51 protein-coding genes (2 of these 51 only partly in view) are annotated in these 55,381 nt (G+C 66.6%); 27 read left to right on the plus strand and 24 right to left on the minus strand.

Annotation, left to right across the window (positions count from 1 at the left end; translation table 11 throughout):
- On the minus strand, positions 1–159 hold the beginning of the coding sequence (locus G486_RS0104110; protein WP_027014387.1) for an FAS1-like dehydratase domain-containing protein. Its footprint begins 744 nt before the window's first position; the window shows 159 of its 903 coding nt (coding positions 1–159); it begins with the start codon at positions 157–159; its stop codon lies beyond the left edge, outside the window.
- 189 nt (positions 160–348) lie between these two features.
- On the opposite strand from G486_RS0104110, the gene G486_RS0104115 reads away from it, so the two are divergent.
- The 10 genes from G486_RS0104115 to G486_RS0104160 all read left to right on the plus strand — a co-directional run bounded on the left by G486_RS0104115 (position 349) and on the right by G486_RS0104160 (position 12,047).
- The gene (locus G486_RS0104115; protein ID WP_027014388.1) at positions 349–1,266 is read left to right on the plus strand and encodes an SDR family NAD(P)-dependent oxidoreductase; all 918 of its coding nucleotides are present in this window, start codon (positions 349–351) and stop codon (positions 1,264–1,266) included.
- Positions 1,267–1,509: 243 nt separating this feature from the next.
- The gene (locus tag G486_RS0104120; protein ID WP_027014389.1) at positions 1,510–2,415 is read left to right on the plus strand and encodes a MaoC/PaaZ C-terminal domain-containing protein; all 906 of its coding nucleotides are present in this window, start codon (positions 1,510–1,512) and stop codon (positions 2,413–2,415) included.
- Between the two features lie 254 nt (positions 2,416–2,669).
- Positions 2,670–3,467, plus strand: coding sequence for an enoyl-CoA hydratase/isomerase family protein (locus tag G486_RS0104125; protein WP_027014390.1), 798 nt, complete (start codon positions 2,670–2,672; stop codon positions 3,465–3,467).
- Complete coding sequence (locus tag G486_RS0104130) at positions 3,464–4,744, plus strand: acetyl-CoA hydrolase/transferase family protein (RefSeq protein WP_027014391.1); 1,281 nt, start codon at positions 3,464–3,466, stop codon at positions 4,742–4,744. Before G486_RS0104125 ends, G486_RS0104130 begins: the two co-directional genes overlap by 4 nt.
- 50 nt (positions 4,745–4,794) lie before the next feature.
- The gene (locus G486_RS0104135; RefSeq protein WP_027014392.1) at positions 4,795–6,003 is read left to right on the plus strand and encodes an acetyl-CoA C-acetyltransferase; all 1,209 of its coding nucleotides are present in this window, start codon (positions 4,795–4,797) and stop codon (positions 6,001–6,003) included.
- Positions 6,004–6,228: 225 nt separating this feature from the next.
- A complete protein-coding gene (locus G486_RS0104140; RefSeq protein ID WP_034386589.1) occupies positions 6,229–7,209 on the plus strand; it encodes a Bug family tripartite tricarboxylate transporter substrate binding protein in 981 nt (326 codons plus the stop codon).
- A 168-nt stretch (positions 7,210–7,377) separates the two neighbouring features.
- On the plus strand, positions 7,378–8,889 hold the full coding sequence (locus G486_RS0104145) for a class I adenylate-forming enzyme family protein (protein WP_034386591.1): 1,512 nt from the start codon (positions 7,378–7,380) through the stop codon (positions 8,887–8,889).
- 129 nt (positions 8,890–9,018) lie between these two features.
- Complete coding sequence (locus tag G486_RS0104150) at positions 9,019–9,408, plus strand: Zn-ribbon domain-containing OB-fold protein (protein ID WP_027014395.1); 390 nt, start codon at positions 9,019–9,021, stop codon at positions 9,406–9,408.
- Positions 9,405–10,619, plus strand: coding sequence for a thiolase (locus G486_RS0104155; protein ID WP_034386593.1), 1,215 nt, complete (start codon positions 9,405–9,407; stop codon positions 10,617–10,619). The genes G486_RS0104150 and G486_RS0104155 overlap by 4 nt, the downstream gene beginning before the upstream one ends.
- Before the next feature lie 267 nt (positions 10,620–10,886).
- Positions 10,887–12,047, plus strand: a complete 1,161-nt coding sequence (locus tag G486_RS0104160) for an acyl-CoA dehydrogenase family protein (RefSeq protein ID WP_027014397.1) — start codon at positions 10,887–10,889, stop codon at positions 12,045–12,047.
- A 117-nt stretch (positions 12,048–12,164) separates the two neighbouring features.
- Here the strand turns inward: G486_RS0104160 and G486_RS0104165 are convergent, their stop codons facing one another.
- Entirely contained in the window at positions 12,165–13,091 is a 927-nt protein-coding gene (locus G486_RS0104165; RefSeq protein ID WP_027014398.1) for a LysR substrate-binding domain-containing protein, read from the minus strand.
- Positions 13,092–13,732: 641 nt separating this feature from the next.
- Here G486_RS0104165 and G486_RS0104170 point away from each other — a divergent pair.
- A complete protein-coding gene (locus G486_RS0104170) occupies positions 13,733–14,113 on the plus strand; it encodes a PaaI family thioesterase (RefSeq protein WP_034386663.1) in 381 nt (126 codons plus the stop codon).
- Positions 14,114–14,229: 116 nt separating this feature from the next.
- Here G486_RS0104170 and G486_RS0104175 read toward each other — a convergent pair whose 3' ends face one another.
- From G486_RS0104175 to G486_RS0104185, 3 genes are all read right to left on the minus strand, one after another.
- A complete protein-coding gene (locus G486_RS0104175) occupies positions 14,230–14,652 on the minus strand; it encodes a universal stress protein (RefSeq protein ID WP_027014400.1) in 423 nt (140 codons plus the stop codon).
- Positions 14,653–14,715: 63 nt separating this feature from the next.
- Entirely contained in the window at positions 14,716–15,579 is an 864-nt protein-coding gene (locus G486_RS0104180; protein WP_027014401.1) for a metallophosphoesterase, read from the minus strand.
- 60 nt (positions 15,580–15,639) lie between these two features.
- Entirely contained in the window at positions 15,640–16,599 is a 960-nt protein-coding gene (locus G486_RS0104185; RefSeq protein ID WP_027014402.1) for a LysR family transcriptional regulator, read from the minus strand.
- A 133-nt stretch (positions 16,600–16,732) separates the two neighbouring features.
- Between G486_RS0104185 and G486_RS0104190 the strand changes: the two genes are divergently transcribed.
- Positions 16,733–17,149: a hypothetical protein gene (locus G486_RS0104190; protein ID WP_027014403.1), complete on the plus strand. Its 417-nt coding sequence runs from the start codon at positions 16,733–16,735 to the stop codon at positions 17,147–17,149.
- A gap of 82 nt (positions 17,150–17,231) precedes the next feature.
- Here G486_RS0104190 and G486_RS21515 read toward each other — a convergent pair whose 3' ends face one another.
- The 8 genes from G486_RS21515 to G486_RS0104230 form a co-directional block, all read right to left on the minus strand.
- Positions 17,232–19,661 carry a TonB-dependent siderophore receptor gene (locus tag G486_RS21515; protein WP_051303115.1) on the minus strand — a complete coding sequence of 810 codons (2,430 nt, stop codon included), beginning with the start codon at positions 19,659–19,661 and terminating at the stop codon, positions 17,232–17,234.
- A gap of 197 nt (positions 19,662–19,858) precedes the next feature.
- The gene (locus G486_RS0104200; RefSeq protein ID WP_034386595.1) at positions 19,859–20,860 is read right to left on the minus strand and encodes a FecR domain-containing protein; all 1,002 of its coding nucleotides are present in this window, start codon (positions 20,858–20,860) and stop codon (positions 19,859–19,861) included.
- On the minus strand, positions 20,850–21,362 hold the full coding sequence (locus G486_RS0104205; protein ID WP_027014405.1) for a sigma-70 family RNA polymerase sigma factor: 513 nt from the start codon (positions 21,360–21,362) through the stop codon (positions 20,850–20,852). Before G486_RS0104205 ends, G486_RS0104200 begins: the two co-directional genes overlap by 11 nt.
- A 109-nt stretch (positions 21,363–21,471) precedes the next feature.
- Entirely contained in the window at positions 21,472–23,925 is a 2,454-nt protein-coding gene (locus tag G486_RS0104210; protein ID WP_034386598.1) for a TonB-dependent siderophore receptor, read from the minus strand.
- A gap of 129 nt (positions 23,926–24,054) precedes the next feature.
- The gene (locus tag G486_RS0104215) at positions 24,055–25,053 is read right to left on the minus strand and encodes a FecR domain-containing protein (RefSeq protein WP_034386669.1); all 999 of its coding nucleotides are present in this window, start codon (positions 25,051–25,053) and stop codon (positions 24,055–24,057) included.
- A 5-nt stretch (positions 25,054–25,058) separates the two neighbouring features.
- Complete coding sequence (locus G486_RS0104220; RefSeq protein WP_027014408.1) at positions 25,059–25,580, minus strand: sigma-70 family RNA polymerase sigma factor; 522 nt, start codon at positions 25,578–25,580, stop codon at positions 25,059–25,061.
- Between the two features lie 94 nt (positions 25,581–25,674).
- Positions 25,675–27,189, minus strand: coding sequence for a class I adenylate-forming enzyme family protein (locus G486_RS0104225; RefSeq protein WP_027014409.1), 1,515 nt, complete (start codon positions 27,187–27,189; stop codon positions 25,675–25,677).
- A gap of 175 nt (positions 27,190–27,364) precedes the next feature.
- On the minus strand, positions 27,365–29,023 hold the full coding sequence (locus G486_RS0104230; RefSeq protein ID WP_027014410.1) for an isovaleryl-CoA dehydrogenase: 1,659 nt from the start codon (positions 29,021–29,023) through the stop codon (positions 27,365–27,367).
- Positions 29,024–29,068: 45 nt separating this feature from the next.
- On the opposite strand from G486_RS0104230, the gene G486_RS0104235 reads away from it, so the two are divergent.
- Positions 29,069–29,752: a TetR/AcrR family transcriptional regulator gene (locus G486_RS0104235; RefSeq protein ID WP_027014411.1), complete on the plus strand. Its 684-nt coding sequence runs from the start codon at positions 29,069–29,071 to the stop codon at positions 29,750–29,752.
- Between the two features lie 23 nt (positions 29,753–29,775).
- Here G486_RS0104235 and G486_RS0104240 read toward each other — a convergent pair whose 3' ends face one another.
- Both G486_RS0104240 and G486_RS0104245 read right to left on the minus strand, forming a co-directional pair.
- Positions 29,776–30,957: a sensor histidine kinase gene (locus G486_RS0104240; protein WP_027014412.1), complete on the minus strand. Its 1,182-nt coding sequence runs from the start codon at positions 30,955–30,957 to the stop codon at positions 29,776–29,778.
- A complete protein-coding gene (locus G486_RS0104245; RefSeq protein ID WP_027014413.1) occupies positions 30,942–31,664 on the minus strand; it encodes a response regulator in 723 nt (240 codons plus the stop codon). The genes G486_RS0104240 and G486_RS0104245 overlap by 16 nt, the downstream gene beginning before the upstream one ends.
- Positions 31,665–31,857: 193 nt before the next feature.
- Here G486_RS0104245 and G486_RS0104250 point away from each other — a divergent pair, with 193 nt between their 5' ends.
- From G486_RS0104250 to G486_RS0104290, 9 genes are all read left to right on the plus strand, one after another.
- Positions 31,858–33,264 carry a TolC family protein gene (locus G486_RS0104250; RefSeq protein WP_027014414.1) on the plus strand — a complete coding sequence of 469 codons (1,407 nt, stop codon included), beginning with the start codon at positions 31,858–31,860 and terminating at the stop codon, positions 33,262–33,264.
- Positions 33,261–34,418, plus strand: coding sequence for an ABC transporter permease (locus G486_RS0104255; RefSeq protein WP_027014415.1), 1,158 nt, complete (start codon positions 33,261–33,263; stop codon positions 34,416–34,418). Before G486_RS0104250 ends, G486_RS0104255 begins: the two co-directional genes overlap by 4 nt.
- 9 nt (positions 34,419–34,427) lie before the next feature.
- Complete coding sequence (locus tag G486_RS0104260; protein WP_342667323.1) at positions 34,428–35,189, plus strand: ABC transporter ATP-binding protein; 762 nt, start codon at positions 34,428–34,430, stop codon at positions 35,187–35,189.
- A 173-nt stretch (positions 35,190–35,362) separates the two neighbouring features.
- Positions 35,363–36,241, plus strand: a complete 879-nt coding sequence (locus tag G486_RS0104265; RefSeq protein ID WP_051303146.1) for an efflux RND transporter periplasmic adaptor subunit — start codon at positions 35,363–35,365, stop codon at positions 36,239–36,241.
- Entirely contained in the window at positions 36,234–36,968 is a 735-nt protein-coding gene (locus tag G486_RS0104270; protein ID WP_027014418.1) for an MtnX-like HAD-IB family phosphatase, read from the plus strand. The genes G486_RS0104265 and G486_RS0104270 overlap by 8 nt, the downstream gene beginning before the upstream one ends.
- On the plus strand, positions 36,965–37,867 hold the full coding sequence (locus G486_RS0104275) for an alpha/beta hydrolase (protein WP_027014419.1): 903 nt from the start codon (positions 36,965–36,967) through the stop codon (positions 37,865–37,867). The genes G486_RS0104270 and G486_RS0104275 overlap by 4 nt, the downstream gene beginning before the upstream one ends.
- Positions 37,860–38,228: a DMT family transporter gene (locus G486_RS0104280; protein WP_027014420.1), complete on the plus strand. Its 369-nt coding sequence runs from the start codon at positions 37,860–37,862 to the stop codon at positions 38,226–38,228. The genes G486_RS0104275 and G486_RS0104280 overlap by 8 nt, the downstream gene beginning before the upstream one ends.
- Before the next feature lie 2 nt (positions 38,229–38,230).
- Positions 38,231–38,704, plus strand: coding sequence for a DMT family transporter (locus tag G486_RS0104285; RefSeq protein WP_027014421.1), 474 nt, complete (start codon positions 38,231–38,233; stop codon positions 38,702–38,704).
- Positions 38,697–39,935: a DegT/DnrJ/EryC1/StrS family aminotransferase gene (locus tag G486_RS0104290; protein ID WP_027014422.1), complete on the plus strand. Its 1,239-nt coding sequence runs from the start codon at positions 38,697–38,699 to the stop codon at positions 39,933–39,935. The genes G486_RS0104285 and G486_RS0104290 overlap by 8 nt, the downstream gene beginning before the upstream one ends.
- Positions 39,936–39,976: 41 nt before the next feature.
- Here G486_RS0104290 and G486_RS0104295 read toward each other — a convergent pair whose 3' ends face one another.
- Positions 39,977–41,245: an MFS transporter gene (locus G486_RS0104295; RefSeq protein WP_027014423.1), complete on the minus strand. Its 1,269-nt coding sequence runs from the start codon at positions 41,243–41,245 to the stop codon at positions 39,977–39,979.
- A 76-nt stretch (positions 41,246–41,321) separates the two neighbouring features.
- On the opposite strand from G486_RS0104295, the gene G486_RS21520 reads away from it, so the two are divergent.
- Complete coding sequence (locus G486_RS21520) at positions 41,322–42,284, plus strand: AraC family transcriptional regulator (protein WP_245587235.1); 963 nt, start codon at positions 41,322–41,324, stop codon at positions 42,282–42,284.
- On the opposite strand, the gene G486_RS0104305 is transcribed toward G486_RS21520, so the two are convergent.
- The gene (locus G486_RS0104305) at positions 42,251–42,997 is read right to left on the minus strand and encodes a class I SAM-dependent methyltransferase (RefSeq protein WP_027014424.1); all 747 of its coding nucleotides are present in this window, start codon (positions 42,995–42,997) and stop codon (positions 42,251–42,253) included. The genes G486_RS21520 and G486_RS0104305 overlap by 34 nt on opposite strands.
- A gap of 357 nt (positions 42,998–43,354) precedes the next feature.
- Between G486_RS0104305 and G486_RS0104310 the strand changes: the two genes are divergently transcribed.
- On the plus strand, positions 43,355–43,957 hold the full coding sequence (locus tag G486_RS0104310) for a tetratricopeptide repeat protein (RefSeq protein WP_027014425.1): 603 nt from the start codon (positions 43,355–43,357) through the stop codon (positions 43,955–43,957).
- 199 nt (positions 43,958–44,156) lie between these two features.
- Complete coding sequence (locus G486_RS0104320; protein ID WP_027014426.1) at positions 44,157–44,978, plus strand: hypothetical protein; 822 nt, start codon at positions 44,157–44,159, stop codon at positions 44,976–44,978.
- A gap of 81 nt (positions 44,979–45,059) precedes the next feature.
- On the opposite strand, the gene G486_RS0104325 is transcribed toward G486_RS0104320, so the two are convergent.
- The 7 genes from G486_RS0104325 to G486_RS0104355 all read right to left on the minus strand — a co-directional run bounded on the left by G486_RS0104325 (position 45,060) and on the right by G486_RS0104355 (position 52,995).
- Positions 45,060–46,094 carry a substrate-binding domain-containing protein gene (locus G486_RS0104325; RefSeq protein ID WP_027014427.1) on the minus strand — a complete coding sequence of 345 codons (1,035 nt, stop codon included), beginning with the start codon at positions 46,092–46,094 and terminating at the stop codon, positions 45,060–45,062.
- 187 nt (positions 46,095–46,281) lie between these two features.
- On the minus strand, positions 46,282–47,364 hold the full coding sequence (locus tag G486_RS0104330; RefSeq protein ID WP_027014428.1) for an ATP-binding cassette domain-containing protein: 1,083 nt from the start codon (positions 47,362–47,364) through the stop codon (positions 46,282–46,284).
- Between the two features lie 90 nt (positions 47,365–47,454).
- Positions 47,455–48,312, minus strand: coding sequence for a carbohydrate ABC transporter permease (locus G486_RS0104335; protein ID WP_407059786.1), 858 nt, complete (start codon positions 48,310–48,312; stop codon positions 47,455–47,457).
- 47 nt (positions 48,313–48,359) lie between these two features.
- On the minus strand, positions 48,360–49,280 hold the full coding sequence (locus G486_RS0104340) for a carbohydrate ABC transporter permease (protein ID WP_027014430.1): 921 nt from the start codon (positions 49,278–49,280) through the stop codon (positions 48,360–48,362).
- Positions 49,281–49,321: 41 nt separating this feature from the next.
- Positions 49,322–50,551 carry an ABC transporter substrate-binding protein gene (locus G486_RS0104345; protein ID WP_027014431.1) on the minus strand — a complete coding sequence of 410 codons (1,230 nt, stop codon included), beginning with the start codon at positions 50,549–50,551 and terminating at the stop codon, positions 49,322–49,324.
- A 30-nt stretch (positions 50,552–50,581) separates the two neighbouring features.
- A complete protein-coding gene (locus tag G486_RS0104350; protein WP_084455035.1) occupies positions 50,582–51,592 on the minus strand; it encodes a porin in 1,011 nt (336 codons plus the stop codon).
- A 23-nt stretch (positions 51,593–51,615) separates the two neighbouring features.
- Positions 51,616–52,995 (minus strand): GH1 family beta-glucosidase, encoded by a 1,380-nt coding sequence (locus G486_RS0104355; protein WP_051303119.1) that lies wholly within the window; start codon positions 52,993–52,995, stop codon positions 51,616–51,618.
- A 390-nt stretch (positions 52,996–53,385) separates the two neighbouring features.
- Here G486_RS0104355 and G486_RS0104360 point away from each other — a divergent pair, with 390 nt between their 5' ends.
- Positions 53,386–54,618, plus strand: a complete 1,233-nt coding sequence (locus tag G486_RS0104360; RefSeq protein WP_027014434.1) for a hypothetical protein — start codon at positions 53,386–53,388, stop codon at positions 54,616–54,618.
- 250 nt (positions 54,619–54,868) lie between these two features.
- Positions 54,869–55,381: the 5' portion of a porin gene (locus G486_RS0104365; protein ID WP_027014435.1), read on the plus strand. The gene runs 456 nt beyond the window's last position; only the first 513 of its 969 coding nucleotides appear in the window; it begins with the start codon at positions 54,869–54,871; its stop codon lies beyond the right edge, outside the window.

Here is a 55,381-nt window from a genome sequence, read left to right on the forward strand (position 1 = left end):
CGGCGCTGGGTCAGCACGGTCCAGCGTGGCCGCCATGGCCGCCACGGGCGCCGCAGCCACCAGGTCGACGCGCGACTCGCTCTTGCCCTGCCAGGTCTGAAGATGCGCCTGCATGGCGGCATCGATGGTTGCATGTTGCGGTTCTGTCATGGCTGCCATGGTCAGGCCAGCGCCAGCGGCAGGCAAGCTGCGTTTGTGAAAGCGTGTCTTCGGCTCTGCCTAAGGGCCTGCATCAGGTGCTGGTTTCACATTGCCGAAGCCCGCCCTTGGGATTGGCAAATGGCGCCCAGCGCGGTTTGCCGGCATGCTCAAGCCATATCTCCCAACCACAGAAAAGGACGACAAACCATGGCCCAGAAGATGATGCAAGACAAGGTCGTCGTAGTGACCGGCGCCGGCGGCGGCATAGGCCGAGACATTGCCTTGGCCATGGCCGCAGCGGGTGCCAAGGTGGTGGTCAACGACATCGGCACCTCCACCACCGGCGAAGGCACGGACGCCGGCCCGGCACAGAAAGTGGTGAACGAAATCAAGGCCGCTGGCGGCCAGGCCGTGGCCAATACCGACAGCGTGTCGGAAGCGGTGAGTGCCGGCCGCATCGTGCAATGCGCCGTGGACAGCTTTGGCCGCATCGACGGCATCGTCAACAACGCCGGCATTCTGCGCGACCGCTTCTTCCACAAGATGAGCCTGGACGAGTGGGATGCCGTCATCAAGGTCCACCTCTACGGCAGCTACTACATGAGCCGCGCCGCAGCCAACCACTTCAAGGAGCAGGAAAGCGGCGCCCTGGTGCACATGACCTCCACCTCCGGCCTGATCGGCAATCTGGGCCAGGCCAACTACAGCGCCGCCAAGCTGGGTTTGACCGCCCTGTCCAAGTCGATTGCGCTGGACATGGCCAAGTTCCATGTGCGCTCCAACTGCATCGCCCCCTTTGCCTGGAGCCGCATGATTGGCTCCATCCCCACCGACACCCCCGAGCAGCAGGCGCGCGTGGCCAAGATCCAGCAGATGACGCCCAACAAGATCGCACCGCTGGCGGTCTATCTGCTGTCCGACCAGGCCAAGGATGTGAACGCCCAGGTCTTTGCCGTGCGCAACAACGAGATCTTTCTGATGAGCCAGCCCCGCCCGCTGCGCTCGGTACACCGCAGCGAAGGCTGGACTCCGGAGTTCATTGCCGAGCATGGCATGCCGGCGCTCAAGGCCTCGTTTGTGCCCATGGATCGCTCTGCGGATGTGTTCAGTTGGGATCCGATCTGACGGCTCCCCCCTGAGTCGCCTTCGGCGCCTTCCCCCAAGGGGGACGACAGCCTCGCTGCGGGTCGGCCCTTGCTCGCTGTCTGCTGGCCTGGGCTACGCCAGTTTTGTGCGCCACGCCCTGACTTGACTCCCTCACCCCCTTGGGGGAGAGGGTAGGGGTGAGGGGGCCCCGCACAGCAAGGTGTTCGTTGGATGCGCCGCATCACAAGCACTCCCATCGCGAATCACTTCGAGGAGCCATCCATGGCCATTGACTACCACCACCTCAAGGCGCGCCAGTTTGCGCCTGTGCGCCAGAGTTACAGCGCACGCGACAGCATGTTGTATGCGCTCAGCCTGGGCCTGGGCAATGACCCGCTGGACCACAGCGCCCTGCCCTATGTGTACGAGGGCAAGGACGGCCAGGGCCTGCTCACCCTGCCTTCGCAGGCCGTGGTGCTGGGCTACCCCGGCTTTTGGGCGCGCGAGCCCGATACCGGCATTGACTGGGTCAAGCTGCTGCATGGCGAGCAGCGCATGCGGCTGCACCGGCCGCTGCCGCCGGCGGCAGAGGTGGTGGGCCACAACCGCATCACCCATTTGACGGACAAGGGCGAAGGCAAGGGCTGCATCATGGTGACCGAGCGCCGCCTGGAAACCGCAGCCGGCGAATTGCTGGCCACCGTGCAGCAGGTCTCGTTCTTGCGCGGTGATGGCGGCTACAGCCAAACCGGCCAAGCAGGCGGCGGCCAACCCAGCGATGCCCCACTGCCCGCGCTGCAGCCCACACCCGAAGACCGCGCCCCGGACTTCACCGACATCCAGCCCACCCGCCCCGAGGCCGCCCTGCTCTACCGCCTCAGCGGTGACTACAACCCCTTGCATGCCGACCCTGCCGTGGCCCAGGCCGCAGGCTTTGAGCGCCCCATTTTGCATGGCCTTGCCAGCTATGGCCTGGTCGCCCGCGCCCTGCTGCGCCAGTGCGCGGGCGGCAATGCCACAGGCTTCAGGGCACTGGACATTCGCTTTGCCTCGCCGGTGTTCCCAGGTGAGACCCTGGTCACCGAAATCTGGCGCGTGCCCGGCAGCCCCAGCCACTACCAGCTGCGCGCCAAGGTGCAGGAGCGGGACAAGGTGGTGCTGAGCCATGGCTTCGCGGAGGTGGTGTGAACACCCCCCTGAGGCGCGTTGCGCCTTCCCCCCGCTCTCGCATCGCTACGCGCTGCGGGCAGGGGGACGACAGCCTCGCGGCGGGACGGCCCTTGCTCGCTGTCTCTGGCGAAAGGGGCGTGGCACAGGGCGCGCCAGTTTCGAGCGCTGCACCCTTGGTTTTGCTCCCTCGCCCGCTTGCGGGAGAGGGTGGGGGTGAGGGGGATGCCCCGCCTGCACATTCCACTTTTTCTTCTTTTTGATTGGCACCATCCATGAACCACTCTGCCGTATTGACCACCGTGGAAAACGGTGTGGGAACCATCACCCTCAACCGCCCCGAGGCGCGCAATGCCCTGGGCCTGGAAGTGCGCGACGGGCTGGCGCGGGCTGTGGTCCAGATGCGCGATGACGCGGATGTGCACACCGTGGTGCTCACCGGCGCCGGCGGGGCCTTTTGCTCGGGCGGCGACATCAGCCTGATGCTGAACAGCCAGCAGGGCAGCGTGGCCCACCGCGAGCGCATGCGCGCCCTGCACCAGTGGTTTGCCGAGCTGGTGAACATGGAAAAGCCGGTGATTGCCGCCGTGGATGGCCCGGCCTTTGGCGCAGGCCTGAGCCTGGCCCTAGCCGCCGACTTTGTGCTTGCCACGCGCCGCGCCAAGTTCTGCGCCGTGTTTGGCCGCATAGGCCTGGTGCCCGATCTGGGTGCCATGCAGCTGCTGCCGCGCATTGTGGGTCTGCAAAAGGCCAAGGAGCTGGTCTTCACCGCGCGCACCGTGGGTGCGGACGAGGCCAAGGCCTTGGGCATGGTCTACGACATCGTGGAAGACGCCGCAGCGCTGCAGCAGGCCACCCAGCAGCTGGCCGCCCGCTTTGCCGGCGCGTCCACAGTGGCCATCGGCATGGCCAAAAACATCATGCACCAGGCCTTTGAGCTGAACGCCCATGCCATGGCCGAGCTGGAAGCCAGCGCACAAGCCATTTGCCGTGGCTCCGACTACCACCTGGATGCAATTGAGCGCTTCAAAAACAAGCAGCCGCTGCGCTTTGACTGGGACCGCAAGGAATGAGCCCGCTTACCGCACGGCTGCAAGCCTTGCTGCGCCCCGGTGACAGCTTGTGGTGGGGCCAGGCCACGGCCGAGCCGCTGACGCTGACCCGCGCCCTGGTGCAGCACCGCCATGCGCTGGCCCAAGGCGGCCGGCTGCAGGTGTTTGTGGGCCTGGGCCTTTCGGACACGCTGCAGCCCGCACATGCCGATGTACTGGATTTTCTGGGCTATGCCGCCAGCGGCCCCCACCGTGCGCTGGCCCAGGCCGGTGTGCTGGACATCATTCCCGCCCATTACTCGCAGTTCCCGCCGCTGCTGGAGCGTGGTGCGCTTTCGGCCGATGTGGTGTTCCTGCAAGTGTCACCGCCTGATTCCCTGGGCCGCCACAGCCTGGGCCAGGTGCGTGAATACCTGCCCGCCGCCATGGCGTGCGCCCGCGTCATCGTGGGCGAGGTCCACCCCGATGTGCCATGGACCACCGGCGGCCCCTATCTGCAGGCCGGGGATTTTGATTTGCTTGTGGACTCCGACACCGCCCTGCCCGACATGGCGCGCACCGCGCCCGGCGCCGCAGAGCAGACGATTGCGGCCTATATTGCCAGCCTGGTCGAAGACGGCAGCTGCCTGCAACTGGGCGTGGGCAATCTGCCGGAGGCCGTGCTGGCCGCACTGCGCCAGCACAAAGACCTGGGCCTGCACAGCGGCGCCATTGGCGACGGCGTGGTCGCCCTGGCCGAGGCCGGTGTACTCACCCATGCGCGCAAAAACATAGACCCCGGCGTGGGCACGGCAGGCGTGCTCATGGGCGGAGCGCGGCTGCGCCAATGGGCCCATCACAACCCCCAGCTGCAGCTGCGCGACACCGGCTACACCCACCACCCCGAGGTGCTGGCGGGCATGGACAAGCTGGTGGCCATCAACGCCGCCATCGAGGTGGACCTGACGGGGCAGATCAATGCCGAGGTCGCCGGCGGCGTCTATATGGGCGCCGTGGGCGGGGCGGTGGACTTTCTGCGTGGCGCTGCCCGCAGCAAGGGCGGCCTGCCGATTGTGGCCCTGCCCTCCACCGCCAAGGCCCACAGCCGCATCGTGGCCAGCCTCTCCGGCCCGGTGAGCACGCCGCGCGCCGATGCCGGCTTGATCGTCACCGAGCATGGCGTGGCCGACCTGCGCGGCCAGCCGCTGTCCCGGCGCGTGCGCCGTCTGATAGACATTGCCGCACCCGCGCACCAGGAGCATTTGGAGCGAGAGGCCCATGGCCTGCTGCGCCAATGCGGGGCGGCTTTTCCCCATTGAGCTGCCGCCCTCATTCCCCCATCACCACATCACCACCAGGAGTCCACCCCATGCGCCGTGCCGCCATTGTTTCCCCGCTTCGCACCCCCGTCGGTACTTTCGGCGGCAGTCTGCGCCCCGTTCCCGTGGAGGAGCTGGCCGCCACCACGGTACGTGCCGTGGTGGCCCAAAGCGGCATAGACCCCGCCCGCATCGATGATGTGGTGTTTGCCCAGTCCTACGCCAGCAGCGAGACGCCTTGCGTGGGCCGCTGGGCCGCGCTGCAGGCCGGCCTGCCGGTGGAGGTGCCAGGCATGCAGCTGGACCGCCGCTGCGGCGGTGGCCTGCAGGCCATTGCCACGGCCGCCATGATGGTGCAAAGCGGCGCAGCCGATGTGGTGATTGCCGGCGGCGTAGAGAGCATGAGCAACATCGAGTACTACAGCCCCGATATGCGCTGGGGTGCGCGCTCGGGCAATGTGCGCATGTTTGACCGCCTGGACCGTGGCCGCGAGCGCTCCCAGCCTGTGGAGCGCTTTGGCAAGATCTCGGGAATGATCGAGACGGCAGAGAACCTGGCCCGCGACTACGGCATCACGCGCGACGCGGCCGACGCCTTTGCCATGCGCAGCCACCAGCGTGCAGCCGATGCCTGGGCCGCCGGCCGCTTCAACGATGAGGTCGTTCCCGTGTCCGTGCCCCAGCGCAAGGGCGAGCCCCTGCTGTTCAGCCAGGACGAGGGCTTTCGCGCCGCCACCACCATGGACAGCCTGGCCAAGCTGCGTGTGCTGATGCCGGGCGGCACGGTGACGGCAGGCAATGCCAGCCAGCAAAACGATGCATCGGCCGCCTGCCTGATCGTGGCCGAGGACAAGCTGGCCGAGCTGGGCCTCACGCCCATGGCCGCCATGGTGGGCTGGGCGGCTGCAGGCTGCGAGCCCTCGCACATGGGCATAGGCCCTGTGCCGGCTGTGAAAAAGCTGCTGTCGCGCCTGCATCTGACGCTGGACGATATGGACCTGGTGGAGCTGAACGAGGCCTTTGCCTGCCAGGTGCTGGCCGTGCTCAAGGGCTGGGAGTGGCATGACCAGGCCGCCATCGAACACAAGCTGAATGTGAACGGCTCCGGCATCTCGCTGGGCCACCCCATTGGCGCCACCGGCGTGCGCATTCTGGCCACGCTGCTGCACGAGCTGGAGCGGCGCAAGGGCCGCTATGGCCTGGAGACCATGTGCATAGGCGGCGGCCAGGGCATTGCCGCTGTGTTCGAGCGCTACTGAGAGCGTGAACACGCTCTGAGACCGCAGCTCCCGGAGAGCTGCGGGCCTTGCCGTGCGCGCTGTGTATGTCTCATGGGTAAACCCTTGCTAAGAACACGCTAACCCGGGCTTAGTCAAAAGCAGATTCCCGTCTGTTGGGACACCACGCAAGATGGATGTGTGCGCTGTTCGCGGCTCGCCGTGCTCCGGCGTTTTCATCCAAGCAGATCGAAGGAGACAAGCCTCATGATTCATTCCTCTCGTCGCCGTCTGGTCGCGGCCCTGGCCCTGAGCGGCTTTGCGTTTTCCCCCGCGCCCGGCCTGGCCCAGGACGGCCAGCCTCTGCGCCTCGTCGTCGGCTATTCGGCAGGCGGCCCAGTGGACCAGGGTGCGCGTCTGTTGGCCCAGGCCCTGGGCAAGGAGCTGGGCACCATCGTGGTCGTGGACAACAAGCCTGGCGCCAACGCCACGCTTGCAGGCAGCGATGTGGTGCGCTCCAGGCCCGACGGGCTGACCCTGTGGTTTGCGGCCAGCCCCACGATCACCATCAGCCCCAACGTAATGCGCAAGATGAGCTTCGATCCCGCGCGTGATCTCACGCCCGTGGCTCCCGTGCTCAGCTATTACAACGTGCTCGTGGTCAACAACGGCGAGCCCTACAAGACCACGCAGGAGCTCGTGGCCTATGCGAAGGCGCATCCGCAAAGGCTCAACTACGGCTCGGCCGGCGTGGGCGGCTCGAACCATCTGGGCGCCTTGCTGTTCGCGCGCCGCAGCGGCATAGAGATGAACCACATCCCCTACAAAGGCAACGCTCCGGCCATGACCGATGTGATCGGCGGCCAGCTCAGCATGATGATGGACATCATCAGCACGGCCAGCAACTACATCCATGGCGGCAAGGTGCGTGCGATTGCCGTGACCTCGCCCGAGCGCAACAGCTCTCTGCCCGATGTGCCCACGATTGCCGAATCCGGCATCGAAGGGCTCCAGGGCTTTGATGTGGGCGGCTGGTACGGTGTCTATGGGCCCAAGGGCCTGCCGCCCGATGTCGTGGCCCGGCTCAACCAGAAGATCAACGCGGCCCTGGCCCAGCCCGAGCTCAGAAGGCGCTTCAAGGAGCTCGGCTATGAGGAGTGGCTGGGCGAGCCCGCACGGCTGGCCGAGCGCGCGGCCAGGGAGCGCGCGATGTGGGCCACCGTGACGCAGGGAATCACCGTGGATTGATTGCTCCCTTGAGAGCGTGTTTGCGATCTCTACGCAGGCGCGCCGCGAGGAGATCGCAAACACGCTCTGAGCCGCCCGCGCCGCCATCCCGCACAGGAGAAGGCCGGGGCGAGAGGTTTCGCGCAGAACACCGTGCTTGATTTTGGTTTTTGGAAAGCGCAAAAGAATATGAGTCATCAACGCATACACCATCTGCTGGACCGCTGGCTGGACGAAGCCCCGCAGCGCCCCTTCATCCATCTGGCCGACGGCCGCAGCCTGAGCTTTGCCGACCTGGGGGCGCTCACCGACAAGGCCGAGGCCGAGCTGCGCGCGCTGGATGTGCGCGCCGGCGACCGCGTGCTGGTCGTGGCCGAGAACTGCCCCGAGCATGCGGCCCTGATCCTGGCCTGCAGCCGCGTCGGCGCCTGGTCCTGCGGCGTCAATGCGCGCATGGCTGCAGGCGAGATCGACGGTTTTGCGGCCAAGGCCGATGCGCGCATCGTGTACTTCACGAGCGCCGAATCGCAGAGCGCAGCGGCCCATGCGCGCCGCTTCGGCGCCGTGGACTCGGTGCTCGACGGCATGCAGCACAGCCCCGTGCGCAGCCAAGCCAGGGCCGAGACCGGAGCGCTGCAGGGCGAGGTTGCGGCCCTGATCTTCACCTCGGGCACTACGGGAACGCCCAAGGGCGTGATGGTCGGCCATGATGCGCTTGCGCATTTCGCGCGCGTCTCGGCCGCCTCGCGCAGCCTCGGGCCCGGGGACCGCAGCTATGCGTTCGTGCCCATGACGCATATCTTCGGCCTGGGCACGGTACTGCTGGCCTCGCTGCATGCGGGCGCCGAGCTGGTCGTGCGCCCGCAGTTCGATCCCGCCGATCTGCTGCAGGCGCTGGCTGAGCACCGCATCTCCCAGCTGCAAGGCCCGCCGGCGCTGTTCGCGCGCCTGCTCGCCCACATGCAGCAGCAGGGACTGCAGCGGCCGCCGGCCCCGGCACTGCGCTATCTGTACACGGGCGCGGGCCCGCTGGATCTGGCGCTCAAGCAGCGCGTGGAGGCCGCCTTTGGCCAGACCCTGCACCACGGCTACGGGCTGTCGGAATACGCAGGCTCGGTCCACCTTACGCGTGAAAGCGAACAACGCGCCGACACCAGCGCCGGTTACCAGGTTGAAGGCGCCGAGGTCAAGGTGGTGGATGCGGCCACGGGCCGCAGCCTGGGCTGCGGCGAACGCGGCGAGCTCTGGCTTCGCGGCCGGGGGCTGATGAAAGGCTATTTCCGCGACCCCGAGGCCACGGCTGCCGTGATGCGCGAAGGCGGCTGGTATGCGAGCGGCGATCTGGGCGAGCTGCAGGCCGACGGCGCGCTGTTCGTGGTCGGCAGGCTCAAGGAGATGATCATCCGCTCAGGCTTCAACGTCTACCCGGCCGAGGTCGAGCTCGCGCTGAACCAGCTGCCCGGCGTGCAGCGCAGCGCCGTCGTCGGCCGCCCCGGGCAGGATGGCAACGAGGAAATCATTGCCTTTGTGGAGCTGCAGCCCGGCGCCTCGCTGGACCTGGCTGCGGCCCGCAGCCATTTGCGCGAGCAGCTCGCTCCCTACAAGCTGCCCTCCCATATCCAGGCCCTGGACGAGCTGCCCATGAGCACCAATGGCAAGCTGCTCAAGCGTGTGCTGCAGGAGCAGGCGCGGGGGCTTTGAGGGCCCGGAAACCTCGCGCAACAGCGGCCACGGAACATGCGCTGAAGACGGTGTTTCAGATTCACGAATTGAGGCCGGGGCGCTATGCAGGCATGCTGCTCACAGAACAAGGAGACCGGAGCCTCACCCATGCATTTAAGTGCACAGACCCATTACCAGGCCGAACTGGACGCCGGCCGCTTCGCCATCCAGCAATGCACGGCCTGCCAGCAGCATGTGTTCACCCCGCGTGAGCTGTGCCCGCACTGCGGCGCCAGTCCGCTGCGCTGGGTGCGCCCCAGCGGCCAGGGCACGGTGTATTCCACCACCACCATTGCCCGCAAACCCGAAGCCGGTGGTGACTACAACGTGGCGCTGATCGATCTGGACGAAGACGTGCGCATGATGGGCCGCGTCGAAGGCCTGGCGCCCGAGCGCGTGCAGATCGGCATGCGCGTCGGCGCCCAGGTGGTGCAGCACAACGGCAAGGGGCTGGTCGTCTTCCACCCTGCAGCCCACGCCCCGGGAGACGCCGCATGAGCCCCGCTTTTCAAGTACCCCGCTCCAGCCTGGACGCCCCCGCCGTGAACCGCGCCCTGCGCGGCAAGGTGGCCATTGCCGGCGCCGCCACCTATGGCTGCGGCGAAGCCCCCGGCATGGACGATATGACGCTGCTGGTGCGCGCCGCCCACGCGGCCGTGGCCGATGCCGGCCTGACCATGCAGGACATCGACGGCATTGCCACCTGCAGCGTCACGGCCAGCATGTGGGCCATGCCCGTGATTGAGCACCTGGGAATCAACCCCACATACATCGACGGCACCATGCTGGGCGGCAGCAGCTTTGTGGCCCATTTGCTGCCCGCCATGCGCGCGCTGGAGGCCGGCCAGTGCAAGGCCGTGCTGATCTGCTACGGCAGCGCCCAGCGTTCCGGCGCCGCAGGCCGCAAGGACATCGTGGCCGCACGCCGCGCCATGGACCCCCAGCCCTTTGAACACCCCTATGACCCGCTGCTGCCGGCATCGGCCTACGCACTCGCTGCCCAGCGCCATATGCACCAGTACGGCACCACGCGCGAGCAGCTGGCCGAGGTGGCGGTGGCGGCCCGGGCCTGGGCCCAGCTCAACCCCGAGGCCTTTATGCGCGACCCGCTCACCATCGATGAGGTGTTGAAGGCACGCATGGTCTCCAGCCCCTTGGGGGTGCGCGACTGCTGCCTGGTCACCGACGGGGCCGGCGCCATCGTGCTCACCCGTGCGGACCGCGCCAAAGACCTGGCCCAGCCCCCCATCTACATCCTGGGCAATGCCACGGCCTGCTGGAACCGCCAGATCTCCTGCATGCCCGACCTGACCGTGACCTCGGCCACGCAATCCGGCCAGCAGGCCTTTGCCATGGCGGGGCTGACGCCGGCAGACATGGACATGGCCCAGCTGTATGACGCCTTCACCATCAACACCATCCTGTTCTTGGAAGACCTGGGCTTTTGCAAAAAAGGCGAAGGCGGTGCCTTTGTCGAAAACGGAGGCATTGCCCCAGGCGGCCACCTGGCCGTCAACACCAATGGCGGTGGACTGTCCTGCGTACACCCCGGCATGTATGGCGTCTTCCTGCTGATCGAAGCCGTGCGCCAGCTGCGCGGCCAGGCCGGTCAGCGTCAGCTGGAAAACCACCGCACGGCCGTCGTGCATGGCAATGGCGGCACGCTGTCCAGCCAAGCCACGGCGGTTCTGGGGAACTTCACCCCCTGAGTCGCTGCGCGCCTCGGTGCTGTCGCCAGAGGCGGCAGCTCTTCAGGCACGTCCAAGCCTGCGCAGGCAGGCTTGGAGCCGCGGCCTTCAGCCCCTCTCTCGCTTACGCGGGAGGGGGACGACACCCTCGGTGCGGGGCGGCCCTTCCTCGGTGTCCCTGACTTTGGGTCACGCCAGTTTTGTATTTCACGGGCATCGCTTGTTTGGTGGTTTTCAAAGCTACCCACTGGGCAAGACATGCCAACCCTGAGACAAGGAATAAATCACATGATTCGCGACCCCGAAACCCTTGAAGCCCTGCTCGACAGCGTGCGCCGCTTTGTGCGCGAGCGCCTGGTGCCTGCCGAAAACGAGGTGGCAGAAACCGACGAAATCCCCGAGGCCATCGTGCAGGAAATGCGTGATCTGGGCCTGTTTGGCCTGACCATTCCCGAGCGCTTTGGCGGCCTGGAGCTGACCATGGAGGAAGAGGTGCGCGTGCTGCTGGAGCTGTGCCAGACCGCGCCGGCCTTTCGCTCCATCATCGGCACCACCGTGGGCATTGGCTCGCAGGGCATCTTGATGGATGGCACGCCCGAGCAGCAGGCGCAGTGGCTGCCCAGATTGGCCACCGGCGAAATCATGGCCTCGTTCGCGCTGACCGAGCCCGAGGCGGGGTCCGATGCAGCCTCGCTGCGCACCACGGCCATCAAAAACGGCGACCACTACATCGTCAACGGCACCAAGCGTTTCATCACCAATGCGCCCCACGCCGGCATGTTCACGCTGATGGCCCGCACCAACCCCGAGGACAAGGGCGCGGGCGGTGTCTCCTCCTTCATCGTCGATGCCCAATCCCCCGGCATCAGCTTTGGCAAATACGACAAAAAAATGGGCCAGCGCGGCGCCCATACCTGCGATGTGATCTTTGACAACGTCAAGGTGCCGGCCGCCAACCTCATCGGCCTGCAGGAAGGCAAGGGCTTCAAGACCGCCATGAAGGTGCTGGAAAAAGGCCGCATCCACATTGCCGCCGTGGCCGTGGGCTGCGCCAAACGCATTCTGCGCGACGCCTTGCAGTACGCGCTGGAGCGCAAGCAGTTCGGCCAGGCGATTTGCGACTTTCAGCTGGTGCAGGCCATGCTGGCCGATAGCCAGGCCGAGCTGTATGCCGCCGAGTGCATGACGATTGACGCCGCCCGCCGCCGCGACGATGGCCTCAACGTCTCCACCGAGGCCTCCAGCGCCAAGATGTTTGCCACCGAAATGTGCGGCCGCGTGGCCGACCGCGCGGTGCAGATTCTGGGCGGCTCGGGCTATATGTCGGAATACGGCATAGAGCGCTTTTACCGCGATGTGCGCCTGTTCCGCCTGTACGAGGGCACGACGCAGATCCAGCAGATCATCATCGCCCGCAACATGGTGCGCGAAGCCCGCGCCAACGCATGAGAGGCGCAGCGTCTCAGAGCGTGAACACGCTTTCAGAGCGTAAACACGTTCTCAGCACGGCTGATCCATGGGCGCTGCACGCCACGGTGTGACTGCAAGCCGATGAGCGGTGAGCCGCTACTCTGTTTCGCATTCCCGCGCCAGATCGCCGCCAGCATCGGCGACCAGCATTTCCACCAGTTCCCGGGCAAAGGAAGGCAGGGCTTCCAGGCTGCGCACGCAGATCAGCATTTCGCGCAGCGACCAGGCATCGGACAGGGGCACCAGTGCAATGCCCATGCTCTGGCCGTGGCGGCTGGCAGCTGACTCGGGCAGTACGCCCACGCCCACGCCGGACTCGATCATGCGGCAGGCGCTCTCGAAGTTGCCCACCTGGATGCGCTGCTTGATGGGCCGGTGCAACTGGTCGCTGGCCTGACGCAGAAAGGCGTGGATGGCGCTGGACTCGTGCAGGCCCACATGGTCCAGGTCCAGGGTCTGCGCAAAATCGATTTGCATCTCCCCGTCCAGCGCATGGCCCTTGGGCACGACCAGCACCAGGCGGTCGCGGCGATAGCGCAGGGTTTCGAGGTTTTCCGTGCGCACCAGGCCGGCGACGATGCCGATGTCGGTCTGGCCCTCGGTCACCGCACGCACGATGTCGTGCGACAGACGCTCGCGCAGGTCGATGTTCACATCGGGGTGGCGACGCAGAAAGCTTCTGAGCACGGGCGGCAGGAATTCGCTCAGCGAGGTGGTGTTGGCGAACACGCGCACATGGCCCTTGATGCCGCGCACGTACTCCTGCATGTCACCGCGCAGGTGCTCGATCTGGCCGAGCACCATGCGCGCATGGGTCACGAAGGCCTGGCCCGGCGGTGTCAGCGTCACGCCCTGGCTGGTACGGTACAACAGCTTGGTGCCTATGCTCTCTTCGAGGTTCTTGATGCGCGTGCTTGCCGCGGGCAGGGAGATGAAGGACAGCTCGGCGCCGCGTGTCATGCTGTTGGCGTCGGCTATATGCACCATGAGGCGCAAATCCACAAGATCGAAATGCATGGCCATGGCCTGCATTGTAGAAAGCCCGGCCCGCCGCCCAGCCCCTGGCACGTCCGGGTGAACACGGGCTTTCACAAATGCAAAGCCGCGCTCTGCGGCCCCTGGCGGGTATTGCGGCCCCTGGCGGGTCTGGCTGCAGGGGGGGCGGTCGCACCCGCGCGAACCGGCGCGTGAGCGCCTGCCATGGCTCAACCAAGGGAAAACCCTTGTACTCTGTTAAAACCTATCTTTTGCAGCTTTGTTTCATGGCTAACACATTGAAGCAACTCTGCAATCCGGGCATGCTTGTAGCCACGCCATGCAGGTTTGTGCTTGCATGGTTGTTTCCCTTCGAAAGCCGGGATCAGGAATCTCGTTTTCATGCCCCGGGCATCTGCCACCGTTGCGACATAAGCTTTTTAGAACATGCGCGATGGTTGCAGCAATGTTTGAAATGCACCCCGATCAGAAGGAGGCTCTGCCATGATTCGCGCCTACCGTCCATACCAAGACTTTCTCAAGCCAGGCAGTCCATGCCGGCCTGCAGTTCGGGTCCTGGGACCGGCTGCGTCATGACGGGGACACTGCTTGGCAACAGCAGACCCGCGCTGGCCCCTGCACCAGCACTTTCGTTGAACGAGTCCCTGCCACCCGACCGCAGCGCCTTCATGCGTCTCATGGGTGCGGCCCAGGTGCCGGCTCCGCCGGGCAAGGTCCGCATGCGCCTGCCGCAGTTGCGCGAGGATCTGCTCAACCAGCTGCCCGCCGTGCAGGCCGGTGTCTCCATGGCCTTGCTGGATGCCGTCATGGCGCGTGCTGCAGGCACCAGGGCCGCAGCGCCCTCGCCCGTGACGGTGACCGTGGAGATGGTCAGCCGCTTTCACCGCCCGGGCCGCAGCGCGCTGCTCGCCGAAGGCTGGGTGGTGCATGCCAACCGCAATCTGTGCAGTTGTGCGGCCCAGTTGCTCGACGAACAGGGTCGTCTCGTGGCCACGGCCAGCGGCACCTTCAAATATTGGAAGCAAGCCGAATCTGCAGAAGAAAAATGAGCTGCCAGCGCCTGCTGTGTGGTCATTTCAGATGCAAAAGTATCTGAAACCCATACAGAGAAAGCGCTAGCAGCTCTTTTTATTGCAGTCGTTGCGCGGGGCCCGAGGCCCGGTGCTTACCTGACCAGCAGCACCGGCACCTGGCAGCCGGCCAGCACCTGGGAGCTCACCGAGCCCATGACCAGGCGCCCCAGCGCGCCGTGGCCGTGCGTGCCCATGACGATGAGCTCGAACTTGCCGGCGTTGGCAGCTTCGATGATGGAGTCGGCAATCGGGCCGACCTTGCTCAGGCGCTGGGGCTGCACGCCGTGCTCGGCGAGAAAGGCGCAGGCGGGCTCGAGCACCTTGGTCGACTCCTCGGCGTAATACTCGTCCACGGCATCCTTGCCCAGGGCTGCGCGTGCGCGTGCGGGCAGCGGAGGCTGGACCGTGATCACGCTGTAGCTATGCCCTTTGCCGAGCAGGCCCGATTCCGAGGTCAGATAGGTCAGCATTTTTTGGGTGTAGGGGCTGCCGTCTACAGCTAGCAAGATATTCATGAACGTTCTCCTTTTTGATAGTCCGAGCCTAAGCTCGGGGCTGGGTGTCTGAATTGATGAGCATCAAGAAGATGCCGCCCGGGGCAGGGTGATCAGGGCCTGGGGCGCAAAGCCTTGCTGTTCGCCCTTGCGCGCATAGCCCAGCGGGTTGGCGACCACGCGGCAGCTCCAGGCGCGGCCGTCGGCGTGCCGGCCCTGGGCCAGGTAGTCGCTGGGCGAGTGCAGATGCCCGTGCAGCCAGAGATCGGCCAGGGGCAGAAGATCGTCGAGCGCATTGCAAAAACCCGCGGTGCCGGGCACCAGCCCATAGCGCGGATCGGCGCTGCGCAGGCTGGGGGCAAAGTGGGTGACGGCCACCGTGGGCCCGTCGAAGGGCTGCTCCAGGGTCTGCCTCAGCCATTGCTGGCACAGCAGGGATTGCTCACGCATGGGCTCGGCCAGGAACGGCTGGCCGTGGCGCGTGCCCCCGGTTTTCCGCAGATAGAAGTTGGCTGCGCGAAACGCTTTCTCGCGCTGCTTGAGCTGCTGGCCCAGATCGCTCACGCCTTCGTGCTCGGAAATGGCGTCGAAATCGCTCCACAGCGTGGTGCCCGCAAAGCGCACGCCGTCGAGCACCAGGGTCTCGCGCTCCAGCCAGATCAGGCCCAGATGCTCGCAGCAGGCGCGCAGCCGCGCATGGGCCTGGTCGAAGTCCTGCACATCGTATTCATGATTGCCGGGCACGAAGATCACGGGGCAGGGCCAGGCCGCGTACTGGGGCAGGGGGGAAAAGCGCTCCAGCCCGAAATACTCGCCCTCGAGCAGGCTGCCCTGCTGGTAGGAGCCGATGTCGCCGGCGAGCACCAGCACGTCGGCGCCGTCAGCGGGCTGTGCCTGAAACCGGGGATGGGCTTCTAGGTGCAGGTCGGACAACAGCTGAATTCTCATGCCCGCGAGTTTAGAGCGTGTTCACGCTCTCTACGCAGGCGCGCCGCGAGGAGATCGGCGTCATCCGCCGGGAAAGCTCTTGGCCGCAGCGCGCGCCAGCGTCTGCAGCAGCCAGTCATAGGCGAGGGTGTGGGGGCTGCGGCGGCGCCACAGGGCTTCCACATGCACGGGCGGCACATCAAAGGGCAGCTCGCGCAGCACCAGCTTGCGCGACAGGCCTGTGATCTTGGCGAAGTGGCGCGGCAGAATGCTCAGCAGGTCCGAGTCCATGACCACGCGCGCGGCCGTGAAGAACTGGTTCACGGTCAGCACCACCTGGCGGCTGTGGCCGCGCGAGGCCAGGGCCTCATCGATGAAGCCGAAGGAGCGCCCCGAAAAGCTCACCAGCATGTGGCGGGCCGCACAGTAGCGCTCCAGCGTCAGCGGCTGATCGGCCAGCGGATGGCCGCAGCGCATCATGCACACATACTCGCCGTCGTAGAGCCGCCGGCTGTCGAAGGCCACCAATGCCCCCGACTGGGCGCGCGCCGTGAGGTCGGCCAGCACGGCGGGGAAAAAGCCCACGGCCATATCGGCCTCCTCGGCATCGAGCAAGGCGCGCGGATCGCGGGTGGTCAGCGGCAGCACGCGAATCCCTATGCCTGGCGCCTCGCGGTCCAGAATGCCGAACAGCGGCGGCATCAGCGTGGCGGCCGTGGCATCGGCCATGGCCAGCACAAAGCTGGTGTTCGCCGTCGCCGCATCGAAGGCGCCTGGCGCCAGGGTCTGCTCCAGCTGCTGCAGCGCCTCGCGCACCACGGGCCACAGCGCAAGCGCACGCGGCGTGGGCTCCACGCCATGGCCCTGGCGCACCAGCAGCTCGTCCCCCAGGGTCTCGCGCAGCCGGCGCAGCGCATTGCTCACGGCCGGCTGGGTGATGGCCAGCTTGCGCGCGGCCCGGGTCAGGCTGCGCTCGGCCATGACCTCGTCGAAGACGCGCAGCAGGTTCAGGTCCAGGGCGCGGAAGTTCACAGGCGTCATGCGGTCTTGGTCATCACCATCGTGAATACAACAGATTCAAAATATAAACTTGATGCATTCTAGGGTAAACCCTATGATTCGTGGCATTCACTTGGCACTTCGCCAAAAGCGTTCACTTCCCAGGATTCTTGCCATGAGCAACTTCATCTACAACTCCTACTGTGTCGAGCACCCTGGCGTGGTCCAGGTCTATCAAAGTCAAGAAGAGCAGCAGCGTGCTGCCGCCCCCCGCAGCCGCAGCCGCGCCAATGCCCTGGTGGCGTTCACGGCGCTGGCCGCGCTGATGCTGCTGGCGCAGCAGATCGCAAGCGCCTGGGGCTCGGCCTCCATGATCAACGCCTGGGCGATTCTTCTGCTCATGGGTCTGGCCAGCCTGGCCCTGTTCTCTGCGCCCGTGCGCCGCGCAGCCCTGGTCGTGCGTGCCGGCTGGCGCGCCTGGGTGGAAAGCCGCCAGCAGGCCGCAGCCGATGAGCGCATCTGGAATGCGGCTCTGCAGGACGCACGCCTCATGGCCGATCTGGCCCGCGCCATGGAGCGCCAAAGCCGCTGAGCTCCAGGCGGGGCCGGGTGCCTGCGCAGCAGCGCCCTTGATCGTGACTGGCAGCGCTAGCCACGCGCCAGCCACGAGGACATCAAAATTTGTAGTTCAACGTCAGCATGGCCTTGCGTGGTGCCCCGTAGTAGATCTGGGAGCCCGCAAAGTCGTAGTAGTGCTTGTCGAATAGATTGCTGACATTGAGCTGGCCGCTGAGCTGAGGCGTGAAGGCATAGCTGAGCATCAGGTCAGCCAGCACCACGGAGCCCTGACCACGCCGTGCCTCCACCCCCGTGGATGTGGTGGTCGTGGCATAGGTATCACCACGCCACTGAAGCCCGCCACCCACGGTCAGTTGGCTCCAGCTGCCTGGCAGGCGGTAAGAGGTGAACATATGAGCCAGGTTGCGCGGGCGCTGTGGCTGCAGGCGTGCGCCCTCGGCATCCTGGGCCAGGGTACGCGCGAAGCCTGCAGACAGCTGCCAGCCCTTGGCCAGCTCGCCTGACAGTTCGGCCTCGAAGCCTTTGCTGCGCACCCCTTTTTCACCACGGTAGGCCTGGTTGGTCGTGCCGCTGACCAGGGCGTTGTCATCCAGCACGGCCACGTTGTCCTGGTTGATGCGGAAAACGGCGAACGAGGCGTTGAGACGGCCATCCAGGTAGGCGGCCTTGATGCCGGCTTCGTAGCTTTTGCCGATTACCGGGTCCAGGTAGGCGCCGCTGGCACTTTGGTAGTTCTGGGGTTGGAAGATGTCGGTGTAGCTCGCGTAGATCGCATAGGTCGTGTCGAGGTTGAAGATCGCGCCGGCATAGGGTGTGAACACGTCGTGTTGCCGTGTGGTGCTGATGCTGCGGCTTTCCCAACGCGTCTGGCGGCCACCGATGATGAACTTGAGGTCATCGCTCAGCGACAGACGCACCGCGCCGTACAGGGCATGCTGGCGTGTGCGGTCGTTGCCCAGCGCCTGGAAATTCCCCCAGATCGGCTCCGGGTAGGAACCGTCCCAGTCGAAGATGCTGCCGATAGGACTGGCCGTATACGCGAAGTTGCCATAACGATAGTTGGATTGGCTGGCGGTCAGGCCAAGGACGGCTTCGTGCTCACGGCCCAGTAGGGAAAACGGGCCTGTGGCCTGCAGGTTGGCGCTGTTCTGTGCGAACGATTGGCGCGAGTAGTTGGGGAAGGGGTTCAGGCCGGTGCCGGTGTTCTGCTCGGGCTGGCTCAGCAGATAGAACAGTTTGGACTCGTAGTCGCTTTCCAGGCGGCTGGCGTTGGCCTTGATCGCCCAGCCGTTGTCCAGGCGATGCTCTAGGCCTGCGTAGACCGTGTCGCTGGTTGTGTTCCAGTAGGTCCAGTCTGCGCCTATGCTGAACGAACGTGCCCAGTGCGTGGGAGTGCCATCTTTGTAGACCATGGGCAGGCCGCCCCAGGTCACGCCCGTGGGGCGCTTGGCCTGGTGCTCCCAGCCAGCCCAGACCGTGGTGCTGGGGGTGAGGTCGGCCTCCACCGTGGCCAGCAGGGCGCGATTACGCGTGTGGTAGCGCTCTAGGTGGGAGTCTCGCTCCTCGGCCATGGCGGCCACACGGGCACGCACGCGGCCATCTTTGCTCAAGGGTATTGATAAATCGAGCGCGCCACGATGGTCCGCCCAGTTACCTGCGGCCAGCGAAGCCGTTCCCGTGAATTCCTTGCTGCTCGCACGTTTGCGCACCAGATTGACCGAAGCCCCGGGATTGCCCGCGCCGCTCATCAAGCCGGTGGCTCCGCGCACGACCTCGATGCGGTCGTAGATGATGGGGTCGAGCATGGAGGCGCCGAAAAAGTCGTTGGCGACAAAGGTCGGTACGCCGTCGTACTGGTAGGTGTCGATGTAGAAGCCGCGTGCGTTGAGGTCGGTGCGGTCGCTGTCCGAGCTGATGGTGGAAATCCCTGTAATGTGCTTGGCGGCTTCGCCAATGGAGGTCAGGTTCAGGTCCTCGATCTGCTGGCGTGTGAGCACGCTCACGGACTGAGGCGTTTCGCGCAGAGACAGGTTCAGCCCCGTGGCCGCCGCTGTGCTGCGTGTGGTGTAGCTGCCCGTGCCTTCGGTGGTGGCACTGCGTGTGGCCTCGGCAGTGACCCGCACCTCGGCCAGGCTGGTGGCGCTGGTTGCGGGGTGCACGGTGGCAAGGCGGCGCAGCGCATAGCTGCCGCTGGCATCGGGCTGGGCCTCCAGCTCGGTGCCTGCCAACAGGGCCGCCAGTGCCTGGGGCACGGTGTAGCGGCCGTTCAGCCCCTGGGTGTGTGCATCTGCGGTGAGTGCGGGCGAGAAGGTGATCAACACCCCGGATTCGCGCCCCAGCTGGTTGAGCGCGCCCGCCAGCGGGCCGGCGGGAATGGCGTAGCTGCGGGCCTGTGCCTGCGCTGTGGTGGCGGCAGTCTGTGCCTGTGGTGCGCTGGCATACAGGGCCAGGCTGGCGCACAGCAGCTGCGCGGCAAAAGCGGTGCTGCGGGTGGCAGCACCGGTGGTGAAAAAGTGGCGGCTCATGCGGTGGTTCCCTCGGCGTGTCGTTGCATCCATGGCGTTGCGGGTGGCGCACCGCGCAGATCGCAGCGGTGTGTCTGTAGGGCTTGACACGCAGGGCGGCGCAAATGGCCGGGTTTTGTGAGATTTGCCTTAAAAATGGCTGTAGCGCTTATGGATAAAGCGCTGGCAGCTATGAATTTGAAAGTTTTAGAGCAGCCTCAGCCGCGCCGCACCACCGTCACCCACCAGCGGGTGCGGGTGTGGATGTCCACCGGCAGCGAGCGCGTCAGCGCGGCCAGCACGCGGTCGGTATCGGCCAAGGGATAGGAGCCGGAAACGCGCAGCTGCGCCGCATCGGGCGCGCAGCGCAGCACACCGCTGCGGTAGCGGGACAGCTCGGCCAGAAACTCGGCCAGGGGCATGTCGTCGGCCACCAGCATGCCCTCGCTCCAGGCGGCACTGGCTTGCTGCAGCTCTTGCGTGGTGCCCACTTCCTGGGCCGTGAAATGGCTTTGCTCGCCGGCATCCAGCCGCAGGCTGCGCTGCGGGTACTGGGCGGGCAGCAGCTCCACCGCACCCTGGAGCACGGCCACCGCCGTGCGGCCGTCCTGCTGGTGCACGCTGAAGCGTGTGCCTAGGGCGCGCACCAGGCCTTCTGCCGTGCGCACGCGCAAGGGGCGCGGCGCGCCGGTGGCGGCATCCGGTTGGTGGTCGGGGGCGCTCTGCACCAGGATCTCGCCGGCGCGCAGCACGATCAGGCGTTCCGTGGCCGTGTAGCGCACATCCACGGCCGTGGCGGTGTTCAGCAGCACCCGCGTGCCGTCGGCCAGCACGGCCTCGCGCCGCTGCCCTGTGGTGGTGGACCAGTCGGCAGCCAGTTGCTGCCAGGCATAGCTGCCCAGATCACTGTGCTGCGCGGCCAGCAGGCCACCGGTGCCGGCAGACAGCAGCACGGCCAGGCGCACTGCATGGCGGCGGCCCATGCCGGGTGCGGTCAGCGTTTGCAGTGCCACCGGCGTGGGCAGGCCACGCAGCTGTGCATCCACCTCGGCAATGCGCTGCCAGGCGCGGGCATGCTGCGGATCGGCCGCCAGCCAGGCCTGCCACTGCTGCTGGGTGTGTTGGGTTTGGGTTTCTGATGCGCTGGAGGCCTCACCCAGCTCCAGCAACCAGTGCACGGCTTCACGTGCCACGGTGGGTGGTATGGGCTCAGTCGACATGGAAATAACAGCGTTCTGCCGCAGCGGCCAGATGCCGGCGCACCGTGGTGCGTGAAAGATTCAGCTGCGTGGCGATCTGCTCCTGCGTCAGCTCCTCCAGCCGCCACAGCAAAAAAGCCTTGCGAGCCACCAGGGGCAGGCCGTCCAGCAGGCGGTCTATGGCCACCAGGGTCTCGAGCACCATCAGGCGCACATCAGGGGGCGGGGCCGTGGGTTCGGGCTGCAGGGCCAGTGCATCCAGGTAGGCGCGTTCGATCTGGCGGCGGCGCAGGTGGTTGGCCAGCAGGCGCTGGGCAATCGTGGTGAGGTAGGCGCGGGGCTCGGCCAGTTGCTCCAGCGCCGGACCGCGCGCGGTCAGCAGCCGCAAAAAAGTGTTTTGCGCCAGATCGGCCGCGTCCCAGGCGCAGCCCATCTTGCGGCGCAGCCGGGCCACCAGCCAGCTGTGGTGCTGCAAATACAGATCCTGGGTGGCCTGGGCGTGGGCAGAAGAGGGGGCGGACATGACGATTGTTGCAAATGCGAACGAATCGCATTCTATCCGCCATGTGCTTCCAGCGGCTGAGCGCGGGTTTACGACCTCCTCGGCGCCGCCTGGAGGCCGCAAGCATGCTCTAGAAGTCGTAGCGGGCGCTGACGTTCAGGCTGCGCGGTGCGCCCCAGGTGTAGAACAGGCCCTGGGCGTTGAAGTTGGTCATGCCGGAGAAGTAGTGCTTGTCGAAAGCGTTGTTCAGATTGGCGGCCACGCTCCAGTGGCGGTTGATCTGGTAGCGGGCCATCAGGTCCAGCAACCAGTAGGCGTCCTGGCGCAAGGTGGTGGCGCCCCGGCTGGTGGAGATGGCGCTTTGCCAGCGCGTGGAGGCGCCCACGGTCAGGCCTTGCAGGGCCGGGTCGCGGAACTGGTAGGTGGTACCCAGCTTGAACTGGTATTTGGGCGTGGTGCTGGCGGTGTTCAGCGTGCTGCTGTTCATGACCACGCCGCCCTGGGCCTGCCAGCCACGGGCCAGCTCGCCCGACAGCTCCAGCTCCCAGCCGCGTCGCGATGCACCGCTGACCGCGCGCGAAATGGTTTCGCCATTGGCGGTCTGGCCCACGGTTTCGGCGGTGTTGTCGGTCTTCATCCAGAAGTAGGCGGCACTGGCGTTCAGGCGCTTGTCGAAGAACTCGCCCTTGGCGCCGATCTCGTAGGTCTTGCCTTCTTCCGGCGGCAGGGTGTGCTGGTTGGCGTCCTTGGCGCTTTGGGCCTGGAAGATGCTGGCGTAGCTGGCATACAGCGACACATCGCGGGCCACATCCACCACCATGCCGGCATAGGGCGTGACCACGCCGCGCTCGCGGAGGTTGTAGTTGTACCAGCTGACATCGGAGACGTCTTTCTGGTCGTAGTTGGTGGCGCGCGCTCCGACGATGAGCTTGAGGGGGTCGGCCAGGTGGAAGCGGCCTGCCGCATAGACGTAGTTGCGCTTGCGGCTGAACAGATCGTTGGAGTAGCTCAGGCCGTCCATATCGGGCCTGGCCAGCATGCCGCCACCTTGCGCATAGTCCAGGCCGAGTGCGCCCAGCGTGGTGTTGCCGCCATCGCCACGCAGCAGCTTGATGCGGCTCTTGGAGGCGCCGACACCCAGCAGCAGATCATGTTCGCGGCCGAACAGCGTGAACGGCCCTTGCACATCCAGCTGCAGGCTTTGGTTGCGCGTGGTGTTGTCCTGATAGCGGCCATAGTTCACCGCGCCGGGGATGGCGTTGTTCATATAGCCCAGCAACTGGTCGGGGATCTCGATTTCCTCATGCACCAGCTGCAGCTTGGCCTTCCAGCCCCGGCCGAAGTTGTGCTCCACGCGGGAGAACAGATTGATGCCTTTTTGGTCGTAGCCGGCCCAGCGTGCGCCGTTGTTGTAGGAGCGGGGCATCCAGCCCACGAAATCTCCGTTGCCGGAATACGCCTGTATGGGTGTGGTGGCGCTGGAGCCGCGCAGCGTGCGCTCGCGGTAGGTGAGGCCGGCGCTGACCAGGGTGTCCGGCGTCAGGTCGTATTCCAGCGTGCCATACAGCAGCCTGCCGCTGGAGCGCTCGAAGTCGCGGAAGTTGTGGGCGCGCTTTTCCGAGGCCACCAGACGCCCGCGCAGGCTGCCTTCGGCGTTCAGCGGGCCGGCGATGTCGGCATCGGCGCGGTAGCTGTCCCAGCTGCCGATGCTGGCTTCGGCATGGGCCTGGAACTCCTTGGTGGGGCGCTTGCGGATCAGGTTGATGGTGGCGCCATAGTTGCCGTCGCCATTCATGAGGCCGGAGGCGCCCTTGAGCACTTCCACACGGTCGATGTCGGCCAGGTCGTCCGTGGTGTAGAGCGTGTAGGTGTTAAAGCCCCAGCCGCTGCTGAGCTGGCGTGCGCCATCCACCTGCAGATTGGCGGTGGTGCCGCGCACATTGAAGGTGGTCCATTGGCTCTGGCGGCTCACTGTCAGGCCCGGGGTTTGCTCCATCACATCGGTCAAGGTCTGCAGCTTGAAGTCTTCCATGCGCTGGCGGGTGAACACCGTGACGGACTGCGGTGTTTCGCGCAGCGTCAGCGCCAGGCCGGTGGCGGCCGCGCTGGGGCCGGCGGCGGTGTAGCGGCCCGTGCCGTCGGTGCTGCCGTCGCTGCGCTCGGCCTGGGCCTGCACCGTCACCTCCTGCAAGGCGGGTGAGGTGGACGATGGGGAGGCAGAGTGCACGGCGGGCGCGGTCTGCAGCATATAGCCGCCGCCGGATGCGGCCACGGCACGCAGGCCGGTGCCGGCCAGCAACTGGGCAAAGCCCTGCTCCACGTTGAACTGGCCCTGCAGGCCGCTGGTGCGCAGCGCCTGGGTTTGCTCCGGCGTGAAGGACAGCGACACACCCGACTGGCCGGCAAAGGCCGACAGCGCCGGGCCCAGCGGGCCAGGGGCGATCTGGTAGCTGCGGGCCGTGGCCGCAGCGGACGGCTGTTGGGCGAGGGCCGCCGGGGTATGGCCGGCCGTGCCGGCCGCCAGCGCGAGCAGGCAGGCCTGGGCGATGGGACGCAAGGCGGAAGAGGGGGAGAATGCAGTCATGCGGTGGTTCAGGGCAGTCGGTGAAAAAGCGGCCTGTGAGCCAGGCCATCTCTCTGTTGCCGAACCAGTGACAGGCAAAGTGCCAGATGGTTTGAAAAATAAATCAGCGCTGCTGCAGCGACGGCTGCTTCATGCCTGCAAGGGGCTCACCATGACCCACCAGCGCGTGCGCTGGACCACGGCCACCGGCAAGGTGGCGGCCAGCATGCGCAGCACCTGGTCGGTATCGCCCAGCTGGTAGGCGCCCGAGATGCGCAGCCCTGCCACAGCCGGGTCGCAGCGCAGCACGCCGGGGCGGTAGCGCGCCAGCTCGGCCAGAAAATCGTCCAGCCGCATGCCATCGGCATAGAGCACGCCCTGGGTCCAGCCGGGCTCGCCAGCCGCCAGACTGGCCTCATCGGGGTTGGGCTGCAACGGGCCGAAGGTGCTGGCTGTGAAGCCCAGGCCCTGGCCTGCAGACACGATTTGCGGCGGCTCGAAGCCCATGGCAGGTGTGACTTCGACGCGGTGTTCCAGCACCTGCAATGTGGTGCTGGCATCGCCATCCCCCACGGCCTCGTGCAGGCGCACGGTAAACCGGGTGCCCAGGGCGCGCAGCCGGCCCTGGGGCGTGGCAACCAGAAAAGGCCGCTGCAGCGGATCGGGCGCGGTCTGCACCAGGATCTCGCCACGGCGCAGATGCACCAGGCGTTGCCTGGGGTTCCAGTCCAGGTCGACGGCGCTGGCGGTGTTGAGTGCCAGTCGGCTGCCATCGGGCAGGTCCAGGTGCCGGCGTTCCCCCGTGGCGGTGGCGTAATCGGCGGCCCAGCCCTGCCAGGGGGCCTGGCGCCATCCCAGCCAGGCCGCAGGGGCGACCACGCCCAGCACGGCCAGGGTTTGCAGCAGGGCACGGCGCTGCACGGCCGCGGTCTTGCGTGTCAGCACCGGCACGCCCAGTGCGGGGGGCACCGCACCGAACTGGCGCGCCAGGCGCTCGGCCTTTTGCCAGGCCTGTTCATGGGCCGGGTCGGCTGCCCGCCAGCGCGCGCAGGCCGCATGCTCTTGTGCATCGGCAGAGTCTGCGTGCAGGCGCACCAGCCATTGCGCGGCCTGGCGGATGACGGCGGGCTCCAGCGTGGGGCTTGGCATGGTGGTCAATCCATCAGCGTCAGGCACAGCTCGAAGCCCTGGGCCATATAGCGCTTGACGGTGCGCTCGCTCACCTTCAGTTGGGCTGCGATCTGTGCATAGCCCAGGCCTTGCAGCTGCGAGAGCACAAAGGCCTCTCTGGCCTTGGGCGCCAGGCGGCCCAGCATATCGTCGAGCTGTTGCAGGGTTTCGCGTATGGACAGGGTCTCCTCGGGGCTGGGCACCATGTCTTCGGGCAGGGCGGCCAGTGTGTCCAGCCAGGCCTGCTCCAGCGAACGGCGGCGCCAGTGGTCGTACAGCAACCCCCGGGCGATGGTGGTGAGGTAGGCGCGCGGCTCGCGCAGATCGGGTACGGCCTCGGGCCTTTGCAGCACGCGCACAAAGGTGTCGTGCGCTAGATCGGCCGCGCCGTGCGGACAGTTCAGCCGACGGCGCAGCAGCCCCAGCAACCAGCCGTGGTGGGCGGTGTACAGGAGCTGAACCGGATCGGCAGAGGTCTGGCTGCGGGAGGAAGAGCCGGCGGACATGGGCTGGTGTGGCGCGAATGAGAATTCTTCGCATTTTATCTGCAAGCCCCGAGCCCTGTGCGCCGGCCCCGGCCGGCGTCCGAATCCTGCGGGCTCAGCGCTGGCGCAGCATGAACTTTTGCAGCTTGCCCGTGGGCGTGCGCGGCAGGTCGGTGGCGAACACGAACTCGCGCGGGATCTTGTAGCGCGCGAGCTTGTCGGCCAGGAACAGCTGCAGATCCTCGGCCTGCAGTTGGGCCTGGTTGCGCAGCACCACATGGGCGACCACGGTCTCGCCCCATTCGGGATGGGGCTTGCCGACCACGGCCACGTCGGCCACGTCGGGGTGGGCGGACAGCGCGTCCTCGACCTCCTTGGAGTAGACGTTCTCGCCGCCCGTGATCACCATGTCCTTGCTGCGGTCCACGATGAACAGATAGCCGGCATCGTCCAGGCGCACGAGATCGCCCGTGCGGTACCAGCCGCCGGGCGCAAAGGCTGCGGCCGTGGCCTTGTCGTCGTCGAGATAGCCTTGCATTGCGCTGTCCGTGCGCAGCCAGATCTCGCCGATCTCGCCGGGCCGGGCATCGCGCTCGTCGTCGCCGCAGACCACGCGCATGTCCACGCCGGGCAGGCAGACGCGGCCTATGGAGCCCGCGCGTTCGATCTGCTCCTCGGGGTAGAGCGTGGTGCCCGTAGGGCCGGTCTCGGTCATGCCGTAGACCTGGTAGAAGCGGTCGCTGCGGTAGGTGGCGATCAGCTTTTTGGCCTGCTCGGCGCCGATGGGGCCGCCGCCGTAGACCCAGGCGCGCACGCTGGAGAGGTCGTAGTCCGTGAAGTTGGGCAGCATCTGCAGCGGCGCGAAGAAGGAGACCGGCGCGCCGAAGTACAGCGTCACGCGCTCGTCCTGCACGCTCTGCAGGAAGTGCTGGGGATGGTATTCGCGCAGCAGCACCACGGTACCGCCCATGTAGAGCGTGCCGCCGAACCAGTTGTTCAGCGGCGAGGAGTGCCAGATCGGCATGGCCATGAGGGTGCGTTCCTCGCGCGTGATCGACAGGCCCAGGGCCGCCGTCATGGCCGACAGCGTGACCGCGCGGTGGCTCAGCAGGCAGCCCTTGGGCTTGCCCGTGGTGCCCGAGGTATAGAGCACCTGGGCGATGTCCTCGTCTGCGGGGCGCTGGCCCTGTATTTCGGGGGCCGAGGCGAGCAGCGCATCCCAGTCGGCAACGCCGGCCGGCGGCTGGCCTGCCGACTCCGTGACCAGGTGCCGGCAGTCATGGCTGGTGGCCGCAGCCACGGCGGCCAGGGCGGCATCGAACACCAGCACCTTGGCCTTCGAATGGGCAAGAATGTATTGCAGCTCCGGCCCCTGCAGCTTGTGGTTGACGGGCACCACGGCCGCGCCCAGGCGCCAGGCGCCGAACAGAGCATCCACAAAGCCCGGGGTGTTGAAGCACATCAGTGCCACACGATCGCCCGGGCCCACGCCCTGGGCCTGCAGCACGGCGGCTGCGCGGCGGCTGCGCTGCTGCATGTGCGCATAGCTGATGGATGCGCCCTGGTAGCGCAGAAAATCCTTGGCCGGCGTCTTGCGCGCAGCACTGTCGAAGGCATCGAGCAGGTTCATCTTGTCTCCTCTGGTTTTTATAGGAGCTGGTACCGCTTGCCCCTTCTATGTTTCAGCATGCTTTCTATCTGAAACAAAGCACAGACAAGTGGTACCAGCTATCAATTAATTCAGCAAACGATAACACCGGCGCGCACCGTCCCATCTTCGAGGGAGGAGGGCGCAGCCCGGGCGGTCATTGCGGCAGGGCGCGCTGCAAGATGGCCTCCACCTCCAGGCCCTTGGGATCGAACGCGCCGACCACCATGCCGCCGGCCTGGGCACCCAGGCGCGTGGCAATAAAGCCCTGGGCCATGAACTCCGGCGCATGCTGGCGCAGCAGGCAGGCCTGGGCCAGCAGCACCAGATCCTGCACCAGGCGGCGCGCCTGGGGCTCCAACTGCTCGGGCGGCTGGCTCAGCCTTTGTGCGAGGGACTTGGCCAGGCCCAGCAGCACGCTGTCGCCCTCGGCCATGTCGATGAGGTTTTGCAGCAGCAGCTGCGCGGCCTGGGGCTCGCGCGCCATGGCGCGCAGCACGTCCAGGCACATGACGTTGCCCGAGCCTTCCCAGATGGAGTTCACGGGCGCCTCGCGGAACAGACGCGCGAGCACGCCGTCGTCCACATAGCCGTTGCCGCCGAACACTTCCATGGCCTCGCCCGTGAGCTCCACGCCGCGTTTGCAGACCCAGAACTTGGCGGCTGGCGTCATGATGCGTTTCCAGGCACGGGCCAGCGCCTCGTCCTCGCTCTCGTAGGCCTGGGCCAGGTGCATGGAGATCTGCAGGCCGGCTTCGCCTTCGAGCGCCAGGTCGGCGAGCACGCTGCGCATCAGGGGCTGGTCGATGAGGCGCTTGCCGAACACCATGCGCTGGCGCGCATAGGCAATGGCCTGGGCCGTGGCCGAGCGGAAAATCGCTGCGCTGCCCAGCACGCAGTTCAGGCGCGTGTAGGTGGCCATCTCGATGATGGTCGGAATGCCCCGGCCTTCCTCGCCCATCAGAATGCCCCAGGCATCCTCGAACTCGACCTCGCTGCTGGAGTTGCTGCGGTTGCCGACCTTGTTCTTGAGGCGCTGCACGCGCACGGCGTTCTTGCTGCCGTCGGGGCGCCAGCGCGGCACGAAGAAGCAGGCGTGGCCGCCACCTTCGCCCATGCGCGCCACGACCAGGTGGGCATCGCACATCGGGGCCGAGAAGAACCATTTGTGGCCGCGCAGCAGATATTCGCCGCCACGCCCGCCTTCGCCGACCGGCATGGCCACCGTGGTGTTGGCGCGCACGTCCGAGCCGCCCTGCTTTTCCGTCATGCCCATGCCGATCCAGATGGACTTCTTCTGCGCGATCGGCAGGTCGCGCTCGTCGTATTCGTGGCTCAGCAGCTTGTCGCCGAGCTCGGCCCACAGCGCTGGCTCTTTTTGCAGCAGCGGAATCGCCGCCGTGGTCATGGTCGCGGGGCACAGCGTGCCCTGTTCGACCTGGCCGTGCAGGTAAAAGCCGGCGGCCCAGGCGCTCCAGCGGCCTGGGCGCTGATCCTCGTAGGGCAGGGAGATCAGGCCTTGCTGCCGGTATAGTTCCATGAGCGCATGCCAGCTGGGGTGAAACTCCACGCGGTCCAGCAATCTGCCGCGCGTGTCGAAGCGGTGCAGCTCGGGCGTGTGGCGGTTGGCCTGCTCGGCCAGATCCCAGGTGGCTTGTGCGCCCAGTCGCTGGGCATAGTCGGAAAGCGAGGCCAGATGCTGCCGGGCGCCGTTGCGCACCAGGGCCTCGGCCAGGGCCGGGTCGGCATCCAGCAGGTTGAAGTTGCTGAGTTCGTCAAACTGGTTGAGAACTTCGTGTGTGTCCCAGGCATTCATGGCGGTCTCCGTGATCGTTCATCTATCCATCAAAGTCTAGGAAAAATGACTGCCAAAGGTGTTCGGGTTTCCCGAAAGCTCTCGCCGCCGGCCAAAGTGCGGCGGCGCCCCCTGCAGTCGCGGGCTCTGGCGACCTCGCAGGCACTGCAGGATTCCTTTGTTCGGCTTGTGGCCGAAAAAGGCTTCGAGCGCACCACGGTCCGCGAGGTGGCGGCCGTGGCCGGCGTCGGCGTGGGTACGTTCTACGAATACTTCGGCAACATGCAGGCCCTGGCCGCGATGTGCATACACAACCAGGTGCGCAATCTGCATGCGTGCGGGCGCCAGGCCCTGGCCGAATGCGATCTCGGTGCAGAGCACGATGCGCTCGTGCGTGCGGATGCGCTGCAGTCGGCCCTGATCGACGAGGTGCTGCGCGATGCGCCCATGTGGGCCCAGCTGTTTCTCGTGGAGCGCAAGGTGTCGGCGGCCGAGCCCTTCAGGCGCCACTACCAGGCCTATGTTCAGCTATGGGTCTCGGCGCTGGAGTCCGGGCCTGCGCCGCTGCCCGTGCCCGTGGAGCCGCTGGCCAGACTGCTGCACACGCTCACCTATGGCTGGGTCTCGCAATCGCTGCTGGCCCTGGGCCCGCAGCGGGCTGCGGGGCAGTTGCGCCAGCCCTTGCGCTGGGCCATGCATGCCTTGCTGCGCGAGGCCATGGCCGGGACGCAAGCCGGCGCGTCAGGCTAGAGTTGCCCCTTCGAGAGCGCTGCTCAGAGCACGCCGGGAAAGCGCAGCGTGAAACAGGTGCCGCCGCGCTCGGACTCGCCGGCCTGCACGCTGCCGCCCTGGGACAGGGTCAGCGCCTTGACGATGGACAGGCCCAGGCCCGAGCCCTCGCGCCTGCGCTGGCCCGGGGCCTGGGCAAAGCGCTGAAAGGGATCGTCGCGCAACTCGTCGGGCAGGCCCGGCCCGGCATCGCTGATGCGCAGCACCACCAGGACCTGGCCTGTGCCCTTGAGCTCGCGCGTCAGCCGCAGGCCCAGCCACTGGCCGGCGGCCGCGTGGCGTATGACATTGCTCACGAGGTTGGTGATGATCTGGCGCATGCGGTCGGCATCCGCGCGCACGTCGTACAGCCCGTCGTCTGAAGGCTCGGGCAGGTCCAGATCCAGCGCCAGCCCGTGCTGCTGGAGCTGGGGCTGCAGCTGCTCCAGGGTGCCGGCCAGCAGCTGTGCCAGGTCGAGGCGCTGCTTTTGCAGCGACAGCTGGCCGGCGTCGGCAATCGACAGCAGATGCAGGTCGCCGACCAGCCGCCCCAGGTGCCGGACCTGGGACAACAGGGTCTGGAGCTCGGCCCGGTCGGTGGCGATCACGCCGTCGCACATCGCATGCAGGTGGGCCTGCAGCACGGTCAGCGGCGTGCGCAGCTCGTGCGAGATCGAGGCCGCCGTGGCGCGGCGCTCGGCCTCCAGGGTTTCCAGCGCATCGATCATGCGGTTGAAGGCATCGACCATCTCGGCCAACTCGCCATGCGAGTTGCCGGGCAGGGCGCGCACGCTGAAGTCGCCCTGCTCCACGCGCTTGGCGACCTCGACCATCGAGGCCAGGGGCTGCGTCACGAACCGCGAGACCCAGAAGCCCACGGCCAGGCCAAAGGGCAGGCTTACCAGCAGGCCTATGAGCAGGGACCACTTTTCGCCGAACAGCAGGTCTCCGCTCCAGTACTGGCTGTAGATCTCCATCGCGCGCGGGCTGTCCTCCAGCTCGCGCGCATTGAGCTCGTCGAGTTCCTGCTGCACGGTCGGCGGCAGGCTGCGGTAGAAGCTGCGGTACTGGATCTCGGAGAACGCAAACACGCCCAGGGTCAGCAATGCAATCGTGCTGAGCACGGCCGCCGTGACCCACAGGCCGAAGCGTACCCAGATGCGTCGGGTGTTCAGTCCCAGGGCCATAGGCGGTAGCCGATGCCGCGCACGGTCTCGATCAGGCCGTCCTGGCCTGCGAGCTGCAGCTTGCGGCGCAGCTTGGACAGGTGGGAGTCGATCACGCGCTCCAGGGCCTCGCTCTCGGGCAGGCAATGCTCGATCAGGTGGGCGCGCGAAAAGCAGCGCCGGGGCTGGGCCGCAAGACAGGCCAGCAGGCGAAATTCGGTCAGGGTGAGCGCCAGGGCGATGGCCCGCCCATCCTCGCCATAGACAGCCGCGCTGTGCGCCTCGGTGTCTATCTCGATGGGGCCGACGCGCAGCGGTGCAGGTGCGCTGCTGGGCGCCGCATGCGTGCGCCGCAGCACGGCGCGGATGCGGGCCACGACCTCGGGCGGGTTGAAGGGCTTGACCACATAGTCGTCGGCGCCCAGACGCAGGGCCAGCAGCTTGTCCACATCGTCGGCCAGGGCCGTGACCATGATGACCGGGGTCTGGCCGTCATCGCGGATGGCGCGCAGCACGTCGATGCCGTCTATGCCGGGCAGATGGATGTCCAGCAGGACCAGGTCGGGGCGCAGCTGGCGAAACAGCTGCACGGCCTCCAGCCCGTCCTGAGCCAGGCGCGAGCGCAGCCCATCGCGCTCCAGATAAGCGGCCAGGATGTTGGCAATACCGGGCTCATCTTCGACGACGAGCACCAGAGGCGTGTTCGCAGACGGGGGGCTGGAGTTCATGACGCTGGCAATCCACAAGACCTGTAGTCGTTGGCAACCTCGCATTATGGAGGGTGGCTGCCAGGGGCGGGCTTCTCCATATTCGCTACACAAAGCCTGCAATGTTGCGCAAGATTGGCTTGCTTGAATCTTCATCCGGGGATTTGTTTCCCCGTTTGTGTTTTCGCGTCTTCTCCCTTCCCCCACCTCGACTATGGCTGCAACGCCCCGCTTTCTCTGCCTGAGCCTGGGCGCGGCCCTGGTGCTGGGCGGGTGCGTCACCCCGCCGGAGGCCCGGCTCGATGATGCGCTGCCCGCGGCCTGGACCCAGGGGCGCGATCTCGCCGCCCCTGCGCCCGATTTGCGCGGCTGGTGGAAGGCCTGGGGCGATGCCCGGCTGGACGCCGTCGTGGAGCAGGCTCTCGCGGCCAACCAGGATCTGGCCCAGGTCGAGCTCAGGCTCAAGGCCAGGCAAAGGCTGGCCGGTGTGGCGGATGCGGCCTTCAAGCCCGTGCTCTCGGGCAATGTGCGCACGCTGCAGGACATTGCGGCCATAGATTCCTACTTCCATGCCAGCATCGACATGGCCTGGGACCTCGGGCTTTTTGGTGCCTCGCAATCCAGTCTGCGCGCGCGCGCAGCCGAATTGCTGGACGCCAAGGCACGGCTGCAGGCCGCGCGCGTGGCCCTGGTGGCGGATGTGGTGCATCACTACCTGGATTTGCGCCTGGCCCAGCGCCAGCGCGCGCTGCTTGCCGAGCAGGCCCGGCTGGACCAGCGCGGCCTGGCCCTGGCCCGCGTGCGTCAGCAGCAGCGTCTGGGCACGGCCGAGGCCGTGCTGCTGCTGCAGCAGCAGGCCGCACACACCGCAGCCCAGCAGGCGGATATGGAGCTGGCCCAGGCGCGCGCAGCCCATGCGCTGGCGGCCTTGCTGGGCCAGGCCCGCCCCGAGGCCGGCTGGCTGGCAGCCGATGAGAAGGCGGGCCTGCCTTCGACCCAGGCTCTGGGCTTGACGGCCCTGCCTGCCGACATGCTGCGCACCCGGCCCGACATACGCATCGCCCAGGCTGCTGTCGAGCGTGCGGCCGCCGAGGCCGGGCTGGCCCAGGCTGCGCTGTATCCGCGCGTGGTGCTTGCAGGATCCCTGCTGTACTCCTACAACCTCACGCAGAACTTTCGCACCACCTCGGACAACATCCCCACCCTGGGCCCGCAGATCGACATTCCGCTGTTCGACTGGGGCCAGCGCCGCGCGCGCGCCGATGCCAGCGAGCTGGCGCTGCAGGCTGCGGGCCAGGCCTACAGACAGCAGGTGCTCGATGCGGTGGCCGAGGTCGAGACGGCGCTGGCCGGACTCACGGCCCAGGGCCGGCGCCTGATTGCGCTGCAGCAGGTGCAGGACAGTCTGCAGCAGAGCAACCAGCGCCAGCAAAAGCGTCGCCAGTTGGGGCTGGACAGCGAGTTCGGCGCTCTGGCCGGGCAGCGAGCCGCGATCGTGGCGCGCAGCGATCAGGCCACGGCGCAGGCCGCCCAGGCCCTGGCCTATGTGGCCCTCTACAAGGCCCTGGGCGCGGCGCCCCTGCCCGAGGATGGGTATGAGGGCGGGGGGCCGGGCGCATGATTGCACTGGCGCGCAAGACACTGGTATATGAGTGGCGTCGCTTTGTGCCCTCGGTCTTTGCGGTGGGCTTCTCGGGCGTGCTGCTGGTCATGCAGGCGGCGCTGGTGCTGGGCATCTTCGGCTCGGCTGCGCTCTATGTGACGGCCTCCAGCGCCCAGATCTGGGTCGGCTATCCGGGCACCCAGAGCGTGAACTTCGGCCGGGACATAGGCCGCGATGTGGAGATGCGCCTGCGCATGGATCCTGACATCACGGCCGTCGAGCCCTATGTCTGGGTCGATGGCGACTGGCGCGCGGCCAGCACCGGCCAGGGCGACGCCCATGGCGGGGTGTCGATCTATCTGTCGGGCATTGCCACCGAAGCCTCGTCCATGCTGTTTGCACGCGTGCTCCAGCCCTGGCAGCGCGAGCGCCTGCGCGAGCCCGGTGCGGTCATCGTCGACCAGGCCGACCTGGGCACGCTGGGCGCGCAAGAGGGCGGTGTGGCCTGGATCAACGGCCACCGCGTGCGCGTGGTGGCGGCGGTCAGCGGGCTGCGCGGCCTGGGTGGGGCCAATGTACTGTCCTCGCTGGCCACGGCGCGCGAGATCGCCGGGCCCGGGCATGAGGCGGGCGGCACCTATTTCGTGGCCCGTCTGCGCCAGGGCGTCAAGCCGGCCAGCGTGAGGGACCGGCTCAACCAGGCCAGCCCCGCCCAGGCCAGCTTTGGCCCGTATGAGGCCTGGACGGCCAGGGATTTTGCACGCCGCTCCCAGCGTTACTGGATGCTGGACACGGGGGCCGGTGCGGGTGTGCTGTTCATGGCCTTGATCGTCTGCCTGGTGGGCTCGGTGGTCACCAGCCAGTCGCTCAAGGCCGTTGTTGCGGCCTCGGCACGTGAATATGCGGTGCTCAACGCCCTGGGCGTGAGCCGTGGCGCCCTGGGCCGGGTTGTGATTGAACAGTCCTTCTGGATAGGGGCACTGGGCTTTGTGCTGGCCGCCGTGGTCAGCAGCCTGCTGCTGGCCCTGGCCATGGCGTATCGCGTGCCTGTGGCGCTGACGCCCATGGCCGTTACGCTGTGCGCGCTGCTGGTGGCCGTGCTTTCTCTGTTGTCGGGGCTGGGCGCCATGCGCAGTCTGCTGCGCGCCGATCCGGCCAGCTTGTTGCGTTAAGCCATGACCATGTCGTCCCCTGCCATGCAAGCCACCCAGATTGGCCCGGATCGCCCCAAGGTTCAGCCCAGCCTGGAGGCCGTGCGCCTGAGCAAGTCGTTTCTGTCGGGCGTGGTCAGCGTGCAGGTGCTGCAGTCTCTGTCGATCAGCCTTTATCCGGGCGAGCTCAGCCTGATTTCCGGCCCATCGGGCTGCGGCAAGAGCACCTTGCTGTCGCTGATGTCGGGACTGCAGTCACCGGACAGCGGCCAGGCCATGGCTCTGGGCCAGGACCTGGGCCGCATGAGCGCGCGTGCGCTGGAAAAATTCCGGCTGCGTCACACGGGATTTGTGTTCCAGGGCTTCAACCTGTTCCCCGCGCTCACGGCGCTGGAGCAGGTGCAACTGCCACTGGGCTATATGGGTCTCAGCGACAAGGAGTCCTTGCAGCGCGCGCGAGCGGTGCTGGAGGAGGTGGGCATGTCCCATCGCAGCCATATGCGGCCCGCCCAGCTCTCGGGTGGCGAAAAGCAGCGTGTGGCGATTGCGCGCGCCATGGCCAAGCGGCCCGAGTTGCTGTTCGCGGACGAGCCCACGAGTGCACTGGACGCCGAGAGCGGCCAGCGCGTTATCGACATCCTGCATCGCGCGGCGCGAATGCATGGCACGACGGTGTTGTGTGTGAGCCATGACCCGCGTCTGGTGCGCCATGCCGACCGTGTGCTCGGCATGGAAGACGGCGCCATATGCAGTGACAGGCGCCAGCTTGCTGCCATCAAGGAAAATCTATGAAGTACCCCCTGAGTCGCGTATGCGCCTTTCCGCAGAAGGGAGCGACTGATTCGCTGTGGGGCCGCGCCCTGGGCCTTACGCCCTCGCTCCTGTGGGGAAAGGGGCTGCTTGCCAAGGTGCGGAGCCTGGCTTCCCTTGCGAGCCGTAGCGCCAGCTTGCTGGCCGCTTTGACCATGGCAGGGCTGGTCGCGGGCTGTGGCCCATCAAACGATGCACCGACCGGCCGCCAGGGCGCAGCGCAGACCAGGGCGCAGCCCGCTGCGGTAGTGGCCGTGGCGCGCGGCAAGGTGGAGGTCGAGGGCGGCTTGCTGGAGCTGTCTCCCGCCACGGCGGGCATGGTGCAGCAGATTGCAGTCGAGGAAGGCCAGAGCGTAAAGCGTGGCCAGTTGCTGCTGCGCCTGGCCGATGAAACCGCCCAGGCCGATCTGGGCGTGGCCGAGTCCGAACTGGCTCTGGCCCAGGCTCGCCACAAGTCGCGTCTGGCGCGGCTGCCCCAGCTCAGGCAAAGCCTGGAGCGCTGGCGCGCCGCCGAGCACGCCGACGCGGCCGATCGCCAGAGCGTGGACGAGGCTGCCCAGGCGCTGCGCGATGCCGAGGCCGAGGTCGCGTTGAGCCAGGCCGAGGCCCGTGTGGCCCAGCGCAAGCTCGAACAGCTGCGGGCACTGCAAAAACGCCATGAGCTGCGTGCGCCCGAAGCCGCTGTCGTGGCGCGCCTGAATACGGCCGTGGGCAGCCAGGCCCAGCCCGGGCTCACGGCCCTGGTGCTGCTGCCCGCCAGACCACTGCAGGTGCGGGCGGAGATCAACGAAAGCTTTGCCTCGGCCGTGAAGCCGGGCATGAAGGCCACGGTGGTGCTGGACGGCGACGGCAGCCCGGCCGCGACCCTGCCCGAGGCCAGAGTGGCGCGCATCAGCCCCGTCTATGGCCTGGCCCGCCTGCAGGAAGACCAGCAGCGCGGCCCCGTGCGCGTGGTCGAGAGCGTGCTCCGCTTCGAGCAGCCCCCGTCGGGCCTGCGCGTGGGGCAGAACGTGAGGGTGCAATTCCATGAATGAACTTGACAACCCCCTGAGCGGCGCCGCCGCTTCCCCCTGGGAGGCGGACGACACGAGCGCACCGGGGTGGATGGTGCAAAGCGATTTCGACGGCACGATCAGTCTGGTCGATGTGACCGACAGCCTGCTCAACCGCTTCGGCCTGCCGGGATGGCAGCAGCTCGAAGAGGACTGGGAGCGCGGCAAGATAGGTTCACGCGAGTGCATGAAGGGCCAGGTGGCCTTGCTGGACATGAGCGAGGCGCAGCTCGGTGCCCATCTGGACACGATTGCCATCGACCCCGGCTTTGCGGGCTTTGTGGCCAGTGCCCAGGCCCATGGCATGGTGGTGCAGGTGGTCAGCGATGGATTGGACCGTGCGATACACCATGTGCTGAACCGCCATGGCCTGGGTCATCTCGAAGTCATTGCCAACCGGCTGGAGCAGGTGGATGAGCGCCGCTGGCGTCTGGAGTCGCCCTGGGCCAGCGCGCGCTGCAAGCGCGCCAGCGGCAACTGCAAGTGCGAGCGCCTGGCTGAACAACAGGCCGTGCATGGCCGCGTGCTCTATGTGGGCGACAGCACCTCGGATTTCTGCGTCTCGGGTCGGGCCGATTTCGTGTTCGCCAAATACAGGCTCATCGCCCATTGCGCAAGCCAGGGCATAGCCCATGCGCCGTTCATCGACTTTGCGCAGGCCACGCCGTGGCTGGACAGGCTGGTGCAGGGCCAGGAGGCCATGGCATGAGTGCGCGTCAGGAGCTGGCGGCCATGCCGCTGGCACAGCTTTGCGTGACCGGGCATGAGTTCGTCCTGCCCGGCCATGGCCATGCCGCGCGCACGGGCGTGCTGCTGGTGCATGGCCTGACCGGCACGCCGGCCGAGATGCGCGTGCTGGCCAAGGGCTTGAACAAGCAGGGCTTTACCGTGTATGCGGTGCAGCTCGCAGGCCACTGCGGCAGCATGGAGGACTTGCTGGAAACGCGCTGGACGGACTGGCTGACCAGCGTGGAGCAAGGCCTGCTGCGCCTGGCCGCGCAGGTCGAGCATGTGGTGGTCGGCGGCCTGTCCATGGGGGCCTTGCTGTCCCTGGCGGTGGCTGAAAAACATGCGGACAAGGTGTCCGGGGTCTGTGCGCTGTCCACCACGTTCCGCTATGACGGCTGGAGCATGCCCGTCTACACCCGGCTGTCCTTTCTGCTGCCCCTGTTTCGTGCGCTGGGCATCGGCCGCCACAGCGTGTTCATGGAGCAGCCGCCCTATGGCATCAAGGATGAGGCCCTGCGCGCACGCATCGTCGAGCAGATGCTGGGCGGCGACAGCGCGGCTGCAGGCCTGCCGGGCAATCCCTGGTGGTCGGTGGTGGAACTGCGCCGGCTCTCGGCCCATGTACTGGCGCGGCTGGACAGACTGCGCGCACCCTGCCTGGTGATCCATGCCAAAGAGGACGACATCTCGGCCGTGGGCAACGCGCACGACATCGTGCGCCGCGCGACCAGGGCCCGCGTGGAGCTGGTGCTGCTGGACAACTGCTACCACATGATCACCATAGACCGCGAGCGGCGCACGGTGATCGCCAGGGTCAACGAATTCGTGGCCAGGATCGCGGGCACGGCCGGGACCGGGACGGGTGGTGCCCATGGGTAGCGATATGTCGCCCCTGGTGATCACCCTCTGGGTGCTGAACGTACTGGTGGACAGCGGCGGCCAGCTGGCCTTCAAGGCGGCGGCCAGCGAGCCCGGCGCAATGGCCGGCATGCAGCGCTGGCGCTTCATGGCGGCCCGCCCCTGGCTGTGGCTGGGCGTGGGCTGCTATGTGGCGGAGTTCGTGCTGTGGCTGGCCTTTCTGTCCCTGGTGCCGCTGTCCGACGGCGTGCTGCTGGGCTCGATCAACATCGTGGCCATCATGGTGCTGGGGCGTGTGCTGTTCAAGGAGAAACTCGCTCCCATGCGGGTGGCAGGCATCGTGCTGGTGTCTATCGGCGTAGGGATTGTGGGGCTGGGCTAGACATGAGGCGCTTTTACATCATCGGCTTTCTGGTGCTCATGGCGTTCGACACCCTGGCCCAGCTGAGCTTCAAGCAGGCCGGCAATGCGGCGCTGCCGCTGGAATTTTCATCCGCATGGCTGCTGCGCGTGTTCAGCCAGCCCTGGATCTATGGCGCCTTCATAGGCTACATAGGCGCATTCTTCTCGTGGATGACCTTGCTGCAGCGCGCGCCCATAGGGCCGGCATTTGCGGCATCGCATCTGGAGATTCTCTCGGTGCTGGCCTTTTCCTACTGGCTGTTCAACGAGCAGATCGGCTGGCCGCAAATCCTGGGCTGCGGCTTCATCGTGGCCGGCATCGCCTGCCTGGCCGTGAGCGAAACGCGCGAGGCCCGGGACCCGGAAGACGGCGCAGGCCCTGCAGGCGGCAACCCCGGCGCGGGCTCGGCCAGCGCAGGCGTGGCCCATCTTGCCGAATCCGGCCGCCATGCTTGAATTCGCTGCACCGCCCACGGCCGGGCTGCCGCTGCGCCTGGCGGATCTGCGGCCATGGGGCAGGGAGGAACTTGCACCGGCACTGGCGCAGTGGCTGGGGCTTGCCTCGGTGCAGCTGACCTGCTCGGGCACCTCGGCCCTGCTGCTTGCCCTGCGCACGCTGCGCGCCCTGGAGCCGCAGCGCGATGAAGTCATCGTCCCCGCCTATACCTGCCCGCTGGTGGCCCTGGCCGTGGCGCGCTGCGGGCTGCGGCTGCGCCTGTGCGATTTGCGCAGCGATGCGCTGGACATGGATGGTGACGTCCTGCGCAGCCTTTGCGGCCCGCAGACCCTGGCCGTGCTGCCCACGCACTTGTGCGGGCGCGTGGCCGATGTGGCCCAGGCCATGGCCTGCGCGCGTGTGGTCGGAGCCTATGTGATCGAAGACGCGGCCCAGGCCCTGGGCGCGCGCGTCGGCCTGCCCCATGGAGAGGAGCCCGTGGGCTGGCAGGGCCACATCGGCTTTTACAGCCTGGCCGTGGGCAAGGGGCTGACCACCTTTGAGGGCGGTGTGCTGGTGGCGCGCGATGCCGGCCTGCGCGCGGCCCTGGCGCGGGCCGGCGAGCAGGTCAGGCCCAGCCGGCTCTGGGAGCTGCGCCGCAGCCTGGAGCTCCTGGGCTATGCGGCGCTGTACCGCCCGCAGGGCCTGGGCCTGGCCTATGGCATGCCGCTGAAGAAAGCCCTGGCGCGCGGCGACTGGGTCGCGGCGGCGGGCGACGACTTCGATGACTTCATTCCCCAGCACCCTCTGGGCCGCTGGCGCCAGCGCGTGGGCGCGCGCGCCTTGCAGCGCCTGCCGGCCTTTCTGCAGCAGACCGCGCAGCAGGCCGCAGGGCGCTGCGCGCGCCTGGCCGCGATCCCGGGTGTCGAGATCGTGGGCCATGCCTGTGCCCAGGCCCGGGGCACCTGGCCCGTGATCCTGCTGCGCCTGCCCACGGCCGCCGCGCGCAATGCCTTGGTCCGGCGCCACTGGGGCGATGGCAGCGGCCTGTCCCTGCCCTTCGTCCATGTGCTGCCCGACTACGGGCGCTACGACCATGTGCTCACCTCTGCCCGCTGCGACCGGCTGGAGCGCGCGCGCGACTGGGCTGCGCGCCTGGTGGCGATCAGCAACAGCCCCTGGCTGGATGAAGCGCGCTTCGACCGTTTGCTGTTCCAGATTGCTATCAGTACAGGAGCTGGTAGCGCTTGATAGTCATGCGTTTGAAGTACAAATAGCTGTCAAACAAAGGCTCAGCCAGCGCTAAGCGCTATTTTATTTTTCTTGCTCACGCCATCGCCGACGATGACGGCCGAGACCACGCTCAAGGCCAGGGCAATCGCCGAGCCGAAGAACACGCTGTGGTTCATGCCATGGTCGAGCATGTAGCCGAACACGGGCGCGGCCAGGCAAAAGCCCAGATCCAGCCCCGAATACACCGTGCCGTAGACGCGGCCCGTGGCACCGGGCGGCGACGCGCGCTTGATCAGCATGTCGCGCGACGGGCCGGCCAGGCCCGTGCCCAGGCCCGCGACCGAGGCCACGACCACGGCCAGCATGCCAGGCAGCCAGCCCGTGCCCACGAGGAACAGCAGCACGGCCGAGCCCAGCATGCAGATGGAGATCACCTTCTCCAGCCGCTGCACGCGGCCCACGAGAAAGCCGCCGACCAGCATGCCCGCGGCGCCGCACAGCATATAGCCGGTGACGATGAAGGCCGTCACGCTCAGCGGCAGGCCGTACATGGCCTGCATGGCGGGGCTGGCAAAGGTCTGTATGGCGCTCAGCGCGCAGGTGCTCCAGAAGAAGAAGGAAAAGCACAGCCACACCGAGGGCAGGCGCAGAAAGGCCATCGGATGCTCGCCGGGGACGGCGGACACGGCAGCGACTGCGGCCCGGGCTTCGCCGGTCTGGGCCGCACGGTCATCCAGTGCATCGCGGTTGATGACCATGATGACCAGGATCACGGCCGCCATGGCCGCCCCGCACAGGCAGGCCAGGCGCCAGGAGCCCGTGGCCGAGGTGATGCCGGCCATGAACACCGGCGCCAGCGCCCAGCCGATGTTGCCCGATAGCCCATGGACGGAGAACGCATGGCCTATGCGCTGCGGGGACACGCGCTTGTTGAGTATGGTGAAGTCCACGGGGTGGAAGGGCGCATTGCCCAGACCTGCGAAGAACGAGGCCAGGAGCAGCATCGCATAGCCCTGGGCGGTGCTCGCGATGATGCCGGCCAGGGCAAAGCTGCCCAGGGCCGCGAACAGAATCGGGCGCGCGCCGAAGCGGTCCACGGCAAAACCTGCGAGGGCCTGGCCCACGCCCGAGATCACGAAGAACAGGGACACCAGCACGCTGAGCTCGGCATAGCTGTAGCCGAAGTCCTTGATCAGCCAGGGGAACAGCGGGGGCAGCAGCAGGTGAAAGAAATGCGAAGAGCCATGGGCCAGGCCGATGAGGCCTATGGTGCGCGCATCGCTGCGCAGCAGATCCGGGGAAGCGGGTGGAGAGGAGGAGCGGGTCATGGCTGCATCTTAGGCAGCAAGGCCGCGTCTTGTATGCGATAGTCGGCCAAGGTCTATCGCAAGCATGCCAAAGCCCATGACTTCCCCATCCGCCAGTCTTTCCGGCCCGCGCACAGCGTCTTTTCTGTCGCCCGTGGAAGCCCTGTCTCCCCATCTGTACCGGCCCACGCTGCAGCGCCCGGTGCGCGCCAAGCAGCACCGTCTGTCGGCCCGCACCCGGGTCATACCGCACCGCCATGACTGGGCCCAGATCGCGGTCTCTCTCGATGGCGTGCTGCACCTGTCGGCGCCCCAGGGCACGCTGATCGCCCCGCCTTCCAAGGCCGTGTGGATTCCGCCGGGCCTGGTACATGCGGTGGCCATGGTCGAGGAAGCGGATCTGATCTCCATTTATGTGCTCCAGCCCACGCTCAGACACGGGCCGGCCCTGCCCGACCAGCCGCCCTGCGATGCCGAGGAGTGGGGGCGCTGCCGCGTGCTCGAAGTGTCGGCGCTGATGCAGGGGCTGATCGAGGCCCTGCCCAAGCAGGGCGATGACCTGGGCCCCCTGGACGCAGCGGGCATGCGCCGCGAACACCATGCAAGTGCCCTGCTGCTGGATGAGCTGCGCCAGGCGCGCGAAGTCAATCTGGGCGTGGACATGCCGCGCGACAAGCGCCTGCGCACGCTGTGCGAGGCCGTGGTCCTGGACCCGACCCAGCACGACAGCCTGGCCGAATGGGCCGTCGATACCGGCGCCAGCCCGCGCACCGTGGCCCGTTTGTTCCAGCAGGAGCTGGGCTGCAGCTTCACGGCCTGGCGCCGGCAGGTCGTGCTGGCCCATGCGGTCAGCCTTGCCGCACGTGGCCTGCCCATACAGCAGATTGCGGCCGAGCTCGGCTACGGCCCCAGCGCCTTCAGCGCCATGGTGCATCGCACCGTGGGCCTGCCGCCAGCGCGCTTCTTCGGCCAGCAGACGCGTCACGCGCCACCCACGGCCGTGGGTGCAACCCGGAGCGGGCCGGCTCACGCGGAGCAATCCTTTGGCGGCAGGCGGTAAACCCACAGGCCGTGGCGTCCGGGCCCGGGCCTGTGCCAATGGGGTTCCAGGCCCGGCAGCTGGAAATCCAGACTCACCACCCAGGCGCCGGGTGCGAGCTCGGTCACGGCCTTGACTGCGGCACGCCCCATGCTTTCGGGGCGCTGGAACAGATACACCATGGCATAGCCGCTCCAGTCGGCCAGCCAGATGTCGGCGCGCCGCACCTGGGCCCAGGGACAGCGCACGGCGCACATCCAGCGCAGCGGCCAGCTCCACTCCAGCCCATGCAGCCGCGCCTGCGGATATTGCGCACGCAAGGCCTGCAGGCCATGGCCCAGGCCGCAGCCCGCGTCCAGCACCGCTGCGCCCTCGGGCAAGGGCGCAATCTGCGCCAGCCCCTCCAGGGCGTTCTGTGGTGTCGGGTACAGCGGGGCATCGCGCCAGGCATTGAGGGGATACACCAGGGCCAGCAAGCCCAGCAACAGCAGCCACGACCAGGTCGGCAGGCTGCCAGCCCACAAAACGATCCAGGACAGCGGAAAGCCTGATGCTATGAGCAGTCTGCGCCACCAGTTATGCCCCAGCCCGGCGGCCAGGGAGCCCAGCAGTCCGCCCGCAAGCAGGCCCACCCACTCAGGCAGCCATAGCCCCGGCAGCAGGTACAGGCTCCAGGCGCAGAGCCAGACCAGCAAAGCCGGCAAGGGCCAGAAAAATAGGGTGCCTAGCTTCATTTTTCAGCGCAAAAGAGTCTGTCCTGGTCAATCGTCGTCTTCTGGCGTTTTATCTGAGCGTGGTTTTCCCGGAGCTTTGCAAACGGGCAGTTTCCCCTGTTTTTTCAGCCTTCCAAGAGAGGGCTTGCGGTATTCGGTCAGGCTGCTGGCAACAGGCCTCGGCGCTGCGGTCGCCCGCCATGCCGGGCCTTGTGCTGCGCCCATCCTCGGGCGATACAGCGCCTTGCTTTATTGACGCGGCTCATCAAAGCCCCTCCTAATACCACGCTTCGGCGATAAGAAACCGAAGTTGCATCTTGTTCCCTTGTGAAACATTTATACTCGCCCGCTTCATGGATCTGAGTCGGGAGAGACGGCATGCGCCTTGTTCTATCAATCTGGTCATTGGCTGTGCTGACGCTGGCCGGATGCGCGGCGCAAACGCCGGCTGAGCAAATCGGTGAGCGCCCCGAGACCGTGCGTCTTTGCACGGGCAGTGTCTGCTCCGAGCAGCCGCGCAGCATCGCGACCTTTCGTGGCGCGCCTGTGGACACGGAATCCGAGCGCCGACTCCAGGCCTTGAGCCAGATAGCCGAGCAAAACCCCAAGGCCGCCTACGACCTGGGCCTGCGCCTGCTGCGTGGTGACGGCGTGACACGCGACAGCCACCAGGCCATTGAATGGCTGCGCAAGGCTGGGGACGGTGGTCAGGTCGATGCCCAGTTTGCGCTGGGCCAGCTGTACCTGCTCGGCTTTGAAGAGATGGGCCCCGATCCTTCCGAGGCGGCAGCCTGGCTGGACAGAGCGGCAGCCAAGGGGCACAAGGAGGCCAAGCGTCTGCTGCCTCAGGCCCAGGCCGCCAAGAGCGACGCCCACGCGAATTACCAGGCCCGTGAGGAAGAGCGCCAATCCTGGGGCTACTGGTACAGCAGCGCACCCTATTACTGGGTCTGGGGGCACTCGGGCTGGGTGCTGCGCTGATTCCCCACACTGACCCAGGGCGGCCAGCGTAGCCTGCTCCTCGTTCAGGCCGCAGCCTGCGCTTGCGCCAACTGCAGGCCGACCGTCATCAGGGCATTGCCCGAGCTGCGGCGTCCAGACCCACCCCTTCCCACGCCCATCACACCCAGGCAGGCATGCCTGGGTTTTTCCATCATTCCCAATTCAAGAGAAAGCAATCATGTCCAAATCCCTTGTTTCGCTGGCGGCCCTGGCCGCTCTGACCCTGGCCGGCTGTGTCACCCCTGGCGGCGGCACCGTGACCACGGGCAATGCGGCCACGGCAGCCACAGGCGCGGCCGGTGGTGCCACCAGTGTCGATGCCAACCCCTCACTGGAGCGCTGCGACGCTCCCCTGGGCACGCTGGCCGTGGATGATGGCCGTGGCAAGGAGTGGTATGCCAGCTTTGGCGCCGCCACCAAGATCACCTCCATCGAGCCCCTGATCCGCCTGGCCGTGCAGCAGTCCAACTGCTTTGTGATCACCTCGATCGGCAACAACCGCACCGAAAGCAAGCTGGCCAACATTACGAACAAGCAGCGCAACTCGGGCGAATTCCGTGCGGGCTCCAAGCAGCAAAAGGGCCAGCGCGTGGCTGCCGACTACTTCATGGAGCCCTCCATCATCATCGACAACGACTCCACCGGCCAGCTCGCAGCAGGCGTGGGCGGCCTGTTCGGCAGCGTGGGTGCGTTGGTCGGCGGCGCCATGCAAAGCAAGGTTTCGGTCGTGACCCTGTCCATGTTCGATATCCGCTCGGGCGTGCAGATCTCGATCTCCGAAGGCAACTCCACGGCCACCAACTTCGGTGCGGCCATGGGCGCCTTTGGCGGCAGCGTCGGCGGTGGCCTGGGTGGCTTCTCGCGCACTCCCGAAGGCAAGGCCACGGTGGCTGCGTTCATGGATGCCTACAACAACATGGTGATCTCGCTGCGTAACTACAAGGCGCAGGAAGTCAAGGGCGGCCTGGGCCGCGGCGGCCAGCTGAAGGTCGGCAAGTAAGCCTCCGGGTAGGCTGCAAAAAACTCCTTCGGAAGTTTTTTGCAGCAGCCACACGAGAGTGGGCAAGCGTGGGGGCCTGTTTCATTCGTCCTCAGCCCAAGGCGCATGCGGGCCTGCCGCCACGGAGCTGCGCCAGATGATTTGCGCAGGAAACTCGCGCTGCACTGGCAGATCCAGCCCGTAGCAGTTGTTGAGCAGGTGGCGGCAGCCATGGACGGCCACGGCATGCATGGGCACGTGCACCGTGGTCAGCGGCGGTGTGCCATAAGCCGCGACCGGACTGTCGTCAAAGCCCATGACCGAAACCTCCTGAGGCACGCGCAGGCCTGCGGCCGCAAATCGGGAGATGGCGCCAATCGCCATCTCGTCATTGGCGCAGAACAGGGCCGTATAGTCGCGGCCTGCGCCAGCGAGCAGGCGGGCGGCGGCTTCACTGCCGCTCGCAAAGCTGAAGTCGCCCTCCAGGCGGTGTTCTGTCCTGAGGGCAAGACCATGGCGTGCCAGCTCGGCCTCGAAGCCCGCGATCCGGGCCCGGTTGTCGGGCGCATTGCATGGGCCGCTGATCACGGCCAGTGAGCGGTGGCCTTGTGCGAGCAGTGCCTGAGCGGCCAGGCGTCCGGCCTGGGCGTGGTCTACCGAAAAGCACATCTCGGCCAGGCCGGGCACATTGCGGTTGATGATTGCGAGCGGGCCTATGCACTGCTGCAGTACGGTGAAGTCCTCGTCATCGAGTGCATTGCTGAGCATGACGATGCCATCGCATTCGCGTTCGATCAGAAAGGCCACGCCGTCCAGCGCCTGCCGACGTGCATCGCCCTGGCCGCAGCCGCTGGTGGCAACCATGTGACGCCCCACGGAGCGCAGTTCGGCATCAATGGCGGCAAGAATCGGGCCGTAGAACGTGCCCGTGAAAACCGGCACATAGACGCCCAGCATGCCCACGGATCTGAGCGACAGTGCGCGTGCCGTCGCGGAGGGCCGGAAGGCCAGCGTGCTGGCTGCGGCCTGCACGCGTGCCAGAGTCTCGGGCGCAATCGCACCGCGTCCGGAAATCGCGCGTGAAGCCGTGCCCACACCGACCCCGGCCAGCTTCGCCACATCCTTGATGGTTGCCATGTCGCGCCCGTCTCTCCTGCCCAGAAAATGCAGATGTTACAGGTCGTATGGTCAGGCGCATGCCTGCTTTCTCTACGCGGCTGCACAGGAATGCGACCGAGCGGAGCCTGGCGATGCATGCCGCGTGCCAAGGCGCTCGTGCGCCGTGAGCCGACCCTCCATACGCAACTGGATGAAATTCAGCGGCCTACAGCCTTACCTGGCTCTCCTGGTCGAACAACGACAGGCCGCAGGCGTCCACGCCAATCCCCAGGCGCTGGCCTTCTGCAGGTGCCGTGCCCGTCTCCAGATGGGCGGCCAGTGAAATCCCGCCGGCGTCCAGCCAGACCGTCTGATGCGCTCCCATGGGCTCGATCAGCACGACGGTTGCATGTGCCACCGCGCGCGGGTCACTGGCCGGCAGCAGCACCAGCGCCTCGGGCCGCACGCCCAGCACCACGTTCTGTCCGTGGGCTGGCTGCGTGTCGAAAGCATGGCCGGACAAATCGATGTTCAGTTGCGCAGAGGTGAAGTGCAGGTCGCCGTTCACGGCCATGCGCCCTTCGAGGAAATTCATGCTGGGCGAGCCGAGAAAGCCGGCCACGAACATGTTCGCCGGGTGTGCATAGACCTCTTGCGGCGAGCCTATCTGCTGAATGCGTCCCTGCTTCATGACCGCGATGCGGCTGGCCAGCGTCATGGCCTCGACCTGATCGTGGGTGACATAAATCATGGTGGTGCCAATGTCCTTGTGCAATTGCTTGAGCTCGCGCCGCAGCTCGCTGCGCAGCTTGGCGTCCAGGTTGGACAAGGGCTCATCGAACAGGTAGACGCGGGCATCCCGTGCCAGCGCCCGGCCAATGGCTGCGCGCTGGCGCTGTCCGCCAGAGAGCTGTGCAGGCTTGCGCTGCAGCAGCTCGGTCAAGTGCAGCATCTTGGCTGCACGCTGGACGCGCCTGGCGATCTCGTCGCGCGCAACGCCTGCAATGCGCAGGCCGAAAGACATGTTCTGCTCCACGGTCATCGTGGGGTAAAGCGCATAGCTCTGGAACACCATGCCTATGCCACGGTCCTTGGGGTCGGCCCAGGTCACGTCGGTATCGTCTATGACCATGCTGCCGCCCTCCACGTCGATCAGGCCTGCGATGCTGTGAAGCAGCGTGGACTTGCCGCAGCCCGAGGGACCGAGCAGCACGAGAAACTCCCCGTCCTCGACCTCCAGGTCGAGTTTTTCGATGATGCCGATGCCGCCCAAGCGGATATCGAGTTCGCGGATCCGAACATTCGCCATATTGCTCCTTGCAATTGAGTTTTTCATCGCTCTAGGTCTTGCCGAGCCGCCCCCTGCTTTGCACGGAAAGCGGCATAGCCGCTGCGGAAATCAGCCTTTCACCGCTCCTGCCGCAATGCCGCGCACAAACCAGCGGCCCGAGATCAGGTAGACCGCCAGCGGCACCAGCGAGGTCAGAATGGTCGCGGCCATCTCCACGTTGTAGGCGCGCTCGCCCATGGTGGTGTTGATGATGTTGTTGAGCTGCACGGTCATCGGCAGGTGGTCGTTGCCCGCGAACACCAGGCCCAGGATGAAGTCGTTCCAGATCGCCGTGACCTGCAGGATTGCGGCCACGACCACCATGGGCAGCGCCATGGGCAGCATCAGCATGAAGAAGATGCGCCAGAACCCGCCGCCGTCGATGCGCGCGGCCTTGAACAGCTCTGCAGGCACGCTGCTGTAGTAGTTGCGAAACAGCAGTGTCATGAACGGCATGCCGAACAGGGTGTGGATCAGCACAATGCCCGGCAGCGAGCCGAACAGCCCCAGCATTGCAAAGCTGCGCACCATCGGAAACATCATGATCTGATAGGGCACGAAGCTGCCGAAGATGAGGATGCCGAACACCTTGCGGCCCCAGCCCACGCGCCAGAACGCGAGCGCGTAGCCATTGATTGCGCCCAGCAGAATCGACAGGACGGTGCTGGGCACGACGATCTGCACGGAGTTCCAGAAACCTACGCTGATGCCTTTGCATTCCAGGCCGGTGCAGGCCGAACTCCAGGCCGTGGCCCAGGCATCGAGGGTCGGCGCCACGGGCAGGGAGAACAGGTCGCCCAGGCGAATCTCCTCCATGGGCTTGAGCGAGGTCACCACCATGATGTACAGCGGTGTTAGAAAGCATGCGGCAGCCGTGAGCAGAAACACATACAGACCGATGCGGCCAGGGCTCAGGTACCGGCGCATGGCGCGCGTTCCGGGCCGTATGCGCTGCCGTGGAAGAGCGAGGGTGCTCATGCGCGGACTCCTTTGCGCGCAGCCCTGCTGCGCATGTACCACAGAGGTGCCAGCAGGGCCAGCACGGTGAGCAGCATCACCGTGCTGGCTGCCGAAGCCAGGCCGACATTGGCGCGTGCAAAGAGGTGGTCCATGATGAACTTGGCCGGCACTTCGCTGGCCTGGCCGGGGCCGCCATGCGTCATGGTGACGACGATGTCATAGGCTTTGACCACACTCAGGGCCAGCAGCACGAAGGCCGATCCCAGGGACGGGCCGAGCTGGGGCAGCACGATGCTGAGGTAGTAGCGCCAGCGCGGCACGCCATCGATGCGGGCCGCATGCAGCAGCGACTCATCGATGCCGCGCAGCCCGGCCAGCAAGATGGCCATCACCAGGCCCGAGGCCTGCCATACGGCCGCGATGACGATGGTGTAGATGACCTTGTCCTGGGAGACGATCCAGTCGAGCTGGAAATCGCTCCAGCCCAGGGAGCGCACCGTGGACTGCAGGCCCAGCTCGGGGTTGAGCATCCACTGCCAGACCAGACCCGTGGCCACAAAGGACATTGCATAGGGATACAGAAAGATCGTGCGCAGCAAGTCCTCGCCGCGCACCCGTTGGTCGATGAAGCAGGCGAGCAAGAAGCCGATCGTCAGGCATAGGCTGATGAACAGCAGGCCGAATACGGCCACGTTGCCCAGCGAGATGATCCAGCGCTCGGTCTCGAACAGCCGCACATACTGCGCGAGGCCGACGAAATCGCTGCGCGGCAGAATCTGAGAGCTGGACAGGGAGATGCGTACCGACCACAGCACGCAGATGATGTAGACGCCGATGGCGGTGAACGCCATCGGCAGCAGGGCCAGGTGCGCGGCCTTGGGCGGACCCCGGCGCGACGGCCTGGCCGCTGCGAAGGCATGAGGGAGAGTCGTCATTCGGGCTCTTTGGTTGAGGGTTCGGCGGGGTGGCGCGACCGTCAGGACTTCAAGGCGTTGCGCAGCGCGCGGCTGGCGGCCTCGATCGACATATTGCTGTTCCAGAACTGGGAGATCACATCCGTCACGCTGCCCAGCATGTCGGGCGTCATCAGCATGTCGGACACGGGCAGGTGGCGCGTTCTATCCTTGAGGGCCGCGATGCCGGCCTGGGCGCAGATGTCGAACTGCGCGGGATCCGTATCCATGCGAACCGGGATCGAGCCCTTCTTGTTATTGAAGGCTATCTGCGTGGCCGGCTTGACGATGACCGAGGCCAGCAACTGCTGGGTCTTGGCCATCTGGGCGTTGCCGGTCTTGGGAAAGACGAAGACATCACCGCCTATCACATAGGGCGTGGTGGGCGTGAAGCCGCTGAAGCAGCCATAGTCCTTGCCCGGCAGTTGTCGGGCGTTGGCGAACTCGCCTTTGGCCCAGTCGCCCATGATCTGGTAGCCGGCCTTGCCGTTGATGAGCAAGGCCGTGCCGTCGTTCCAGTTGCGTCCCGGCGAGCCCGCGTCCACATAGCCGCGCAGCTTGCGCATGGCTTGCAGCGTGCGCTTGAACGGTGCGCTGTCCACGACCGAGGGGTCGTGTGCCTGGTAGAACTTCAGATAGCTGTCCTTGCCTGCGATATTTACCAGCAGGGCGTTGAATGTCAGGCTCTCCTGCCAGCCCTGGCTGCCCACGGCAATGGGAATCAGGCCTGCGGCCTTGAGCTTGTCCAGCGCGGCGAAGAACTCGTCGATGTCCCGGGGCTCGGCCGTGACGCCGGCTTTTTGCAGTGCGGCTTTGGAATACCAGAACCAGCCGGGGTTGTGGATGTTCACCGGTGTCGCGTAGTAATGTCCATCCACGCGGATGCTGTCCAGGACCGGGCGCGGCAGCAGCTGCTCCCAGCCCTCCTTGAGCGCCACGGCATCGACATTGCTCAGCATGCCCTCGGCAATCAGTTCGCGGTACTGCTTGGAGGTGTTGAACTGCGCGGCCGCTGGAGGGCTGCCTCCGGCGATGCGGTTGATCGTCACGGCACGCGCGGCTGAGCCGCCGGCCACGGCCTGGTCGACCCAGACGCCGCCGGCCTTCTGGAAGGCGTTGGCGATTTCTCGCACCGCAGCCGATTCGCTGCTGGAGGTCCACCAATGGACGACTTCGGCTTTCTGCGCCTGAGCGGCCCCGGTCGTGGCCGCAAGAGCCAGGGCCAGGCTGGCAGAGAAGAGTTTGCACTTCATGGATGTCTCCTGTGGGTCTTGGTACGCGGATCAGAAAGCGTGGCGTATGCCAGCGTCATAGGCGTTCGAGGACGTGAGCCCCGTGGTTCGTGCGGAGCCGAAGTTCACATACAGCGTGGTCCTGCGACTGAGGTTGTAGTCGCCGCCAAGAAAGAGCTTGGTGGAGCGCTCCTCGCCATCGGCTGGTGTGGCCCGTGAACGCAGATGACCAAGGCCGGCGAACATGCGGCCCCAGGCAGTCGGAAAGACAAAGCTCAGGCTGGCCGACTGGCCCCGGTACCCCGGCGTTGTCGGGCCCCCCTTGGCATCGGCCATGAGCAGCAAGGGGCGGACCATGCCGAAGCCGTAGCCCACGGCTGCGAGAAGCAGGCGGTTCTTGGCGTCGGCGCCGTCATAGCCCAGACCCAGATAGACCGGGCCCTGCCTGTATTCCAGATTCGCGCCCAGGCTGCGCTTGCGCTCGCCTTCTCCGTAGGCATAGGCGATCTCGGAGCTCCAGCCCGCGAGGGTTGGCGAGCGGTAGCCGACCGTGTTGTTGCGCCGCACGCTGGAGTTGTCCGATGCGGCGCTGCCTGAGTAGTTGGCCCAGGCATAGGGCCGGCCCAACTGGCTGGTATAGCTCCAGCAGGTGGGGTCGGCCTCGCAGCTCAGCGAGTAGGCGGGCACGATCTTGCGGCCCAGGTAGAGCTCGCCCCAGCTGAGGCTGCCGAGCTTGACCACCGAGACGGCCTGGAAGAATGCGTCCGAGTCCTGCTCGCCGGTATCAGCCAGAAAGCGGTGTTCGAGCTCGAACCCCGCGTACAGGCCGCCGCCCAGGTCTTCATTTCCCCGGATGCCTAGCCGCGAGGCCGAGCCCTGCTTGAGCAGCGTGCTGCCACGCGTGCCAGCGCCGGGGTTCTGGGCGGAGCCGCTGTCGGAGCGGCTCAGGCCCAGGTCCAGTACACCGGAAATCGTCAGCGAGGACTGTGCGGCACTGCTATTGGCCCAGCAAGCCAGGGCCAGCGCCAGCAAAGACCCGGATGCACGAGATAAAAATGTCATGAAATACTCTTCCGCTCCGTGGTTCAGCGGCCGGCGCGTTCGCGCAGGAAAGCCTGCAAGCCCTGGGCGCTGTGCTTGAGCGTGCGCACCTGGGTTTCGTAGTCGACATGGACCAGGCCAAAACGCCGCTCATAGCCATAGGCCCATTCGAAGTTGTCGAGCAGCGACCAGACGAAATAGCCGCGCACGTCGACTCCCGCAGCCATGGCGTTGTGCACGGCTGCGAAGTGGCGCTGCAGATAGCTGATGCGCTGCGTGTCCTTGATCTCGCCATTCACCACCACATCGGCCGAAGCCATGCCGTTCTCGGTGATCACGATAGGCGGCAGATTCGCGTAGCGCTGGTGGAAGCCGACCAGCAGCTCGGTAAATGCATCCGGCGCCACCTCCCAGCCCATCTGGGTGTATTCGGCACCCGGGCGGTTGACGGACGTGAAGCCATGCGCGCCGTCGCTGCGCAGGGTGTTGCGGTAGTAGTAGTTGATGCCCAGGTGGTCGAGCGGCTGGCTGATCAGGTCCATGTCGCCTTCCAGTACCAGCGGCTCCGTGCCGGGCCACAGGCGGAACAGCTCGTCCGGATAGCGGCCGTCGAGCAAGGCATCCAGCACCCAGGCGTTTTGCTGGACTTCGAACAAATGGGCGGCGTCGCGGTCGGCGGCGCTGCCCGGATCTTCAGGCACGCCGCGGCCGATGTTGACCACGATGCTGCGCTGCGCGCCCGGGTCATTGGCCTTGAGTGCGGGCTGCGCCAGCCCATGGCCGAGCAGCAAGTGGTGCAGGGCCTGGGCTGCATAGCGCGGATGCGTGCGTCCGGGTGCATGGCGGCCGTTGGTATAGCCGAGATAGGCCGAGCACCAGGGCTCGTTCAGCGTAGACCAGGCCGTGACACGGCCTTGCAGCGCCCGGCTGATCTTGTCGGCGTAATCGGCAAAGCGGTAGGCGGTGTCGCGGTTCAGCCAGCCGCCACGATCTTCCAGATGCTGAGGAAGATCCCAGTGGTAGAGCGTTGCATAGCGCTGCACGCCCTTGTCGCCCAGGCGGTCGAGCAGGCGCTTGTAGAAGTCGACGCCCTTGGTGTTGAGCTGGCCATCCAGGCCGATGACGCGCGGCCAGGCAATCGAGAGCCGGTAGGCATCCACGCCCAGGTCGGCGATCAGGTTCACATCCAATTCCCAGCGATGGTAGTGATCACAGGCCACATCGCCGCTATCGCCGTTGAGCACCTTGCCGGGCGTGGCGCAATAGGTGTCCCAGATCGAAGGCAGGCGTCCATCGGCATCCGTGGCGCCTTCGATCTGGTAGGAGGCCGTGGCCACGCCCCAGGTGAAGTCGCGGTCGCGCATGGGTGAGTTCACAGGGGGTGCCAACTGTGTCGGTAGCTTGATCAAGGCGGCAAGAGTCATTTCGAGTTCCGTAGGGAAGTTGAATTGGAACCAGTTCCAATGGAATCGATTCCATCACTCGCCAAATCCCTGAGCAAGTGCAATTACCCTGGTTTGGTGTATCAAGCTGTGATGCGTCTCCAGCCGCGTGTATGGCTGCGCAACATCGCTTATCAGCCTGCAGGCCTTGGCCTATATGGGCGGGTCTCTCAATAGGGCCGAGCCGTGTTGGCTGACCGGGCCTAACACTGCGTATCACTTTGGTCTGCAGCCGCCGCAGGCCTACTGGCCGGTGCCTGCAGCATCCTGCGTTCCCCGGGGGGCGGACTGGGGCAGGCCCGCTATGGTTCAGCGGGGCCGAGCTGTCAGAATCCGCTGATGGACCATCAGGTCGGTTCTTTGAGGGATGTCATGACCTCTTTTGTGCCTGCGATCTCTTTTGGCGCCAAGGATTTGCCCGTGCCTGCAGGGCCAGGGGCGGCAGGTGCCGCACCCGGCCAGGCCGCAGCCGCAGCCCTGGGGAAAGCGGAGGGCGACAGCCTGGCTGCATCTGCAGCAAGCTCGGTGCGCTGGTCCGAGCACATGCTGCAGACCCTGCGCATGCAGGCCTTCGAGCAATTGGTGGCCCGGCTCGCACAGCAAATCCAGGCCGGCAGCGCGCCCGGCGCCCTCCCGTGGCCGGCCAGCGGCGTGAGCGCACCGCTGACGCTCTTGCTGCAGAGTCTGCTGGGCCGTGTGCAAACCCAGGCCGGCATGGCGCTGGAACTGGTCGCCGCCCAGCCGGGGTCGACGGCGCTGCTGCAGGCCCTGGTTGCGGCCTCCCCGGCCCCTGCCTCGGCCTCGGGCGCTAGCCCGGAAGGGATCGGGGCCGAGGCAGCCCGGCCGCTCCAGAGCGTGCCGGACCAGGCCAGACCATCCCAGAGCGCCTCATTCCCGGATGCACCGGCCCGCACTTTCTTGGAGCCGGCCTTGCCGGCACCGGTTGCCGCAGCACCGGTCCAGCGTCCGCCTTTGCAGACCTGGTGGGTGCAGCAGGGCCTGCTGCAGACCCCCGAGGGCGAGCGCGGCTTTGCGATCAGCCTGCAAGTGCCTGTGGGTTGGGCCCAGGCCCAGGGCGCGGCCCAGGTTCAGGCCGGGCCTGCCGCATCCGCGGCACCGTCATCAGGCCTGCCCGCGAGTCCTGCTGTTGCGTCGGCGGCCTTGCCAGCGCCAGGTGTCTTGCCTGGCGGCGGCATGCGGCTGGTGCTGGATGTGCCGTTGCCGCAACTGGCTTCGGGGGCAGTGGCTTTGGTATTGCAGCCGCATGGCGATGCGACGCGGCGCAGCAGCGCCTTGCTGTTGCTGGAGCTCGAACCCTTGCCCGGGGCGCAACAAGCCATGGGCGGTGTGCTGGCCACACTGAGCGCTGCGCAGGTGCAGCAAATGCAGCAGCTCGCATTGCAGCGCGGCGATCCCTGGCTGCAGATGGCGGCCGCCCAGTCCAGCGGACAGCTTGCGGCACACCTGCCGCGCGAGCGTGGGCCGCTGGGCTCGCATGAATCACATTTCTGCAGCACCGAAGGTTGTCAATACCAGGGGCGTGCGCCTTGTGCCCAGCCGTTTTGCAGCGAGATGAACCGGCTCTGGGCCTTGGCCCGGAGCTGACCGGAGCTGACGCCGGTCTGGCTTGATCGCAAGCAGGCTTTCATAATCGGCCGCTGTTGCAAGTCGTATGCACTTGCAACTTTCTTGTCCTGCATGTGCGGCGAATCTGCCGCAAGCCCATGCCGGCTGCCTTTTGGTCGCTCCCGTTCGCGGGCAGCGCACCTCATGCCACTTCGGTGGCCTCTCGTCACCGCGCCTTTGCCCTCGGGTCATGCCGGTGTTCTTCATATTTCGAGCAAGGAGACATTGCATGTCCAACAAACATCGCCTGTCCATCGCCTGCTTCTGCCTCGCAGCGGCCGCGCCGGCCATGGCCCAGGTCACGATCAGCGGCTATCTGGATGCCGGCGTTTTCAGAGACTATGACAAGACCAACAAGCTGGGCACCATACAGCGCAGCAATCTGGCCTTTGCGGGCGTGGAGGATCTGGGCGGCGGACTCAAGGCCACGTTCCGGCTGAGCACGCGCTTCGACCTGGATACCGGCATGACCGAGGACGCGGGCAAGAAGCCCTTCTGGCATGACGAATCCACCGTGGGTCTGCAGGGCGGCTGGGGCCATCTGCGCGTGGGCCGCGCGCTGAGCGCCATGTGGAGCCAGGAGTGGCAGTTCGATCCCTGGTCCAACTTCAACCGCATCGCCTCGCCGGCCTGGCACATGGCCCATTACCTCACGCCCACGGACCGTGCAAGCAACAATGGCAACCCCGAGTATGGGCGCATGGCCAATGGCGTGTTCTATGACTCGCCCAAGTTCGGCGGC

This window comes from Comamonas composti DSM 21721 (assembly GCF_000429845.1).
Lineage (GTDB): Bacteria > Pseudomonadota > Gammaproteobacteria > Burkholderiales > Burkholderiaceae_C > Comamonas > Comamonas composti.

Bases quoted from the DNA above. Each gene is read 5' to 3' on its own strand.
- G486_RS0104305 (WP_027014424.1), bottom strand. From the start codon at position 42,997: ATGAAGCTAGGCACCCTATTTTTCTGGCCCTTGCCGGCTTTGCTGGTC.
- G486_RS0104355 (WP_051303119.1), bottom strand. From the start codon at position 52,995: ATGACTCTTGCCGCCTTGATCAAGCTACCGACACAGTTGGCACCCCCT.
- G486_RS0104200 (WP_034386595.1), bottom strand. From the start codon at position 20,860: ATGTCGACTGAGCCCATACCACCCACCGTGGCACGTGAAGCCGTGCAC.
- G486_RS0104290 (WP_027014422.1), top strand. From the start codon at position 38,697: ATGCTTGAATTCGCTGCACCGCCCACGGCCGGGCTGCCGCTGCGCCTG.
- G486_RS0104345 (WP_027014431.1), bottom strand. From the start codon at position 50,551: ATGAAGTGCAAACTCTTCTCTGCCAGCCTGGCCCTGGCTCTTGCGGCC.
- G486_RS0104240 (WP_027014412.1), bottom strand. From the start codon at position 30,957: ATGGCCCTGGGACTGAACACCCGACGCATCTGGGTACGCTTCGGCCTG.
- G486_RS0104165 (WP_027014398.1), bottom strand. From the start codon at position 13,091: ATGGCCATGCATTTCGATCTTGTGGATTTGCGCCTCATGGTGCATATA.
- G486_RS0104245 (WP_027014413.1), bottom strand. From the start codon at position 31,664: ATGAACTCCAGCCCCCCGTCTGCGAACACGCCTCTGGTGCTCGTCGTC.
- G486_RS0104250 (WP_027014414.1), top strand. From the start codon at position 31,858: ATGGCTGCAACGCCCCGCTTTCTCTGCCTGAGCCTGGGCGCGGCCCTG.
- G486_RS0104190 (WP_027014403.1), top strand. From the start codon at position 16,733: ATGAGCAACTTCATCTACAACTCCTACTGTGTCGAGCACCCTGGCGTG.
- G486_RS0104210 (WP_034386598.1), bottom strand. From the start codon at position 23,925: ATGACTGCATTCTCCCCCTCTTCCGCCTTGCGTCCCATCGCCCAGGCC.
- G486_RS0104260 (WP_342667323.1), top strand. From the start codon at position 34,428: ATGTCGTCCCCTGCCATGCAAGCCACCCAGATTGGCCCGGATCGCCCC.
- G486_RS0104215 (WP_034386669.1), bottom strand. From the start codon at position 25,053: ATGCCAAGCCCCACGCTGGAGCCCGCCGTCATCCGCCAGGCCGCGCAA.
- G486_RS0104285 (WP_027014421.1), top strand. From the start codon at position 38,231: ATGAGGCGCTTTTACATCATCGGCTTTCTGGTGCTCATGGCGTTCGAC.
- G486_RS0104205 (WP_027014405.1), bottom strand. From the start codon at position 21,362: ATGTCCGCCCCCTCTTCTGCCCACGCCCAGGCCACCCAGGATCTGTAT.
- G486_RS0104235 (WP_027014411.1), top strand. From the start codon at position 29,069: ATGACTGCCAAAGGTGTTCGGGTTTCCCGAAAGCTCTCGCCGCCGGCC.
- G486_RS0104145 (WP_034386591.1), top strand. From the start codon at position 7,378: ATGAGTCATCAACGCATACACCATCTGCTGGACCGCTGGCTGGACGAA.
- G486_RS0104360 (WP_027014434.1), top strand. From the start codon at position 53,386: ATGACCTCTTTTGTGCCTGCGATCTCTTTTGGCGCCAAGGATTTGCCC.
- G486_RS0104140 (WP_034386589.1), top strand. From the start codon at position 6,229: ATGATTCATTCCTCTCGTCGCCGTCTGGTCGCGGCCCTGGCCCTGAGC.
- G486_RS0104350 (WP_084455035.1), bottom strand. From the start codon at position 51,592: ATGACATTTTTATCTCGTGCATCCGGGTCTTTGCTGGCGCTGGCCCTG.
- G486_RS0104330 (WP_027014428.1), bottom strand. From the start codon at position 47,364: ATGGCGAATGTTCGGATCCGCGAACTCGATATCCGCTTGGGCGGCATC.
- G486_RS0104255 (WP_027014415.1), top strand. From the start codon at position 33,261: ATGATTGCACTGGCGCGCAAGACACTGGTATATGAGTGGCGTCGCTTT.
- G486_RS0104155 (WP_034386593.1), top strand. From the start codon at position 9,405: ATGAGCCCCGCTTTTCAAGTACCCCGCTCCAGCCTGGACGCCCCCGCC.
- G486_RS0104135 (WP_027014392.1), top strand. From the start codon at position 4,795: ATGCGCCGTGCCGCCATTGTTTCCCCGCTTCGCACCCCCGTCGGTACT.
- G486_RS0104130 (WP_027014391.1), top strand. From the start codon at position 3,464: ATGAGCCCGCTTACCGCACGGCTGCAAGCCTTGCTGCGCCCCGGTGAC.
- G486_RS0104180 (WP_027014401.1), bottom strand. From the start codon at position 15,579: ATGAGAATTCAGCTGTTGTCCGACCTGCACCTAGAAGCCCATCCCCGG.
- G486_RS0104225 (WP_027014409.1), bottom strand. From the start codon at position 27,189: ATGAACCTGCTCGATGCCTTCGACAGTGCTGCGCGCAAGACGCCGGCC.
- G486_RS0104275 (WP_027014419.1), top strand. From the start codon at position 36,965: ATGAGTGCGCGTCAGGAGCTGGCGGCCATGCCGCTGGCACAGCTTTGC.
- G486_RS0104150 (WP_027014395.1), top strand. From the start codon at position 9,019: ATGCATTTAAGTGCACAGACCCATTACCAGGCCGAACTGGACGCCGGC.
- G486_RS0104320 (WP_027014426.1), top strand. From the start codon at position 44,157: ATGTCCAAATCCCTTGTTTCGCTGGCGGCCCTGGCCGCTCTGACCCTG.
- G486_RS0104120 (WP_027014389.1), top strand. From the start codon at position 1,510: ATGGCCATTGACTACCACCACCTCAAGGCGCGCCAGTTTGCGCCTGTG.
- G486_RS0104220 (WP_027014408.1), bottom strand. From the start codon at position 25,580: ATGTCCGCCGGCTCTTCCTCCCGCAGCCAGACCTCTGCCGATCCGGTT.
- G486_RS0104185 (WP_027014402.1), bottom strand. From the start codon at position 16,599: ATGACGCCTGTGAACTTCCGCGCCCTGGACCTGAACCTGCTGCGCGTC.
- G486_RS0104230 (WP_027014410.1), bottom strand. From the start codon at position 29,023: ATGAATGCCTGGGACACACACGAAGTTCTCAACCAGTTTGACGAACTC.
- G486_RS0104335 (WP_407059786.1), bottom strand. From the start codon at position 48,312: ATGCGCCGGTACCTGAGCCCTGGCCGCATCGGTCTGTATGTGTTTCTG.
- G486_RS0104115 (WP_027014388.1), top strand. From the start codon at position 349: ATGGCCCAGAAGATGATGCAAGACAAGGTCGTCGTAGTGACCGGCGCC.
- G486_RS21515 (WP_051303115.1), bottom strand. From the start codon at position 19,661: ATGAGCCGCCACTTTTTCACCACCGGTGCTGCCACCCGCAGCACCGCT.
- G486_RS0104265 (WP_051303146.1), top strand. From the start codon at position 35,363: ATGGCAGGGCTGGTCGCGGGCTGTGGCCCATCAAACGATGCACCGACC.
- G486_RS0104270 (WP_027014418.1), top strand. From the start codon at position 36,234: ATGAATGAACTTGACAACCCCCTGAGCGGCGCCGCCGCTTCCCCCTGG.
- G486_RS0104295 (WP_027014423.1), bottom strand. From the start codon at position 41,245: ATGACCCGCTCCTCCTCTCCACCCGCTTCCCCGGATCTGCTGCGCAGC.
- G486_RS0104310 (WP_027014425.1), top strand. From the start codon at position 43,355: ATGCGCCTTGTTCTATCAATCTGGTCATTGGCTGTGCTGACGCTGGCC.
- G486_RS0104160 (WP_027014397.1), top strand. From the start codon at position 10,887: ATGATTCGCGACCCCGAAACCCTTGAAGCCCTGCTCGACAGCGTGCGC.
- G486_RS0104325 (WP_027014427.1), bottom strand. From the start codon at position 46,094: ATGGCAACCATCAAGGATGTGGCGAAGCTGGCCGGGGTCGGTGTGGGC.
- G486_RS0104280 (WP_027014420.1), top strand. From the start codon at position 37,860: ATGGGTAGCGATATGTCGCCCCTGGTGATCACCCTCTGGGTGCTGAAC.
- G486_RS0104170 (WP_034386663.1), top strand. From the start codon at position 13,733: ATGCGTCTCATGGGTGCGGCCCAGGTGCCGGCTCCGCCGGGCAAGGTC.
- G486_RS0104175 (WP_027014400.1), bottom strand. From the start codon at position 14,652: ATGAATATCTTGCTAGCTGTAGACGGCAGCCCCTACACCCAAAAAATG.
- G486_RS0104340 (WP_027014430.1), bottom strand. From the start codon at position 49,280: ATGACGACTCTCCCTCATGCCTTCGCAGCGGCCAGGCCGTCGCGCCGG.
- G486_RS21520 (WP_245587235.1), top strand. From the start codon at position 41,322: ATGACTTCCCCATCCGCCAGTCTTTCCGGCCCGCGCACAGCGTCTTTT.
- G486_RS0104125 (WP_027014390.1), top strand. From the start codon at position 2,670: ATGAACCACTCTGCCGTATTGACCACCGTGGAAAACGGTGTGGGAACC.